Origin of the sequence: Chitinophaga sp. CC14 (assembly GCF_048957795.1) — a bacterium.
GTDB classification, from domain to species: Bacteria; Bacteroidota; Bacteroidia; order Chitinophagales; family Chitinophagaceae; genus Chitinophaga; species Chitinophaga ginsengisegetis.
This window is the reverse complement of sequence record NZ_JARBFY010000003.1, coordinates 1,960,826-2,018,496: the sequence shown is the minus strand read 5'-3', so window position 1 is coordinate 2,018,496 and position 57,671 is coordinate 1,960,826. Positions and strand designations below refer to the sequence as shown.

The 57,671-nt window shown below is 46.6% G+C and carries 36 protein-coding genes and 1 pseudogene (2 of these 37 running past the window's edge); 10 read left to right on the top strand and 27 right to left on the bottom strand.

The window, feature by feature from the left end:
* The 16 genes and pseudogenes from PV783_RS18115 to PV783_RS18040 form a co-directional block, all read right to left on the bottom strand.
* On the bottom strand, positions 1-211 hold the 5' portion of the coding sequence (locus tag PV783_RS18115; protein ID WP_420989057.1) for an RHS repeat-associated core domain-containing protein. The gene continues 878 nt to the left of window position 1, outside the view; only the first 211 of its 1,089 coding nucleotides appear in the window; the start codon lies at positions 209-211; its stop codon lies beyond the left edge, outside the window.
* Between the two features lie 31 nt (positions 212-242).
* Positions 243-797 (bottom strand): hypothetical protein, encoded by a 555-nt coding sequence (locus PV783_RS18110; protein ID WP_420989056.1) that lies wholly within the window; start codon positions 795-797, stop codon positions 243-245.
* 536 nt (positions 798-1,333) lie between these two features.
* Positions 1,334-1,807: pseudogene (locus PV783_RS18105) on the bottom strand (RHS repeat domain-containing protein); the annotation flags it as partial.
* An 895-nt stretch (positions 1,808-2,702) separates the two neighbouring features.
* A complete protein-coding gene (locus PV783_RS18100; protein WP_420989055.1) occupies positions 2,703-3,422 on the bottom strand; it encodes a hypothetical protein in 720 nt (239 codons plus the stop codon).
* 38 nt (positions 3,423-3,460) lie between these two features.
* A complete protein-coding gene (locus PV783_RS18095; protein WP_420989054.1) occupies positions 3,461-11,650 on the bottom strand; it encodes an RHS repeat-associated core domain-containing protein in 8,190 nt (2,729 codons plus the stop codon).
* A 24-nt stretch (positions 11,651-11,674) separates the two neighbouring features.
* Positions 11,675-12,466 (bottom strand): hypothetical protein, encoded by a 792-nt coding sequence (locus tag PV783_RS18090; protein ID WP_420989053.1) that lies wholly within the window; start codon positions 12,464-12,466, stop codon positions 11,675-11,677.
* A gap of 29 nt (positions 12,467-12,495) precedes the next feature.
* A complete protein-coding gene (locus tag PV783_RS18085; protein ID WP_420989052.1) occupies positions 12,496-19,185 on the bottom strand; it encodes a hypothetical protein in 6,690 nt (2,229 codons plus the stop codon).
* Positions 19,182-19,715: a hypothetical protein gene (locus PV783_RS18080; RefSeq protein WP_111580564.1), complete on the bottom strand. Its 534-nt coding sequence runs from the start codon at positions 19,713-19,715 to the stop codon at positions 19,182-19,184. The genes PV783_RS18085 and PV783_RS18080 overlap by 4 nt, the downstream gene beginning before the upstream one ends.
* The gene (locus PV783_RS18075) at positions 19,715-20,815 is read right to left on the bottom strand and encodes a hypothetical protein (RefSeq protein ID WP_420989051.1); all 1,101 of its coding nucleotides are present in this window, start codon (positions 20,813-20,815) and stop codon (positions 19,715-19,717) included. Before PV783_RS18075 ends, PV783_RS18080 begins: the two co-directional genes overlap by 1 nt.
* A gap of 3 nt (positions 20,816-20,818) precedes the next feature.
* The gene (locus PV783_RS18070; RefSeq protein ID WP_420989050.1) at positions 20,819-23,260 is read right to left on the bottom strand and encodes a hypothetical protein; all 2,442 of its coding nucleotides are present in this window, start codon (positions 23,258-23,260) and stop codon (positions 20,819-20,821) included.
* Positions 23,261-23,267: 7 nt separating this feature from the next.
* Positions 23,268-23,411 (bottom strand): hypothetical protein, encoded by a 144-nt coding sequence (locus tag PV783_RS18065; protein WP_168771543.1) that lies wholly within the window; start codon positions 23,409-23,411, stop codon positions 23,268-23,270.
* Positions 23,412-23,978: 567 nt separating this feature from the next.
* Complete coding sequence (locus tag PV783_RS18060) at positions 23,979-25,100, bottom strand: thioredoxin-like domain-containing protein (RefSeq protein ID WP_420989049.1); 1,122 nt, start codon at positions 25,098-25,100, stop codon at positions 23,979-23,981.
* 20 nt (positions 25,101-25,120) lie between these two features.
* Positions 25,121-26,488, bottom strand: coding sequence for a RagB/SusD family nutrient uptake outer membrane protein (locus PV783_RS18055; RefSeq protein ID WP_420989048.1), 1,368 nt, complete (start codon positions 26,486-26,488; stop codon positions 25,121-25,123).
* A gap of 21 nt (positions 26,489-26,509) precedes the next feature.
* Positions 26,510-29,806: a SusC/RagA family TonB-linked outer membrane protein gene (locus PV783_RS18050; RefSeq protein WP_420989047.1), complete on the bottom strand. Its 3,297-nt coding sequence runs from the start codon at positions 29,804-29,806 to the stop codon at positions 26,510-26,512.
* Between the two features lie 221 nt (positions 29,807-30,027).
* Entirely contained in the window at positions 30,028-31,191 is a 1,164-nt protein-coding gene (locus PV783_RS18045) for a FecR family protein (protein WP_420989046.1), read from the bottom strand.
* Between the two features lie 86 nt (positions 31,192-31,277).
* Positions 31,278-31,859: an RNA polymerase sigma factor gene (locus tag PV783_RS18040; protein ID WP_420989045.1), complete on the bottom strand. Its 582-nt coding sequence runs from the start codon at positions 31,857-31,859 to the stop codon at positions 31,278-31,280.
* A gap of 177 nt (positions 31,860-32,036) precedes the next feature.
* Here PV783_RS18040 and PV783_RS18035 point away from each other — a divergent pair, with 177 nt between their 5' ends.
* From PV783_RS18035 to PV783_RS18015, 5 genes are all read left to right on the top strand, one after another.
* Positions 32,037-32,879 (top strand): chromate resistance protein ChrB domain-containing protein, encoded by an 843-nt coding sequence (locus tag PV783_RS18035; protein WP_079467664.1) that lies wholly within the window; start codon positions 32,037-32,039, stop codon positions 32,877-32,879.
* An 84-nt stretch (positions 32,880-32,963) separates the two neighbouring features.
* Positions 32,964-34,136 (top strand): chromate transporter, encoded by a 1,173-nt coding sequence (locus PV783_RS18030; RefSeq protein WP_420989044.1) that lies wholly within the window; start codon positions 32,964-32,966, stop codon positions 34,134-34,136.
* Positions 34,137-34,201: 65 nt separating this feature from the next.
* Positions 34,202-35,578: a TolC family protein gene (locus PV783_RS18025; protein ID WP_420989043.1), complete on the top strand. Its 1,377-nt coding sequence runs from the start codon at positions 34,202-34,204 to the stop codon at positions 35,576-35,578.
* A gap of 13 nt (positions 35,579-35,591) precedes the next feature.
* Positions 35,592-38,729 carry an efflux RND transporter permease subunit gene (locus PV783_RS18020; RefSeq protein ID WP_420989042.1) on the top strand — a complete coding sequence of 1,046 codons (3,138 nt, stop codon included), beginning with the start codon at positions 35,592-35,594 and terminating at the stop codon, positions 38,727-38,729.
* Positions 38,730-38,746: 17 nt separating this feature from the next.
* Complete coding sequence (locus PV783_RS18015) at positions 38,747-39,829, top strand: efflux RND transporter periplasmic adaptor subunit (RefSeq protein ID WP_363440432.1); 1,083 nt, start codon at positions 38,747-38,749, stop codon at positions 39,827-39,829.
* A gap of 65 nt (positions 39,830-39,894) precedes the next feature.
* Here the strand turns inward: PV783_RS18015 and PV783_RS18010 are convergent, their stop codons facing one another.
* From PV783_RS18010 to PV783_RS17995, 4 genes are all read right to left on the bottom strand, one after another.
* Complete coding sequence (locus PV783_RS18010; RefSeq protein ID WP_420989041.1) at positions 39,895-40,323, bottom strand: DUF3995 domain-containing protein; 429 nt, start codon at positions 40,321-40,323, stop codon at positions 39,895-39,897.
* A 21-nt stretch (positions 40,324-40,344) separates the two neighbouring features.
* Positions 40,345-43,452 carry an amino acid adenylation domain-containing protein gene (locus PV783_RS18005; RefSeq protein ID WP_420989040.1) on the bottom strand — a complete coding sequence of 1,036 codons (3,108 nt, stop codon included), beginning with the start codon at positions 43,450-43,452 and terminating at the stop codon, positions 40,345-40,347.
* 228 nt (positions 43,453-43,680) lie between these two features.
* On the bottom strand, positions 43,681-44,466 hold the full coding sequence (locus tag PV783_RS18000) for a sterol desaturase family protein (protein ID WP_420989039.1): 786 nt from the start codon (positions 44,464-44,466) through the stop codon (positions 43,681-43,683).
* A gap of 90 nt (positions 44,467-44,556) precedes the next feature.
* A complete protein-coding gene (locus PV783_RS17995; RefSeq protein WP_079467670.1) occupies positions 44,557-45,153 on the bottom strand; it encodes a Crp/Fnr family transcriptional regulator in 597 nt (198 codons plus the stop codon).
* Positions 45,154-45,611: 458 nt separating this feature from the next.
* Here PV783_RS17995 and PV783_RS17990 point away from each other — a divergent pair, with 458 nt between their 5' ends.
* The 5 genes from PV783_RS17990 to PV783_RS17970 all read left to right on the top strand — a co-directional run bounded on the left by PV783_RS17990 (position 45,612) and on the right by PV783_RS17970 (position 50,686).
* Complete coding sequence (locus tag PV783_RS17990) at positions 45,612-46,649, top strand: alpha/beta fold hydrolase (protein WP_420989038.1); 1,038 nt, start codon at positions 45,612-45,614, stop codon at positions 46,647-46,649.
* 20 nt (positions 46,650-46,669) lie between these two features.
* On the top strand, positions 46,670-48,007 hold the full coding sequence (locus PV783_RS17985; protein WP_420989037.1) for a heme-binding domain-containing protein: 1,338 nt from the start codon (positions 46,670-46,672) through the stop codon (positions 48,005-48,007).
* Positions 48,008-48,076: 69 nt separating this feature from the next.
* Complete coding sequence (locus PV783_RS17980; RefSeq protein ID WP_420989036.1) at positions 48,077-49,096, top strand: sensor histidine kinase; 1,020 nt, start codon at positions 48,077-48,079, stop codon at positions 49,094-49,096.
* Entirely contained in the window at positions 49,077-49,838 is a 762-nt protein-coding gene (locus PV783_RS17975) for a LytR/AlgR family response regulator transcription factor (RefSeq protein WP_420989035.1), read from the top strand. Before PV783_RS17980 ends, PV783_RS17975 begins: the two co-directional genes overlap by 20 nt.
* 104 nt (positions 49,839-49,942) lie before the next feature.
* Complete coding sequence (locus PV783_RS17970; RefSeq protein WP_420989034.1) at positions 49,943-50,686, top strand: DUF1223 domain-containing protein; 744 nt, start codon at positions 49,943-49,945, stop codon at positions 50,684-50,686.
* 90 nt (positions 50,687-50,776) lie between these two features.
* On the opposite strand, the gene PV783_RS17965 is transcribed toward PV783_RS17970, so the two are convergent.
* The 7 genes from PV783_RS17965 to pxpB form a co-directional block, all read right to left on the bottom strand.
* Positions 50,777-51,166 (bottom strand): DoxX family protein, encoded by a 390-nt coding sequence (locus PV783_RS17965; protein ID WP_420989033.1) that lies wholly within the window; start codon positions 51,164-51,166, stop codon positions 50,777-50,779.
* Between the two features lie 120 nt (positions 51,167-51,286).
* Complete coding sequence (locus PV783_RS17960) at positions 51,287-51,880, bottom strand: hypothetical protein (RefSeq protein ID WP_133256315.1); 594 nt, start codon at positions 51,878-51,880, stop codon at positions 51,287-51,289.
* A gap of 1,091 nt (positions 51,881-52,971) precedes the next feature.
* On the bottom strand, positions 52,972-53,988 hold the full coding sequence (locus PV783_RS17955) for a hypothetical protein (protein WP_420989032.1): 1,017 nt from the start codon (positions 53,986-53,988) through the stop codon (positions 52,972-52,974).
* Positions 53,989-54,263: 275 nt separating this feature from the next.
* Complete coding sequence (locus PV783_RS17950) at positions 54,264-55,439, bottom strand: NRAMP family divalent metal transporter (RefSeq protein ID WP_420989031.1); 1,176 nt, start codon at positions 55,437-55,439, stop codon at positions 54,264-54,266.
* Complete coding sequence (locus PV783_RS17945; RefSeq protein WP_420989030.1) at positions 55,436-56,212, bottom strand: 5-oxoprolinase subunit PxpA; 777 nt, start codon at positions 56,210-56,212, stop codon at positions 55,436-55,438. The genes PV783_RS17950 and PV783_RS17945 overlap by 4 nt, the downstream gene beginning before the upstream one ends.
* Positions 56,188-57,183, bottom strand: a complete 996-nt coding sequence (locus PV783_RS17940) for a biotin-dependent carboxyltransferase family protein (protein WP_420989029.1) — start codon at positions 57,181-57,183, stop codon at positions 56,188-56,190. The genes PV783_RS17945 and PV783_RS17940 overlap by 25 nt, the downstream gene beginning before the upstream one ends.
* A gap of 20 nt (positions 57,184-57,203) precedes the next feature.
* Positions 57,204-57,671, bottom strand: partial view of a 5-oxoprolinase subunit PxpB gene (pxpB, locus tag PV783_RS17935; protein WP_420989028.1) — the 3' portion only. It continues 243 nt past the right edge of the window; 468 of the gene's 711 nt are visible here — the last part of the coding sequence; its start codon lies off the right edge, out of view; it ends in the stop codon at positions 57,204-57,206.

Genomic DNA, 57,671 nt, shown 5'->3' with positions numbered 1-57,671 from the left:
TCTGCAATGGATCTACTGATAAGAACCGACCAATTCGTGGATCGTAAATCCGCATTCCATAATTTATCTGGTTCCCCTCTCCCTTCACTTCATTATCATTCTCCTTCCCATTAAACCCATAACGGTATAGTCCCCCAATGCTCGCTCCTAAATACTCATAAAGAATATTTTTACACACAACAAAGCCAGCCAAATTGACCGGCTTTATCATTTTAAAAGAAAGTCTTAAACACTTTTTCCATTCAAATACTCGAAAGCGGATTCAATAAAATTGTACTACATTTGGGACACTTACACATTTCGAAATTAGTCTTTTGTTCCTCCCATACATGTTCACAAATAGGACACTCTAAAGATATTCCATCTAGTAAAGCCGCAGACTCTTCAATTCTTGGATTTTGGTATTCTAACTCCAACAGATTTTTATACTTCTCAAACAACGCGACCTCTACTGGAGCACCCTCAACTAGATTATTATAAAAAAAACGATTCTCAATTCCAACCCATTCCCTAAACGAAATTAAGATAACTTCTTTGCCATCACCAGTCAAACTTTTTCCAAAACAAAAATACCTTGAGAGACGATCGTCAACGACCTCAAACAAATGACTAGGAAACCCCCTTGTATATGAATCTACATTGAAAAGAATCTCATACTTGATAATATTATTATGAATATAAATTCCATATACAGTATACAGTTTTTCATTCAACAAGAATTCTGTAGCAGATACATTATAAATGCTACTATCTTCAAGCACTTCGTTAACTTTACTTTTTAGAAATCTTATCAACATAATTAATTACTTTTTTTGTTATTGCCTCCATAAAAAGATTTATTAGACTCAGGCACCATGACAGATTTCTTTAATGATCTATCATCAAACTTGAAATCAAACAAAGTTCCTGTCCGATTATTTTTGAGATAATGAACAACCGTATTCACAGTCGTCCCCAATGAAGTGTGATAGTCTAATTCGACCGAATACTTTGTAATATCAAATCCTGCTAATCATGGATCTGTCAATGGCTTATCCGTTCCGGTTCCTAAAATAGGATTACCTCCGCCTTTTTGCGCAGCGCTCATCGCTATACTTTCTGCAAGATTACGTGGCTGTGTCCTCCATATTTTGGAATTAGCTAAATAATTGAATCCTGGCGGCAGTCCAGCAGCAACAGATTCATGACTCATTATAAGACCTGGTTGTCCACCTCCTACCTGAGTATTTGAATTAAACCTCACAGGCTCAGTCTCTATCGCATGTGGGAATACACTAGAATTTCTTGGCGGAATACCTGCAAATGACATAGCAACCCCATCCACTCCACTACCTTAAAACACTCCTTTATCACCTCCTACAAGATACCCAGTAGATCCTCCAAGACCACTTCTAATGGCGTCTGCAAGGGCTTCATTATATCGTTCTTGCGAAATACGAGCATTCTTTAAAACAACTGATTGCGGCCCCATCTGTATAACTCCATCGATTTTCATCATTATGTGAGCTTCCGGGATCGTTGTAAGAATTCTCGTCTTATCTCTAGCAATCTGCTCTGCCTGCGCAATCTTCAACTCTGCTTTTCTCTTCGTTGCAAATGCCTGCTGCATCATCCACTCTTCAGCTCCATCAAGATCTATGGCCTGTATTGGCGTATTCCCTGCAAACTGGTATGGCGTATACCAAGGATATTTCTTTGATAATGGGTCTACGCTCAGGAATTTTGCGATACGCGGATCGTAGATTCGCATCCCATAATCCTGCTGATTCCCCTCTCCCTTCACCTCATTATCATTCTCCTTCCCGTTAAACCCATACCTATATACCCCCCAGCACCCAACTCCACGGCCTCACCTGCCAACCGCAACTTGGGACCTTAATATCGCTTGCAGTAATCAGAAACATGAGTGAGCATATTACTATTGTTTTTTAAACCAATAATACTGAGGTCTTCCATCTTCTCCATTAGATCCAATAATAGCAAACATTGAATCATTCTTGTTGTACGGAGAGAAGTCTATAACGACAGGTGTATTTCTAAATCGCAATTTGCCGGAGCTTTCAAACCCACATGTCCCTGCATCCCAAACACCTACTGTATCTTCTATAAAAGGAACCAACCTATTAGTGTGAAACGTAGAATCAGGCTGAAAGATAATTAACAACCCCGCAAACTGCATAGAATCATTTGATTTTTGACCCAATGTGTCACTTTGAGCATTATACAGATACTTCCTATCTGATTAATATGACATTTCTTTCTTGCTTCAACCTCACTCAATCCACAAGAATAAACACTAACGCTTATTATTAAAAAAAACAGCTTAAAATATTTCATTGCAAAATTTTACCGTTGTAGTAACGGACTTTCATTTGGAATAAACAAGTTAAACGATTCATTCCTCAAGTGCCCACTTCTTAAGCCAGCCATCTACAACAATGTGTCCAGGATTACCTTTTATCTTTATTTTATTTTTGGCATCAGTTATTCCCATGATTTTCAAGAGTGATCCACATCCTTATCTCCATATGGAAGACTCCCGGTAAGTATATTACGGGCCGAGTGCCAAGATCAAGAAACTCAGACAACTTCTCTCCTACCAGCCACTAATATTGAGTATTCCTCGATAAACTGGTATAGATTCCTGTATAAATAGCATAGTATTCTAAAGGTAATGTTGTTCTTAACTTTTCAAAAAATTACTACTGGGGCACCGTTAATTTCCCGTGCAAATAAAATAAAGTTCTGTCTTCAATCAATGGCAAATCGAGGTAAATAGAATTATTACTTTGCTGAATTATTTCTGATGCAAATATGCCGTATCCAGGTAAATAAGCGTGATATTCATGTATTTTATAGTTTAATCCTTCAGAATTGTAAAAAAAATTAATAGTAAAATAGTCACTAAAAAAAATCAACTCTCTATATCTGAATTTAATTCCGCGCAGAATGCCTCCATACAAGTCATGAACTACCAACATTCCTCTATCGACATATTCCACTTTTATGCAAGTATCAGCTAACATTGTTTCAACGAGGACCAGGTTATACGCCTTATCATCTTTACGAAAAACAAACGTACGTGTTGTATCTTGTAGGATGGCCGACACTCTAGTCAGATTCATAGTACCTACTTTGTACTGACTTATTAGAAAATCTGTACCTGACATGTTAACAACAGTATCATGTTGAACCCTTTCATTTTTTAAATAGAAATCTAAAGAAACCATTATGTTACTAGAATACTCGGCTTTTATATCAAGCCCTGAAATACAAGATTTATCAGGTAATAGTCGAGCATAATTAAAACCACAAAAGCTGCTACTTTTAATAGGTTGCCCACATGCTAAAGCATATACTGATGCTAAGAAGAAGATTAATACATGTTTTTTGTCCAATGCGATATATTTATTAAAATTCATACCTATTTTAAAATGATTTTAAATTCTATCAAAACACGTCATTGCGTTTCCTTTAACACAGTTTGCAATGACGGTAATGGTTTGTTCTCAGGTTTTAAGGGAGGGATAGCTGGAGCGTTATGAGGCGCGCCTTTCTCATCTAACCTAACGTTACCAAAATTTGTATTAACAGATCCATCTGGCTTAGCCAGAGACCACTTCTTATAATTCTCCTTTGCCCAAAAATAATGGCGAGGAGGAGCCACCCCTTGAGCGGGTTCTGGTGGTGGTGCTGCTGTAGGTACCCAATTAAAAGCGTTCCAAGAGCCCAAAGTATTCTCTCCTTGGTTCCCCATAACCTCTCTTCCCGTCATTTGAGCAAATGTTGACAAGTATTCAGAACCACTTAATTGAGGAGCTCCAGTAAAGCATCCCATTAGTACTATGCTTCCTGTACTTGTCAGGTTTTTCGTTAGGCTCTGAAAATCATCTATATTTTTATATAAATCGTTTTTTCTGTACGCAGTATAAGAACCTGGTACTCCCAAAGTCTGCCCCGCACTTTCAAAACTAACACCGTGATCTGCAAAAATCATTGTTTGATACTGAGTATTAACATCCTTTAAATATTTGCTAATATCCTGAATATTGCCAGCCATCATTACGTCGATATTCTTATTTTCCATACCCTTAGCATAGTATCCTCCAAATTGATATCCTGATTGTGTCACTGAAGTACCTACAATCAATAATGCAGTTGCTTTGGGATTTGGTGCTTTCATATATTCTAATCCATCCAGATCTATTCCATCTATAGGTCTGTTACTTCCGAACTGATACGGCGTAAGCATTGGATATTTCGGAGACAATGGGTCAACTGATAAGAACCTCCCCACCCTCGGATCATACACCCTCATCCCATAATCCTGCTGATTCCCCTCTCCCTTCACCTCATTATCATTCTCCTTCCCGTTAAACCCATACCTATACCTTCCCGCTCCCAAATTCCACGTCCTACCCACCATTTGCATACCAAACGGCGCATAGTCAGACATATTATACACCGTCGCATTTAAACTCACCTGCTGATCTGAAATCACGCCCAGCGTATTCCCCAGGTGATTATTCAATTCATAACGGGTTAAATTAACCTGCGACCATGCAGTAGCGGCATTACCAACCGTACCTGTCACTGCGATTTCCGGCATCCACATACCTAGTCTGGAGCTACCGTAAAGATGTTGCTCTTTCCAGTAGGTTTGAGTACCGCCATTATTACCATATACCGCCAGGGAATTGCCTTGTGCATCCCTTACATACCAGGTTTTATTGACAGTACCACTTTTTGTATACTCTTTATAGATACGGTTACCGGAAGCGTCATATTTATACATCAAAGAACTACCGTCACTAAAAGTAATACTTTTAATTTTACCATAAACAGACCAGGTAATATTTGTGATGGAAGCGCTCTGATCTTTTATCAGATTGCCTATTTTATCATAAGTATAATTGTCGTCAGGCATGCCATCGAGGTCCGAACTATAGGCACTGGAAGCTACCGCGTCCTTTATATGACGTAAGGTATTGGCAGTAAGATTACCGGCCTGATCTCTGGGGTAATAATAGCTGAGATTATCCATTGGCAGGGATACATCACTGGTACCATTCCTGAAATAGGAAAGGATATTGCCATTACCATCATAACTGATGTCTTCCTGATTGTTCTCGATCCGTTGCGATAATCCCCACGTACCCGTACCCGTTATCGGGTGCTGACGCATACGTATCAGGCGGTTTAGCTGGTCGTACCGGTAACTGTAGCCAACGGGGTTACCGCTGTTTAATTTCGATAATGCTACGGTAGTACGACTGATATTTCCGTTAAAGAGATTCTGGCCGGTGATGTCGGTGGCACTGGCGGCATATTTTACCGCGAGGGCATTGGCTCCGGTGCCAATAGGCTTATAATCGCCTGTAAAATAGTCAAGTGAATATGCCATCACGTCTTTGGCGAAAGTGCTGCCTGATTGTCCATCCAGCCCGATATCATTGGCAGGTGTAAGACCAGTACCATTTATTGTTTTAAGCCATCCCTGCAGCGTGTAGGCATAGTCAATTCCCTGTGCATTGTTTTTACCGATGCGGGCACGTGCAAGTGGTCCGTGTTTGTAATAATAGTAATGCGCATCCGTAGCAAGACCGGCAGTGGGGATTGTCCAGTTGTTGCCGCTGTGTGCAATACCAGTATTGGCTTCCACCAGCCTGTTTTCAGCATCATAGGTGTAGTTATAGAAAAACTGATCCGGTTTGGCCTGCTGATAGCGGACAGCATTCACCTTACCGCTCACCAGGTCATAGTTGTAGTCGATTTTCTTTATTTCGTGTAAGCCGTATAATTTCTGCCAAAGTGTTTTCACATTACCTAACGCATCATAACTATAGTAAGATCCCTGCTCCACAGTTCCTTCTGTTTCCAGGTAATGACTGCCAGAAACACGTTTACGGAGATTATCCTGCGGATACAGTGCATCCGGTGGTGCAACATCATAGAAAGTGCGGGTAATCTGGCTATTAGTTCCACTGGCCAAAAAGAGATTTACCGTAGCATCAGCTACAAAAGCCGGTAACCCGAGGCTATTCGCATTCTTCTTTTCCCCTACTTCGGTGATCCGTCCAAGATTGTCATATTCCGTGTAGCTATATTGATTGGTTCCCAGGTACTGATTGGCATTACGGGATGCGAAAAGACGGCCTTTCTGGTCGTACCAGAAATAGCTGGTATTGGCATCCGGTGAGTTTTGCTGCACCACCTGACCCAGGGAGTTGTACGCGTAATCTGTACTGAGGCGGTGCCGTGGATATACAGCAGATGTTTGTACCTCCGTTGTTCCTCCGTCCGGCAGCGTGGTAGCTGTTCCGGGCAATGGCGTATTGAATCTTCCCCAGCTAATGGTATCCTGTAAAAGGACGGCGCTATAGGCCGCTGCCATACCCATGCAGTTCTCTTTCGCATTAGCGGCAATTTCTGCAGTGGACATCAAACGCTTGTACATTCTCAGCTGTCTCAGGTAAGTGAGGTTTTCCGCAAATACGGCGCTTCCCGTTGATGCCGCTGTAATATCCCAGCCACAACCCAGCGGCGGGGCATTACTCACAGCAGGACAACTTACCCCATTCACAAATACGCTGATAACGCCGCTTTCATCAAGGTCAGGGCCTTGTAATACCACATGTGTCCAGGGATTGAGCGGCAGTAAGCTGCTGATATTAACATCTATACTATTGGAAGCTGTGATCTCTGCAGATCCGGCCACCGGCGGCGCCAGTTTATACACATCTGCATGCAGGTAACTACCATCTATACAAACATTAAAATAAGCCTTGTCGCCGGCATTGGCAAGCACTTGTGCTGCGCCTCCATCTGCATTATACAGCCACATTTCCACCGACTGGCTCGCGCCTGTCAGCGCCGTACCAAGCCTGTCGAGTGTGGTCGCCTCATTAGTATTTTGTTGTGGTCCGTTATAGGTACACTGACTATACTCCGCCCTTCTTGAGCGATCAACCCAATCAAGTCGCTCCGGTTCCTCTATCACATCCACTCCTTCCGGGGGAACCGTCCGCAGGAGATTTCCGGCCTGATCATAATAGTATAAGGTATAATGATAAATCTGCTGAGAGGTGTTGAGTGACACTTTGGAACGGACAGCGCTGCAAATATCGATGTACTGCTTACGGAAATCCTGTTTCACAGAATCTATGTACATCGTGTAAGACCTTTTTGCGCCTTCTATTGCGCCGTCAACCAGGTCATACATGCATTCGTACGGCTCCGCCGGCAGAGTGCTGTATACCGGGGTATTACAAAGTGTTGCATTAGGACTTGTCTGTAATAATTTCCTGAAATTATCATAATCCGAAAAAGCCAGTGAAAAACCCCAACGTTGGTTCAGATAGTTACGATATACATTTTTATAGGCAACAGCTGAAGTATCTCCTAATGCTCCTACCGATGCGGCAAAGGCAACCCTGGCTGCCCAAAACTCAGTGGCAGTAATACACCCCTTAGTAGTTCCATCCAGGAATACCGGTAAGGTAACTTCCCGGTCGAGTAAATAACGGCAGTTATTACACCCTTTCATGAGCGCATCGAGGTCCGCAGATGTGATGTTCATCCCACTGCCATACTTCGCCACCAGGTAATTAAAAAAGGTTACGCCGGGCTGCGTGTTTTGCTGCTCCAGTTTAAGTGCGTTCAAACGTGCGCACATGGTTGAATCAGTAGCTCCCACCGACCTGGTAACAGTTTGCGGACTCACGTTGTATGGATAAGGCCCATCTGCCAGCCAGGGATTGCAAAGCATACTAAGAGCGGAAGGACTCAGGTAACGTTTCAATACCTGCTCAAAGGTAGCATCGCCATCGGTATTTACTTTTCCCGGCATCGCATTGCTGGAGCCATTTATATGCGTTTCATCTCCACCCAAAGTACAAACCTCTATCAAACGGGTGCGCAGCAATGTCTTATTCGCCGCAGGAAGGGTCGTACATGCTTCCAGTTTCTTCATCAGAAGATCCACATTCACTTCGCAGGAGCGCTGTATCTGCAGCTTCAGTGAATCCCTGGCAGCAGGCAGATAAGCAGCGGTATCTACCGATAATGTTTCGTTATATTGATAGTTATTGAGACGGCTCTTCTTTCCCCAATACTCCACTGCGCAGGGTGAAGGTGGGTTGGTGGGAGTGCCTGTACAACTATACGTGGCGCTTGTGATTCTCTCAGATCCCTGGCTGGAACTCTGCAGTACAAATGATTTTGGTCCGGGAGAGGCTGCCGAAAACACAACATCTTCGTCGTGAGAAGGGAAAAATGTGCCCCCATCAACCCAATAAGTAATTGTTATGCTAATCCCTGCAGGTATTGGCATATTAGCAGGTGGCCATGTAGTAACCGTTCCCACATTACCCGACCGGGAGAACATCGACAAATTAAAATCAGCACAGGTCCTGTATGGAACAGGCGGTGTAGGCTTGTTTCCCTGATTGATTACCGGGTAAGCGCCCACCGTGCAAATACCCTGGCAGTAACTGGCGTCTCTTAAACGTTGATAATATTTTTCTTTCAACTCCAAGTACAGGCTAACATACGTCTGCCATTGCTTGTCAGGAATTCTGCAACTGGCAACCGGCGAACACTGATTCCATCTTACTGTTAAATCAGTGCTTGCATTTACGTTGGTATTTCCCTTACCATCACCGCAATACAATAAATAATCCACGTATTGCGACAAACTTTTATTATTCACGCCGCTACCGGATATGTGCAATACGTTTGCAGCATAATTATCCAGATCTGCTTTAAATGCAGTATAATAGGCCGTACCCGCGCCACTGCCGGTAAAGAAAGGATCCGCAGCCAGCAACCAGGAACCATTGTTGATGTCGTACTGCAAGCCCGCTTTAATCGATGGAATATCTGCCGTTGTAGTATAGATCTTTTCTATCCGCTGATCCCATGATTTATCCGCATTCATCGCTTCACAGAAAGTAAGCGCACATTTCTCCGGATGATAAGACAGGAACTTCTCCGCCCATTCGGGCTTCCAGTAGTTCACCAACATGGCTAGCGTAAAAGACTCATCATAGGGAGATGTGTAAGAACCATCCTGTAACTGAAACTTAGTGGCATCATAATCCGTACTTCCTGGTTCTTTTGGTGGAAAGACATCCAGATTACGCCAATTTTTACTAATCACATTTATACTAGTTTCCAATGGAACACCGTTGGAAAACAACGCGTATTGACCACCAGGACTTACATCATTTAAAAGTATATTTCTTAATTTATCACATGGAGATGCCAGACAGGAAGTTCGCAACATCTGGCAATTACTGTATAAAGCATCATACAGTCCGCCGGCCCAGGTATTGATCGCTGCAAGATTAGCTACCGTATCAATACCATTCTGACTGATCCTTATCTTCAGGGCTGTCATGAATCCAGGCTTCGTTCCCAGCATTTCCCGGCAGGTGGTGCACTCCGAAAAACATCCCGTAAAATCTTCTTTCTTCAACTGTTCCAGCGCAAACTGGAACTGCGTTTTAAGGTTGGTATTACGCGTAACGAAATCATTCGTGTAATACTCAATCACATTTGGATTAAGCGCCAGTTCAAACGTAATATAGTACTCCCCTATTTTATTCAGCGCTACTGTAAAAGTGGTATCACTGGCAGATGTAAGGTTACAATCCGACAATGCACTTCCCCGCTTTACATTGGCCATATTCAGTATCCGGTTATTGCAATCATCATTTACAATGACCTTTACATCATAGTAACAATTGCTGCAAATAGTTACACCACCCTGTGTGTACTTCTTAATCAACCTGTCCATACTAAACGTAAAAGACGCCGTTGGATCCGGCACCGAAGCAAGATAGGTGGTAGTAGCGGTGAGTTTCAGCGTGCCGGCATCAAATACAAACCGCTCAGGCTGCAGCAATACTATATTTTTCTTAACAGCAGCCGGTTTCGATGGTAATGCCAGCAGCGACGTATCCGGTGTGCTACCTGTAAGCGCAGTGGCTACCGTTTTTCCGGCGGCGTTCTGATAGGATATACTGATCTGGCCATTCGGATCTATCACCATATTTTTCAGATAGTGATCCGCATAACCCGCATCATTACCAAACAGGCGATCAAGCTCCCATTGTTCAGGCTTGCCATAATAATAACGGGTGGTATGATTTACAGCAAGATTTGTAGTAGGCTGCATCGTAAGTCCCACGCCACCTTTCACCGCAATACGGCCGGTATTGTCCGGTGTATACGACGTTACCGCCAGCGGGTACTTTTCTGCATCAGGAATATATTTCGCGTATGGATCTGTTGAGAGGAATCCGTTACTGATAGAATAGTACTTAGATGCACCCCATCCGGTTTTTAAAGAATCAGGTATTCCGATACACGCGCCTGTAAGGCCTTTAAATACGTTGGCGCCATTATAAGAAGTTCCCGCAGGATTTATATTAAAATCGGGGAAAAAATTCAATATACCGGAGTTTGTCGGGGCTGGCAAAATATTCGCCACGGGCCGGCCATACTGGTCATAAATATTTTCCTGTACTATGGATACTTTATCACTATTGTTTACCGTAACCGTTTGCCTGTTGCGAAGTGTGCCATCAAAATAATTCACCACTTCTTTTTTCTTTCCTTCTTCCGCGTAGGTAGCATCATACTGCCAGTTTAAGCCTGGCTGATGCCAGGTAGTTGGTAGTACTATCACTGCCGGTGAAACAACGCCACCAGATGAAATCTGGTAGCTCCAGGCGCCCTCGTTCCGATAGCCAGCACTTTCATCTACCGTACGCATGCGGATAAGCAGGTACTTACTGTTATGCACCAGTGAGATCGTATAATCGGTATTCACCACCGTAATACGTGTGGAATTATTACGGAACATCGGCGCCAGTATCTGCATGGTAGCTCCGCTGCCTGCCTGCGCCAGAATAGCTCCGTTAGCAGATTCTTCATCTACAAAAGTCCATTCAAGATCATACTTCTGTGCGCCCGGTATCAGATCCCAGCTGACCTTTACGGAATTGGCTGTGGGTGTAACAGATGTCATAGCGCTCATGGCACTCATACCCTGCATAGCCGGCTGCTCGTCCTCTGCTATATCTACCATAGGGATCAAGGTTTTACCACTCTGCGGTAAATAATCCCTGTTTACAACAACATGCGCCTCCAGCGTAAAGATGGCGGGCAATTCACTAAGCTCGTCACTACTGATATCATTTACAGAAACCTTTATCTTATATGCATTACTAAAGTCGTATTGCGCCATCTGCTGGTATACAGCACCCGTGGCAGTGTCGTAGTTGATGGTAAGCTTTACATGCTCTATGGTAATAGGTTCTTCCTGTCCGGGCTGGCTCCAGTACTCCACCTTCAGATCTGTTTTACAGGAAAACGACTTGTTAATCCCTCCCAGATCATTATTGTTAAGCTTAAAAACAATCATGTTCAGCACAGAATTGTTATGGATGGCGTCCCAGTTATAGGCAGGGTTTTCGAATTTTTCATCTTTCACCACCAGGGTATCGCCCTTTTTGAGGGCGCCCTGAATTTTCTGCTGATAGGGCTCTATGGCCGCCAGGGCTCTTCCTGTTGTAATACATAACAACAGGAACATAATCAGTATTATGGCAGATGATCTGGTAAAATATTTGAATAAAGGCATATTCAACATTAAATAGGGTTAACACTAAAATAAACTGACCAGCGTATAACCGGCATAAGCGCTGGCAGGTTCCCAGCCCTCGCCTCCTTTTTGCAGGTACGTTTCCTTTTGCAGCAGCTTTTGAGGAATAACGCCATCCTGCCACCTGTCTACGGTGATCACCACCTCTTTATCCATCTGATCATTAAGAGGATCGAGAAGATTCGTCAGCCTCATATACTGGCCTTTCAGCACCATGGTGGCAGGATCATATTCAAAGCGATATTCTTTACAGGAAATATGCCGGCTGTTCCGCATGCTGATACTGGCTTTTCCGGATGAAATTTCTTCAGTGATCTTATAGTTTTCATCCCTCCATATCTGGACAATACTATCGGTAGGCATATGAAACGGAGGAAGTACCTTCCGGGCGGGTCCCACAAAGATCTTCTTCGCATTCTTACTTACACTGATAAAGATGTCCTTTAGCGCAATGGTTTCCACATCACTTGCCTGGTAATAGAATTCATTCCCGCGGCGGCAGAAACTATAAACGGTGTACAGGTTGGTGGCACTATCTGACGGATCTTTTGCAGATATGGTACCGGCAGTGTAAAACTCCTGGCAGGAATCCATATGGGCATATACGCTGATAAGTTGCCGCAGCGCGCTTTCATCTTTCATACTGTGTAAAACGCCCTCTTCGGGAGCTGGCTTTACTGACAGCCCGCGGGTTGCAGGATTCATCCATCCCGGCACTCCTGCAAAAGAAATGATAACGCCTCCGAGTATCAATACCGGCACAACGAATTTTAATATCCAGATAAACTTTTTCATATGTAGGGAGTCAGATCCGTTTAATATTATTAATTACCTTTTTTACGAAACACTGAGCGGCTTTCTTTGAGGGTCATTATACCGAGGTCTGTTTCTTTCTTCACCCTGGTCAATGTTCCCTCATCATCATACTCATAGAAAGTGGCAAAGTTGTTCTCATCCATTTCCGCCATCAGGCGCAATGTTTTTTCATCGTAAGCATAGGTTTTAATGGTAGCATCGTAAGGGAAAATACGGATATCATCTACCGCTGCTGATGCGGATGCAGGCAGTAACACCAGTATGGAAGTGGCTCCGGACGCCACATTAATTTCCCCTTCCACAAGCTTCCAGCCTTCTACAGCGGCTTTTACCTTGAGTACAATGTTGGTACCATTAGCAGACGGCGTGAAAGCAGGCATCGTCAGTCCCGTGCTGCCATCCTTTACCCAGGCAGAGAAAACATATTTCTTTGCAGGCAGGGGCTGGAATCCCTGCGGGTACAAGCCTTTGGTAAGTTTAATAATATACTGGCCGAACATATCTTTATTCAGGTAATTGCCATTGCCCGGCTTGTGTTCCAGTGAGTGAACAATTGCTTTCAGGGTAATAGTATTGGTTAACTTAAGGCTGTAATTACCTGAATGTGCGTCATCAGATTTAAGGTTGGTAAGTGAGCTGGTGCCTAACGCCGTACGGATATCAAAACTATCCATGCTACAAGACCCTGCGCCGCAAAGACCACTATACTTATAATCCTCAAAACCATCATAAAATACCTCCCGCTTCATCGCATTCCCGGCAACGGCCACCGGCACCACGCCCCTGTAACCAAAAGCAGCGCTGCTATACCGGAGCAATGCATCCTTATTCTCCATTTCCTGACCATACTGATCATACAAGGTTACATACCGGCTGGTTACCCAATTGGTATTGGCTGGAACAGGTCCCCATTTCCCCGTGGGAATATCATAATACCAGAAAGATTTAAACGTATTGTAATAACCGCTGCTACGCAGGTTAAGTCCGCCGCCCTTATTCGCAAAGATCTGGTGATCTGTACGGTTCACTTCATAGGTTTTTTCTTCAGACACCCGCCAGTTACCCAATATACCTGCCAGGTACGGATTTATCGTTCCTGCAAGGGGCCTGGTATCACATACATACGGATAGGTACAAAGATCCGCTATGCAGGAATACCTGGATATTCTCCGGTTTCCAGTCGCATCCAGGATATAGGTATTCACCTGTGCGCTGTTAACAAGATATAAAGTGGAGAACTGGATAGCGAGTTCCGCTTGTGTGTCTGTCATGGTACTGAGCACATCCGGCGATTGGTTATATATTTCCACGCCAACCGCTCCTGGATTACCGGTAGCTCCGCCAGGAACATTATAAAACTCAATACGGATCTTATGGGAACCGGCTGTAAGCGGAAGCGCTATTACAGTCCAACTTTGGTAGTTGGCAAGATCTGATCCTCCCGGGTTGGAAGTAACCACCTTCAGCGCATCATCTATATATAGCCTCATATAGTTATCGGACCCGTAACCCACCGAATATGTTCCGGAAGTAGTTACGGTAAAGCAGCTCTCCATCCCCATCCAGGTATTTACCAATAACTGGGCATTGTTCAGCCATACTCCCGATCTGTGCAACCTGCCGCAGGGTATTGCCTCCTCGGCAGCAAGTGTGTTCGTCTGCGCCTTGTAAGCAGTGTCGCCCTCACTTTGTGGAGTACCTGTATTCACCTCATTTGTGGAAGCAGTTTTGAAAGATGCTCCGCCACCAGTGCAGGCGCCGCCCCAGAAATTGGTTTTCTTCGTTACAGTAGTATTGTCTGATTTTTTGAAAACTACCCCATCAATACCATAGAGTGTACTTACGTCGTCAGGCACCTCGACCACTGTCAGGGTATCATTCATATTCCGGACCGACATTAACTGGCATTTGGTACTATCGGAACTGATTATATATCCTGGCGGACAACTGATACACATTTTCGCGCCCCATTCTTCTTCGTATAATACCGCCTTCGCATCTATTACTTTGTAAGAAGTATTATCCGCGTTGGAGAGAACAGCAAGTTTACCGCCCGCCAAAGGGTTCTTAAGACTTACCACCGTACCGGCAGTTGCGCCCAGCTGATTCCGGAAACCGGAACGATATACCTTTACATCGTGACTCAGACTCTTCACCAGGTTTCCGGCATCGTCAATCAATCGTATGCGGTTTACAGGATCACTGCTTGTCGGGCTACTGATTACCCAATACCGCTTGCCGTTTGCCTGCAGGTCAATTAACTCATCCCCACCTGTCAGGGAAGATGCGTAAGTGGCTCCCACCAATCCGTTAGCGTCGGTAGTGAAATTCTTTAATATGGCATTGACGTTTTTATAGGCGCCGGCCATTTTTCCATAGCTCCAGTAAGCCGGCATATTTACGGAATACACCGGGTCATCAAACTCATTATTGGTGCTCGTTACTACCGGCTGACCGGTATTGCGGTCAAACACCAGGTTGGAAGAAGTAATGGTAGAACCATTCACCGTTTTTACCACCTTTTCCAATATACCCGTTTGCTGCACGGTTTTAAGTACAGAAGCAGATCTGAATAATTTGTAACTGTCGTTATCCTTTCGGGGCCAGTGTGGGATAGGCAGTGGCCAGCTTATAACAGGGATCACGTCTACTCCCAGTTGTATGGATGTTCCCATATCACTGGTTTCCTGTTCACGCATATCCGCTACCAGTTCTATTTCCCGGCCAATCACTTCTGCAGGGTTAATGGTACCTTTTTCATCTATGGTAGTTACCGTATTATTTAACTTTTGCTTGCCCGCATCCAGCGCATCAGATTTATAATAATAAACAGTAGAAGAGATTTCTGAACCATTCTGATTAAATACTCTTTCTGCTTTGGGTTTACCATGCATATCATTCAGCCAGATAACATACCCTTGCGACATGCCCAGTTCGTATACCTGGTTTCCTCCTGCAAAATTGGTCCATCCGGCCGGACCTTTCCGTTCTACATCGGGTCTTGCCTGCACCTCTGTTATTACGGGGTAGTCTTTTGCGGTGTAAAATTCCTGCTGGATCCAACCGGTATTCTTTTGCGGATCGGCATTACCCGCAGCGTCCAGGTCGCGTATAATCACGTTGCTGTAGCCTATTTGCGGGGCCGGGAACAAACTTTCTCCAAAAGGTTCTTCGAGGTAGAAATAATTGGTCAGCGTGCCTTTGGATTCCTGGCTGTAAGGCACTGGCATCCGCATTGGGTTTTCATCCGGGCCAATAGACGGCTCATAGGATGCTACGCCACTGCTGATGGTTTGTCCGGATGCATTAGTAGTTCTGTACTCATACTGTTGCCCATAGGCCGCTGCCGGAGCGGTGCTACCACTCATTACATCCCAGCCATCAAACATCCGTATTTTTTTTACCCTTGCCGGTCCTCCTAACTTAATGCCATCCGCTTTTACTACGCGGGCAAAGCTTTTACCAATATTGACCTTTGTGGCAAAATTATTATCCCTTGCACGTTCATTAAAGTTCTTCTTTAGCTCGGCCAGGTTCCCGATTGCATTCACGATGGCCGTTAAAGCCCGTTCAATACCTGGCTCGTCCTGGATCCTGTCTTCAAAACCGGGGTACGCATACTTCGGATATTCCAGCCTCATTTTTTGCCAGGCCGCCATTATAAATGGATTGGCGGTCACCCTCCCCTCTGTGAGATCTTTAAAGAGTACATTAGTGGTCCCATCCCCATTGTTCTTAACCTTTACTACTTCTCCATAGCAGGAAATGTTATCAAAAAAAGTATCTGCTGTTTCCTCCGGTTTATCTGTAACGTTTACGTTTATACGTGCATAAAAATCATTCCGGCCGTTAAGATAATCGTTCACAAAGTTCTGAAGTATGGCCGCGTCATTCACTCCCCGCAAGGGGCCGGGAGTAGGTATTTTTATACCGTGTGCTTCTTTAAGATTACTGGCCGAGTTACCAACACTGTCGGTAATAAACGCTTTGATATCCACCATCTGCATCGCCTTCCGGTCCTGCACATACGCATAGTCACCCGATTCGTACTCCACTTCAATCCTTCCTCCTGTAGGCAATTTTATTGCTGACAGGTTCCACAGGCGCGCGTTATTGTTGGCAGCAGCCTGGTTCTGTATAGTATAGGGGAATTCATCATTCCGCATGCTGCCGGGATTCAAGCCTGTTCCTTTAAAAACACCCCAGCGGTCGGTGGACAAATAAGCATAAGACTGGTTGTAACTATATTCAAACTCATAGGGATGATTCCTTCCTTTCGTGGAAGATGCGTAGGTAAAATACACACTCTTCAAAGTGTTTTTACCACCCCCCAGGCTATTATTAGGTACGCCGGGACACAAATTGTTGTTATAATCGAGGTGAACCGTTTTTATAGGACGTGTAAGATCGCTTTTGGAATACAACCTGATCTCCTTCAGCTTACGTTGCTTAACGGTATTATCGCGGTGGCCGTATACGTCGCTCACGCCGAGCGCATCATCCCTGTCTGCCGTAAGGAAATAGGCAATTTTTGTTTTGGTTTCTATTGAGCTGAGATACCAAAGTTCCTTCTTGCCATAAATTACGCTTCCTTTATCATCTTCCGCATCTGCATTCAATCCACGGTTATATAACGCTTTACCGGCGTCCAGCGGGGCACGCCAGCCGTAACTGCCCGGCACTTTGGAATAATTGAACTTTACAGCGGTACCAAGATCATCATCTGTTATACCGTTGTTTGTAACATCTACGTAGTCGGGACTTAATATCGCCGTAAGCAGATAGGATGACGCGTATGGCGGCTGTTTTTCATGCTTGTAATATTTGTCCCTTCCAAAATCATGTACTATTTCCCCATCGCTGTCAACATCCATTCCGATCAGGTTCTTCGCAACATCGGCTGCATTGTTTTTATAGGTGGGATTTACTGCAAATGTAAATTCATCCTGTTGCAGGTTATAAACAGGCAAACCGTATACGGCTCTTTTGCCGTCATTTTCAGTTACCGTAATTTCTGAAATATGATGTCTTTTCCTGGTAGGATCATTTCTGAAGAACGTGTTCACTACTTCCGGTCCGCAGGCAGGAGGCGTGCTTAAAGTGGTATCATAAAATTTATAGGACTTAAAGCTGTTATTATTTGTAAGCATCGCTTCACCGGCTGTAAGATAGCTCACCGGCGAGTTTCTCAGCTGGCGGTCGGTTTTCTTTAATCCCGTCTGCGGGTATTCATTCCCATACTTATCGTGTATCTTTTTTTGTGATTTTCGGCCATCAAGTGATACCGCTACCATTTTTTCTCCCTGTATACTTTTTACATACCCTGTATCTTCTGCCGTTTGCTCACCCATCATTTTAAAATAGGTTTGTTCTTCCATTACTTTGGCAGGATCTGCATAGTAGTCTGCAATGAGAAGAAATGAATTGTCTTTTGTCCATTTCCTGGTAACATTGGTAACATTCTGATCATAAATGGTTACACCACCATGAAAATACCCTCCAAATCCATAATCCGCACCTATAGAAAAATTCCCCGACTGGTCTTCTGCCCTGGGGTCAAACACTACCCCGGAATTGCCCCGCTGCAGCCTGAACTGTCCGCTGCCAGCCTGGTTGGTGTAGGAAAAAACATCAGGGGTATTAACCGGTACAGCGAGGTTAGGCAGGCCGGGAATAACGGGATTATCTTTTTCACGTAAAAAATCCATCACCGCATTACCATCCTTCGTTCCCCTGTCGGCGTACAAATAACCATACTCTGGTGTCATCAGTTTATTCGTAAGCAGGGATTGCTTACTCATATACCCGGTTAGTCCACCTCCGGCAAAAACGGTAAAAGCATGCCCCCCAATTGTAATGGAATAAGATTGGTTGGAAGATTTATACCCGAAACCAATCCGCGGACTGAACGGCGGTGTGTTATAAGAGTAGGTAACACCTACTCCCGGGGCCAGTTCTCCAGGGAGAAAAGTCTTTGACAGCGCCATTTCTTTGTACCCTTCCCTGGTATTATAACTGAGATTTGCAGAAACGCCCGATAAATTGGTTGAATTGCCAGCCATATGAGCGTTCATAGACAAGCCTCCAAAAACGCTTACGCCACTGCTGGTATTTGAGTTTACTCCTGCGTTCAAACCTCCGGTAAGATATCCGCTGTTCACATCTCCCAAACTTAAACCGGCATTTACGCCAAACTCCGCTCCCATCCCGGTGTAGCTATCACTAAAAACTCCCAATGAAATAGATCCGGATACTTTCGCCACGTCGCCACCTTTCAGTTCCAGTCTTACTGTACCCCGTCCACCGTATGTAATTTTATCGGCAGTAAAATGCGTGGTAGCAATAGTGTCGCCGGCAAAGTCGTCCGGCACGCCACGCAGTTGCCGGTTAACGGCGCCCACGTTGAGGTTCCAGCCAAGTCCCACCCAGCTGGCTTCATCGTCGATTCCCACACCGGAAGCGTAATTCAGGTTAACAGGGTAACCATCAACATCCAGTAAGGGGATGTTGTATTTGAAGGCTCCTGAAAACAGGTCTACCATATCGTTTGTGCCATACGGCGCAAATTGCTTGTGCTCCGGTTGTGCCGGTCCTGAAGTCAGGGCCAGTGAATGAAGCGGCAACAACATCTCCGCAGTCAGGAGAAACAGGAAAAAAAATGCCAGCGCCTTTTTAATCTTTATATTTTGAATAATCATAACCTGCAGCTTATAGAATCTGATTTCTGGAGATAATTTTTTTGTAGCGGGAATACCAGCCTGGTAGATGTAAATAACCAGTCCTTGTAGATAAATGCAGCAGCCTGCACACTACTCAGCGGGCGTCTCTCAAAAATTACCAGGTATTCAATTCCTTTCATATTACCGTTGGCAATGCGTTGGGCCTGCAATGGCGCCAGCGTATCATGATTGAGCACCAGCTGAAAAACGGAATCCAGCCCATAACTGGCGCCCGGAGCTTCTTTCTTCCTCATGCCGGCCTCGTTTCCGGGCGAAAACACATTTATCTTAAAACACATTTCCGGGGAACCTTCTTTTCCTTTCCCTCCATTTACACGCTCCCAGCACTCCGGCAAATAGTTAAATGTTACTACGGTATTGCCTATACGTTTTTCCTGGTGCAACCCACTGGCCGGATCATTCATGATGGCTTTGAGATCGGTGCCGCCCGGGCGACAGGCAGATATTGACAGTACCACAAGTCCTATTAAATTCAAAACCTTTCCCATTATTCTGTTTCACTTTTATAGAGAAATCTAAGTTGTTTTACTTCGCCATCCGGGAGCTTAACCGTTAGCTGATAATAATAGCCATCTACGAATGACCTGTTGTCGGAAATATCTATTATTACATGGTTGTTCCCATTCTCCAGCTTCACTTCCGGGAGCTTGCGGATTACTTTTTTAGGATCCGTTATACCTGTGATCTGGTATTGCAGCGTGGTTTTCGCATAGATGTTTTGCAGGGCAAACAGTACTTTACCACGGGCCACATAAAAATTCCCCTTATCCAGATCCCTGATATCACGGAAACTCTCCGGTGTAAATGGTTTCACACTGTCGGTGCAGCTCACTTTAAAAGTCCATATTTCAGAAGTGGCCAGTATCATTCCTTCTTTGTATGCAGTAACCTGCCATACATATTGATGTCCTTCTTCCAATGCTTTAGCGGATGGCGGGAAGAAAAGCATGGGTAAATTGATATATTGCTGGTTGATTACCGGGAAATTATACCTGAGTGCTTCCACTTTAGCCTGGTCCGGCTTCCACTCTGCCAGCACCAGCCGGTACTGCAAGCCCGGTATCGCAGGTAGCAATGGCTGCCAGTAAAGCGACGGACGCTTATCACAGATATCATCCTCATCTGCCGGACTACTTAACAGCAACGGCGAAAAAGGTTGCAAATAGTAATCAAAACACTGCATACCGAGTGTTTCACCTGTATGGCCACCCTCATCCAGCAATTCAAAGCAATACTCATAATCTCCTTCTGTGAAGTAACCCGACTGGCGGCAGATCGTTGCAATTTTATTGTTGCCGAAATTAATACCGGCGCCGGTTATCAACCCCGGCGGCAATGGATTCACGCCGGGTTTTACTTCAAATGGTTTTGTTTTAATAGTCACGATACGTCCTTCTTTCGGCGCCGTCACCGTTATCTGCAAACTGGCTACCAGTCTTTGCGCAGCAGTACCGGCAATTCTTACCTGGAAAAGACCATCCATCGTTCGTCCCTGTACTTCAGGCAGAAATACAAATGATACCTGTGCAGTTACCTGCGCACTTATCAACAGTAAACATCCTATGATCCAATATGTAAGCCTCTTCATATACTATCTGTTCAATTGGTAATTTAAAGCCAGCTGCGTGCTGATGTTGCCAAAAAGATAATTTTGCGGGGTGTTCAGCAATTGCTTTCTGCAGTCTGCATACAGATTTACCTGTAGCCGTTCCAGCAATGCAGCGCTAACAGTTTGCCGTACGCCTATCTGCCGCACCACATTTTTATTATCGAGATAATTAATGCCACTGATACATGACCAGATTTTACCCAACTGGTAACTCCATCCTGTTTCTGCAGTAAAAAGATTACCATAGAGCGCCTGATCCTTCACATCTTTATTATAAAACAGGGAAACTGTAAGCACATGGCTGTTTATCACCACACTGTGATTGACATTCAGGTTAACCAGCAGGCTTTTCATCGGTAAAATATCCATCTGTTGCAGCCCAAAACTGAGGCTATTGTTCTGCATCCGCGAAAACAGTTTTCCGCTCAATTGTGACGAAACATTTATTTGCCTGCTCAGGTATCCCGTTTCCAGCAACCGCTCTGAGGTGCTCTTCATGGTTGATTGTCCCATGCGGGCCGAAAGGGAAAAATTCTTTTTTACTTTTATCCGGGTATCCAGCGTATACTGCCTGTTCCTCCACCCGGAAGACGCAGTGGCAGAAGTATTCATATCCTGCATATCTGTTCTGAATCCCACCATCACTTTCCGCTTATTCCAATACCGCTTTACATTGAGGCCATAACGCACGGTTCCCCTGCTGCCGCCCGGCGACCCGGGGTTCGTATAGGCCAGCCCGGAGTAATTGAGATACACCCGCTGTGACATGTGCTGGGCTTTCCATTCGCCACTGTAATCCAGTCCCGCTGAAACAGTTTGCCAGAAATCGTTCAACAGTGTGAATGCAGCTGTTTTGGATGAAAGTGCGTAACTGTTTCCGGTAGCAGCATTATTGAATTCATTATTCGACTTCGATATATCTGCTGTTATACTTCCGTATTCACCCAGATCTATTTTTTCAGAAAAAGCTCCAACGAATATGTTACGTTTCAGGCTTGACGCACTGAACTGCCGGTAATCCTTATTTTTTGTATTGGCATTCATTAACGCCACATGGCTGTGCGCTTCATTGATATCTCCTTTACCCATTTGCAGGAACTGCATGCTGTAAGCGCCGGGATCAAGAGAAGAACTAAAATTCTGATCCCTGATATCACCTCCCTGCCGGGTAGTTCCGAGGCCCAGCATAAGAAAACTGCCTTTATTAAGAAAGGAGCCCTGCACACCGGACATAAAAAGATCCTGTACACCACCCTTACTGCCATTGGCAGCTATGTTACCGACATTAAGGCTTTTGGCCTGGAGTAACAGCCGTTGCAGGAAATTGAGAGGCAACAATTCTTTAATACTTCTTTTCTGCGCTTCAGGATCGTTGAGGCGCTGCCGGATATCACCGGTAGCCTTATGCTCGGCAGACAGTGTTTCCCTGGCCTGTAAGCCCTGTGCCACAGAGGTTTTCAATGTTTCAATCCTGCTGAGGTAATGGCGCGCGGCCATCACGGTTTTCCCGTGGGCAGATACCGAGTCCATACCGGCAGTAATAGTTCCTTTCAGATCCTCATCTGTAAGCTGCAAGGTTTTATCGTTCAACAACAGCTGTCTTATCTGGCTGCTATCCAGGAAAATCAATTGCTCCGGGGTTGTCAGGTTATTAAATGCGGTGGCCTGAAGAGGATCTGCCATTGCTTTCATTTCATCCTGTATATCAGTGAGCTGTTTTGAGGCAAAAGATTTAACAGCGGTTGTTACATCAATATCACCCAGGAAATATTTTTTAAGATCGTATGTTTTGTTAAGATACCCGTTCATCCTTTCCAGGTAAGCATCTTTATCAAATGAAAATTTCTTCAGTTGTTGTCCCATCAGGGCATTATCAAACGGGGATGTTCCTGCCAGGCTGTTATAAACAATATTCACCGGGATATTGCCCACTACCACCATATCTTCCAGCTGTACGCCAATACCGGATTTCACCACTGCTCCCGGCGTATTATCATAAAAAGCACTGCCGGACAATAACTTAAAATGATTATCATATGCGCCGGCCTTCATAAAGGCCGATGCTTCGGATTCATTCCTGAGCGCATAGAATCCCCTTAATTTTCCGGCTACATAAGAAGATATCTTAGCAGTATCTCCAAACATCTGGTAGCTGCGGCTTAACTGCTGCAACTGCCTGGGCCCATATACCGAGTTAACATGCCTGTAAAAAAGCTGACGGGCGGTATCGTTTAACACGGGCGCTAATTTCCCGGGATTGCTTTTCCCTGTTAATTTTACCTTGCTGTTCAGAGAGTCTATCAACGCTGTTTGTAAAGCCGGATTTGTCCTGAGCAGTGTGTTATACGCCTGTTGCGCCATAGAAACCACCGGCAGCAGGCTGATAAAAAACAAGAGATAAAAAGTTTTCAATGAATTGCTCATAGGATGTTCAGTTTTCCTGTAAGATGAGTGCATTTATAAAGCGCCATAGGCCGGGTTCAATTTTCAGTATATCTCCACTTTCCCGGAGCGCGGTTTTGGCCGGAGTAGTAAGGGATAACTTAATAAATAAGAAAGATAAACGAAGCTTCATGGTATAAGAGTTAATGCCAGCCGGCATTGGGGGAACGCCGGTAGAATAAAAACAAATGCCTGATCGCACTTCAGATTACACAGGTATACCACCAACACCACTGATGGTATGCACAATATCAATCCCCTTTCCCTTTAGATAAATAGTATTCCCCGGAAAGCTGACGGGTACCTGAATAGTAGTATACATTGCACAGACGACATAGAGGATTAACAACAAATATTTCATGGTATAACATTTCAAAATAGACGATAAGGACAAACAAAATATAGTGGGCTGACCACCTTGGCTACATGACTCTAATTATTTGCAAGGTACTCACACCATTTTTGGATTTCAATAACACGTTAGTGTAAAATATGTTACTGACAATATAAAAGTAAGAAGCGGCAACGTATTGTATGTGCGTAGTCTTTGGGAGTAGAAAAAGAATCCGGTATCTGCACAAGATTAGTTTACTAACAGGAACAACTACTCATGTCCCGTTATTATACACTTTTCCTGAAATGAGAAAGGTATACCTTCCATGAACTTCTTCACAGGAGGTACACCTTTCTTTCAAGAATACTATTTCTTCTCCAACAACCCGGCAATCCTATTATACAACTCCACTCCCTTCAATCCCCGCGCAATCACTCTTCCCTGTTCATCAAGCAGGAAATTATCAGGGATGCCCTGTATACCAAAAAACTGCGCTACCGGTTCGTCCCATTTTTTTAACCCGGAAACATGATGCCAGGGCATACCGTCCTTTATGATAGCGGCTTTCCAGCGATCAGCGTTATCATCCAGTGATACGCTGATGATATCAAATCCTTTTTCATGAAACGCATTGAATGCCTTTACCACATTAGGGTTTTCTGCCCGGCAGGGCGCACACCAGCTGGCCCAGAAATCTACCAGCGTTACTTTGGCGTGTTGCACCACTTCTTTAAGATGTACTTCTTTACGCGCGGTATCCAGCGACGTAAAGGAAGGCATCACTACGCCGGTCAGCGTTTTCTTCGCTGTTTCAAGGCGACTGGCAAAATCTTTTCCCAATGGCGTTTGTTTTAAGGAAGGCGACAGCTTTTCAAAGAGCGGGGCGGTTTTCTGAAACTGCATGGTGTTACCGGCTATAACATTTAACGCCTCCAGCGACATAAACGAAGCAGGATGCGTTTTAATAAACCGGATACGTATTGCTTCCATAGAATCCAGGCCGGTATAGTATTCCTTTTCCAGCGCAGCAAAGGCGGGCGTTTTGCGTTGTTCTGGGGTGCTTTTAACGGCTTCCATTTTAAGGGCCAGCAGCCGTTTGGAAGTAACAGCTATCGCTTTTTCCAGTTCCTGGTAATCTGCATTTACTTTACCTGAAGTGATGATGCTGTTGCGAAGGGAATCCTTTGCGTGGAGCCGGATGTTACCTTCTTCGAGATAAAAGCGGTAGTTATCACGGATCTCCGTTGGCTTGATTGGTTTATGCAGGGCAATGTAGGATAACACCGGCTGACTGATACTTCCTTTGAACTCAAAGTGTCCGTCTGTGGCAACCGTGGAATCTGTTACCTGTTTGTTATCCCGCAGATAATAGATAAATACGGAGTCTTTTCCTTTCCATTCTTCCACTGTTCCTTTCAGGTGGAAGTTTTGTTGCTGGCCCATTGCAAAGCCCGGAAGTAATATAAAAATGCTGAGAATATTTTTCATGAGATGTTTTTTTTAGTTGATTACTCGTAACCTTCGTTCTGTGTAAGATTTGGATTCTTTTGCCTGTCGCCGAGAGGAATGGGCAACAGGATAGCTTCTTTACGCCACCGCGTTTTACGGATGGGATACAAGGCATCTGCCTGCCCGGTGCGTTTCACATCAAACCAGCGATGTCCCTGCTCACCAAACAGCTCTGTCATCCTTTCCTTGTAAATCATTTGTAACAGCGCTTCTTTGGCGATACCTGGATTCACGTCAGCCAGTAAGGGAATGCCTGCGCGTTTACGTATCACATCAATATCTGCAATCGCATCTGCCAGCTTGTTTTGCTGCGCCCTGGCTTCTGCACGGATCAGGTACTGCTCTGCCAGGCGGAACATCACTACGGCTTCGTTGCTGCCATTATTCAAGGCTTTGTATTTATAATACGCCGTATCTCCATTGGATGCTTTAAGCGTCCAGGCAGACAGCCGCAGATCCCCTGCTTCAAAGGATCCGGCCAGCCAGGTAGTGAAACGGAAAACGGGATTGGTAAGACTCCCAGTCATCCGGCTTCCTTCCATCGTATAATTGTTGGTACCTGCGTTGGCAAACTGAAAGATAGCTTCCTGTGATGTGAGCAGGAATACGTTCTTCAGGGAATCTATGGCATACGGACCGGCAGCTATCACTGCAGTGGCCTGCTTTTCGGCTTCCGCCCAATTCTTACGGTACAACTGTACCCTGGCTAACAAAGCGGTGGCAGTCCATTTATTGGCGCGGATCCGCTTACCCGCCTCTGTAAATACGGTGCCTGCATTTTCCTGCGCATAGGCCAGGTCGCTAAGTATAAGGTCATACACTTTATCAACGGGCATGCGTGCCAGCAGCGCGTTAGTCCGGTAGTCGGATGTAACGGGCATAGGCACATCGCCGAATGAATTCACTAAATAGAAATAGCAATATGCGCGGAGAAAATGTCCTTCTCCAAGCAACTGCCGTTTCACCGGCGCAGATACGCCGGGTGCTGCTGCTACATTTTCCAGCAGCACGTTTACCTGGTACAGCATATTATACAAACCCGCCCAGATGGTATTCACTCCGCTGGAGGAGGCGGTGAGATTATTATCCACAAACGCCTGGTTGTCGTCGTTATAGGTAACACATTTCAGTTCATCGGATGCAATCCCCAGGCAGGAAGAAAGCGTACCGCTGAAAGGCCCGCTGCCCCACACATTCTGGGTACTGGCATAAACACCACGCATCGACGAATTGGCTTTTTCATCGTCAGCAAAAGCAGCGGCTGTACTAATCTGGCTGTTGGGAAGCGCTACGTCTACAAATTTATTGCAGGAAACTCCCAGCATCAGCGTTGCCAGTAAAAATTTATATCGGAAATTCATTGTCATGTTATTCGCTGTTAAAATGATTTAAAAACCAACCTGCAAACCTGCGGTGATAGTTCGTAATGGCGGCAGTCTGTTCAGCCACGCCGTTTCGGGATCCACTACCTTCATGGGCGTCCAGGTGAGCAGGTTCTGTGCAAGTCCGTATACCCTCAGATTGCTGATCCTGGCTTTCTTCAACCAGCCGGCAGGCAGCTCCCAGGAAAGCGAGATGTTTTTAAGACGCAGGAAAGACGCATCGCCATATCTGAGATCGGAATAGAAAGCTGCATTCCAGCCGGACAAAGAATTAGATGCGCCGCTGTTGGCGGTAATCAGTTTCTGATAGGCCGCATCATCCCCGGGATGTTTCCAGGTGTCCATCGCTTCATAAGGCAGATTTTGCATAGCACCCGCAGGTAAATAAGTAAAGCCGGAAGTCATATACGACATCCAGTTCACCCCTTTCTGTTTGGTAAACTGTAAGAGAAAATCGAGCGTTAACCGTTTAAAGCGGATGGTGTTGGTCATACCGCCATAGTATGCCGGATCGGTATCAAACAACGGCTGCAGATCTCCGCCGGAAGTGTTTGCACTCACCTGGAAGGTGCCGTTCTTATTGAGGTCTTCAACAGTATATAAACCTGTGTTGGGATCTATACCGGCATACCTGGCAATGTATACCAGGTTCAGCGACCTTCCTATCTGGTAAGAAGAAGCATAAGAAGTCTGGTCCAGTCCATCAAAACGCAGCAGTTTATTATCAGGAAGAGTGAGATTAAAATGCGTCACCCACTCAAAATTTTTCTTCCGGATATTATTGCTGGTAAAGGTAAATTCAAATCCCCTGTTCTGTACCAGTACTCCCGCGAGGTTGGCGGTGATGGTGCTAAAGCCGGTAATACCCGGCAACGGATATTGTACCAGCGGATCACTGGAGCGGTTGCGGTACCAGGCCGCGGAAAACAGGATCCTGTCTTTCAGGAATCCCGTTTCCAGCGCGACTTCCAGCTTCAGGTTCTTTTCCCAATGCAGGTCTGGTTTAAACAGGGCGGAAGGAGTAAAAGCAGTCTGATTGCCATACGTGGGATAAAAGATATAAGAAGTATAGGCATCAAGATATTTATAATCACCTATCTTATCATTACCGGTAATGCCGTAGCTGGCGCGCAGCTTCGCAAAGCTGATCACGGGCACAGCCTGCATAAAAGGTTCGCCGGATAATAACCAGGCTCCCCCCACTGCCCCAAAGTTGGAGAAGCGGTAGTTTGGTCCGAAACGGCTGGAGCCATCTCTTCTGCCGGAAAAGTTCAGGATATATTTATCGTCATAGTTATAATTAACACGACCAAAAAATGCCTGGTATTTGTACTCGCTTGAAATGCTGGAAGGGCTTATAAAAGCATTGGCGGGAATGCCTGTCATTGATCCCAGGAATTCATCACTGGTATATCCTTTTACGGTGAAGCTGTAGCCTTTGTTTTGCTGGCTCTGGTAAGTAGCGCCGGCAAGGATATCCAGCCTGCTTTTACCAAATGAGGTGGCATATTCCGCCTGTGGCTCCACAATCCAGCTTTTGAAATTATTATTCCCAAAAGCAGCTCTGCCCGTGAGGTCTGGTGTTTGCGGATTCTGCGCGGTTTTAGGTACGAGGCTCAGTTCATTTACCGTCATGGCGTTATAGCCAATACTGCTGCGGATAGTAAGGCCCGGCAGTATCATATACGAAAGCAGCGCATCGGCCATAAGGCTTTCAGTGGTCGCGGAATATTTCTGAAGCATATAGGCCAGGGGGTTATCCATCGAGATGCCTTTTTCATTCCACATTAGTCCACCGGCAGAATCATAGAGTGCGTAATTAGGCGGCATGGTAATAGAGCCTGCGAGATCCCTGCTGCTGGTAGTATTTTTACTGGAAGAATAATTTGCGCGGAAAGCGCCGTTGAACTTACGATCGTTGGAACGGGTGTTCAGATTCAACTGGCCGGAAGCCCGGGTGTTGGGAAATTTACCGGGATACACATCTGTTTCACGGTAGTAGCCACCGCCTGCGAGGTATTGTACCAGCTCCGATCCGCCGGAGATAGACGCCTGCGCATTGGTAGTAGTGGCGGTACCGCCTATCAGTTGTTTGGCAAGATTATTATCGCGCGTGGTATCCCATACCAGCAGGTCGTATGCGTTAGCGATGGTTTTTACTTTGTTATCATTGGCAAAGGCTTCATTACGCATGGCCACGTAATCTTTTGTACTCAGCAAATCCGGGATTTTAGCACGGCTCCCGCCGGAAGTAATATTAAGATTAAAGCGGGTGGCGCCGGCCTTGCCACGGCGCGTAGTGATGAGCACCACGCCATTGGCGCCGCGGCTGCCGTAAATAGCCGTGGCGTCTGCATCTTTCAGAATTTCTATGCTTTCTATATCCGCCATGTTGATGCTGTTAATCGGACTAAGACCGGTAGATGAATAGGCAGAGATAGCAGATTGCAGCAGGTTTATGTTGGCATTGTTGGCGGCCAGCGGAATACCATCCAATATAAAAAGCGGTTCATTACTGGCACTGTTGTATTTGTCGACCTGTGTACGGCCGCGGATCTCCACTTTAAATCCTGCGCCGGTCACACCGGTGGTTTGTGTAATGATTACGCCGGGCGTTCGGCCCTGTAAAGCCGCGAGCACATTGGATACAGGCGCCTGGTTTAATTCTTTCCCGCCTACTTTATCAATATTACCTGTGGCCATACGCTTTGAAGTGAAGCCGTACGCCTGTACTATTTTTTCATCCAGTGCGCTCACGGATGCTTCCATCACCACGCGCATCGGTGTACCGGCAGGCGGCACTATTACTTCTCTTGTTTGAAAACCGATAAAAGTGATCTGCAACGTTTCGCCTGGTTTGGCTTTAATGGAGAACTTACCGGAAGCGTCGGTACTCACATAATCAACCGTTCCTTTTACGCGGATGTTGGCGCCGGGCAAGGGAGAGCCATCCACAGCGATGATGATCCCTGTTACTGCACCCTGGTCAATAACAGCTTCCGGCACAATTTCCTTCTCCCGGATAATAATATTTTTATCCCGGATACTGTATACCAGGGAGCGGTCTTTTAATATCCCTGTCAGAAAGGCTTCCAGGGGAATATCTTTTACCGCCACCGAAACCGGCGTCGTGGCTTTAATTAATTCCAGGTCGTAAAATACGAGGTAGCCGGTTTGCTTCCGGATCTCTGAAAAAACCTGGTTCAATGGAATGTTATTAGCATTCAGTGTCATTGTTTGTGATACCACTTTGGCGGATACATGTAAACAACAAACTAACAGGAGATAAGCGGTGAATCGCATAACCCGGATGATTTTAGCCAGGAAACTGCTCTTGGTTCCACTGGTTGATTTTTTGGAACGTCCCAAAGGGCCAGACATGGGATGGCCCTTACAAAGCGCATAAATTTGCATACTTTTGCAATAGTTAATGGTTGATTAATAATGAGTCTACCCAGACTTTTCTATTTAAGTAACCAGGCTACTTACCGCTCCGGTTGCCCCCGGGGCGGTTTTCGTTTGTATTACTGCGACTGTACTACCAGCCGCTTTCCTTCTTCTATATGTACATTTACTTTCATCATGCGCATCACCTCTACGATATCGGAGAGGTGGAGGTTTCTTGATAACTGGCCGCCAAAGATGCGGTGCGGTACAGGTCCTTTGTAAATCACTTCCACATCGTACCAGCGCGATACCTGTCGTAATACTTCTTCCAGGTCCATCTTTTCAAAATCAAAAATGCCGTTCTTCCAGGCTATCACCTGCGATAGCGCTGCGGGTGTGAGCGATTTGATTACTACGCCGGCAGTACGGGGATTTGCCTGCGCCTGTTGCCCCGGCTGCAGCAATATTTTATCACTGCCTTTCACCACCTGTACGCGCCCATCGGTCAGGGTGGTCTGGATACTGCTTTCCTCCGTATACGCGTTCACGTTAAAGTGTGTTCCCAGTACTTCCACGGAAACGCCTGCCGGAAGGCTCACCCGGAATGGTTGTCCGGGCATTGGCGCCACTTCAAAGTAAGCTTCTCCCGTAACTGTTACCAATCGCTCTTTACCGGTAAATGCAGTAGGATAACGGATAGAGGAAGCCGCATTAAGCCATACCGCTGAATTATCCGGCAGTACTAACCTGAACTGTCCTCCCCGTGGTGTGGTGAGTACATTGTAGCTCACTTCACTGCCGGCGGCTTTCACGTCATACTTCAGCTCCCCCGCATTTTGACTGATAGCAGTATTCCCCTGCTGAATCAGCTGTTTGCCGCTGCTGTCCAGCACTACCTGTGTACCATCTGCCAGTGTAAGCACGGCTTTATTTGTACCTGGCGGCACGTCTGTCTTTTTTGCAAACTGCGGCGCCGGCGGGCGGCTATGGTCACGAAGAAAATAAGCCGTACTTCCCAGCAGGAACAGCCCTGCGGCTGCCGCCCACCACCACTTCCGGGCAAACATTTGTTTTACCGGTGGCGTTGCTGCCGGCAGCTGCGCCAGGATCTGTTGATACAATTCATCAGCCGCAGCGGCGGGCAACGTGATGTCTGTTGTGTGCCTGGCCATTAATTCATCCAGTATTGCTTCATCGGGCTCACCTTCCCGCAACGCCGCCATTAATTCAGCTTTCTCTTCAGGCGGGGCGGTCTGGTTATAAAACCGGTTAAGCAAATATTCCCATCTTGCTCTTTGCATATTGGTGGTTTGATAAGATAAAGTGGTCCTATTTACATTACTGACAACCGGGAGGGAAAGAAGGGGTAGTGGAGGAAAAAAAATTCTCAGTGGCGTACTTCCAGCAAACAGATAGCCAGCAGGCCGATGGTGTTGCCGTTATCTTCCAGGTATTGTTTTACTGACCGGAGTGCAGCCATCATATGTTTTTTAACAGTTTCCCGGGAGATATTTAACTGGTAAGCGATATCGTCATGCTTAAGCCCTTCCAGGCGGCTCATGCGGTATACCCGCTGCTGTTGTGCCGGCAATTGGCCGATAGCCTTATGCAGTAACTGTTCCAGCTCTTTTCCCAGCGCAGCTTCTTCGGTATGATTGTGATCTTCCCGGAAAGGATACAGCTCCCTGATAATGCTTTCTTCATGCGCCCGGCGTTTCATCCCGTTCAACACCTGGTTGCGGGTCATCCTGTTAATATATGCGGGCAGGTTGTCAATGGTGTGCAGCGATTGCCGGTTTATCCAGATCTTTATCAGTACGTCCTGCACCACATCTTTGGCAATAGTGTCGGATGCCGTCATCCTCAGTGCGAAAGAATAAATAAAGGGATGATAGCGGTCGAACAACTGCCTGAACGCCGACTCCTCTCCCACGGCCAACTGCTCCAGCCATTGCCGCTCCAAATTCATATTTTCTTGCATGTTCCGAAACCTGCCTCCCCCGGCAGTAATTGGTTGATTTGCGGTTAAAAGTAGTAAAAAACTGATAGTTCCGGTAATATGTATCCCGGCAGCAATGATGCATCTCTTTCTGAATAATAAATGAGCAGAACTTCCTAACTTCCCACACAACTTTGCATATCAGTTATGAGATGGATCACCCGGGAACGCCCTAAAATAGACAGGCTCGCCTGCCCCTGGCTTATCAAAAGATTTGTAGACGCCGGCGCGGAATTTATTTACGTGCCGTTCAATGATGTACTGCCAATGGCCGCCCAACTGAACGCAATCCCCTTTGATATTGCCGGCGTGGAATACACGCACTACGACGATCTCTGCACCTTCGACTATATCATCAAAAAACACCACATTGAAGACAGCGCCGTTCTTGCCTTAGCTCCCATCGTTCGCGGAGCGGATACCGACCGGCACGACCTCGCCCCGCAGGCATCGGGCCTCTGGGCCATCTCCGCAGGCATGGCCTATGATGAACCGGATGATCATAAGCTGCTGGAAAAAGGAATGCTGCTGTACGATTCCCTGTACAGCTGGGCCAAATACTTACAACATGTTAAACATACCCAGCAACCTTTTGAAAACCAACTGCTGGACATCTTTAATAAATTTCTGCAACGCGAAAAAGACACTAAAAAAATACCCGCCTGGGCAAAAGAACTCAAAGAAATTATACAGGACCAGATCGATACCAACCTCAATCTCAGCCTGAAAGGACTCTCCGAAACACTGCAGGTGCATCCCGCCTATTTATCACGCGAGTTCTCCAAATATTTTGACAACCTTTCCTTTGGGGATTATATCCGCAAATTACGGATTGATAAAGCTATTCAGCTCCTCTCCTCCACCAATCATTCGCTCACGGAAATAGCCTATCTCACCGGCTTTTCAGACCAGAGCCATTTTACCCGGATCTTCAGGGTACATACCGGTAAAAGTCCATCTGCCTATAAAAAAAGTTTAGGGAAAAAGTAAAAACTATCCTAAACCTTCGTTTTCGTGCTATTTTTTTGTGACGGGTTGTCGGACTTTACAGCCAAATTGAGCTGCTGAAGAATAATGGACACTAATAATACCACACCTTACACGCTTCGCCAACTGGTACTTTATTTCCTCGGACTGGGTACCTGGGGCTTTGGCGGCCCGGTAGCGCTGGCCGGCTACATGCACCGCGACCTGGTAGAACAACGCAAATGGATCAGTGAAGAGGATTATAAAGAAGGTCTTGCTTTGGCGCAACTCGCCCCCGGACCACTGGCCGCCCAATTGGGCATTTACATCGGGTATATTCATTACCGCATCCTGGGCGCCACGCTCGCAGGACTGGCATTTGTGCTGCCCTCATTCATCATGGTGGTGATACTGGGTTTCATCTATACCCAATGGCAGGGAATTCCCTGGATGCAGGCCGTGTTTTATGGCGTTGGCGCAGCAGTAATAGGGATCATCGCTATGAGCGCCTGGAAGCTCACCCGTAAATCTATCGGCACAGATAAATGGCTGACAGGCATCTATCTTATTACAGCCGCCTACACCATATGGAAAGAAAATGAAAACATCTGGCTTTTCCTCGGCGCAGGGCTTATTTACTGGTGGCTGAAATCTCCCCGGAAAAAAATATCTCTCCCGAAAAAGAAGCCGGCAGATCTTATTAAATCATTATCATTTCCGCTCCTGTTCAACACCTCCCTCTCTACATCAGGCAATACCCTCTGGCAGCTCCTCCTGTATTTTACCAAAGCCGGCGCACTGGTTTTTGGCAGCGGCCTCGCCATTGTTCCATTCCTGTATGGTGGCGTGGTAAAGGAACATGCGTGGTTAAATGAACAACAGTTTATGGACGCAGTAGCCGTAGCCATGATCACTCCCGGCCCCGTAGTGATAACAGTGGCCTTCATTGGTTTCCTGGTAGCCGGCTTTGCCGGCGCCTGTGTAGCGGCTTTAGGCACCTTCTTTCCCTCCTACATTTTTACCGTGGTACCGGCGCCTTACTTCAGGAAATACGGGAAACATCCCGGTATCAAAGCGTTTGTGGATGGTGTTACCGCTGCCGCTATCGGCGCTATTTCCGGCGCGGTGGTTGTATTGGGCAAAAGATCACTGACCGATGCCTATACCATCGCTATTGCCATTATTACGGTGGCCATATTATGGCGGTTTAAAAAAGTACCCGAGCCGCTTATTATCCTCGCAGCAGCAGGTATCGGGCTTTTGCTGAAAAATATCCAATGATTGTAATATCTTAACAGAACATTTCCCACCAGAAAACCGGACCATACTTCTAAACAGTTTGATAAATGAACGTTTACCATAAAAAGATCTTGATCTGCGGTTGTTTCGTCACGCTATCATTATCTGGTATAGCACAGCAAAGAACTATCCGTATCAAAGAATTACTATCACTGGTACAATCGCAGCCACAGGTAAAGGCTTCAGAACAGCAGTCCCGGGCAGCGGAATATAATATACGTATGGCCCGGAATTCACTGGTGCCGGAGCTTACCGCGGGGTATCAGGCGGGATATGCTACCTACAACAATATCACAGGCATGAGCTATCCCGGTTTACTTTTACCGATCAGTGGCCCGCCATCCACAGGAAATACCTACGACCCGGTTCCGGGTACGGCTTTAACGGCCCTGGTGAAATGGAACCCGCTCACCTTCGGACAACGCCAGGCTGCGGTAGAAAAGGCTACCGCCCAATATAAACTGGCAGGCAGCTATTACAATGAAGCACTCTTCCGCCAGCAGTACTTAGCCATATACACTTACCTCGATGCCGTATACCTGCAAAAATTATTGTTGAGCTACCAGGCAAATATCGAACGCACACAAGCCGGTTTGCAGCAATCATTGATACTGGCACAACAGGGGTTACGGCCCGGTATTGACACCACACAGTTCCAGTCGGTGCTGGCACAGGCCCGGATGGACCTCCTGACGGCACAACGGCAATACTATGCACAGGTTACAGAGCTCACCCGTCTTGCAGACCTGCCGGGTAAACCGGACGATATTTTACTGGCAGATACTTCGCTGATAAGCCAGTTCCCTTCCGGCGCCGATACCACTACAAACGTTACAGCACATCCTTCTTTCCAATATTATCAAACAAAGAAAGAAGTAAGTGAAGCCGCGCTGAAGGAAGCCGGTCGCGCCTGGCGCCCCAAGCTGGATCTCTGGGCCAATGCCTATGCCCGCGGTTCCGGCGTGGATGCCGCCGGCAACATCAATAAAGCAGATGGCTGGTCGCTTTCCCGGAAAAACTACGGCGCCGGTATCCAATTGAGTTTTCCCATCCTGCAGTTTTCACAGGTAAATCTTCAGAAAAAACAATACCGGTTACTGTTGAAATCTGACGAAGCACAACTGGACCAGGTAACACTGAATCTGCAAAAGCAACAGGAAACAGCACAGTTTAATTACGACCAGAACCTGCTGATTGCACGCCAGGCATTAATACAATCACAGGCCGCGCGGTATGCTTTCGACGGATTGAAACTCAGTTATGAAAGCGGGTTGGTAGACTTTACCCGCCTGATGCAGGGACAATATGAATTGTTGAAAGCAGAAACAGGCGAAGCCGGCGCATTCCTGCAGGCATGGCATGCACTACTGGAGCTGGCTGCCGCAAATGGCAACCTGCATGTTTTTACAGATAAACTGAAATAACGAATCATTCTTTATGAAACTAATCATTTCGGCATTAAGGCATCCCGTCACCATACTGGTAGCTGTTATTGCCATCCTCTTTTTTTCTTTCCTCTCCATCCGCAACGCAAAGGTGGATATATTCCCGCGCCTCGGACTGCCGGTTGTATATGTTGCCCAGCCTTACGGTGGCTTGTCGCCCGAGCAGGTAGAAGGTTTTGTTACTTCTTATTATGAATACCACTTTCTATACATCACCGGTGTTAAATATGTAGAGTCGAAAAGTATACAAGGCGCCGCCCTCATCAAAATAGAATTTAGTGAAGGCACCGATATGAGCCAGGCAATGGCGGAAGTAGTCGGTTATGTGAACAGGGCCAGGGCGTTTATGCCGCCCGGTACCGTGCCGCCGTTTGTTACCCGCTTCGACGCCGGCAGCGTGCCGGTAGGACAACTCGTATTCAGCTCCGACAGCAGATCACTGGGGGAAATATCAGATCTGGCGCTGTTCCGCGTGCGACCTATGTTTTCAACACTGCCGGGCGTATCTGCCCCGCCTCCGTTTGGTGGTAACCAGAAAACAGTGCTGATCACCGTAGATCCGGAAAAACTGCGCGGGCATAACCTTTCACCGGACCAGGTGGTGCAAACCATTGCGAAGTTCAACACCATCTCTCCTGCCGGCAATGTGCGCATCGGCGATACCACTTACATCACCCCGCAAAACAGTGTCATTGAAACCCTGCAGGATTTGCAGAACACACCATTGCAATCCGGCGCAGGACCGGCAATATACGTGAAGGATATTGCCAACGTTACGCTGGGCTCAGATGTCACTACCAGCTATGCACTGGTGAACGGCAAACGCTCTGTTTATATCCCGGTAACAAAACGCGCCGATGCTTCCACCTGGGATGTGGTACAAAGAGTGAAAGCCGCGCTGCCCGACATGCAGGCCGCCATCCCGGAAGATATAAAAGTGACTTATGAATTTGACCAGTCGGGGTACGTGATCAACTCCCTGAAAAGCCTGTTGTTCGAAGGCGGGCTCGGAGCCCTTCTCACCGGCCTGATGGTATGGTTTTTCCTGGGCGACAGGCGCAGTGCACTCATTGTGATCATGACCATCCCGCTGGCATTATTATCCGCGGCTACGCTGTTATACCTCACCGGCCAAACCATCAATATTATGACGCTGGGAGGACTGGCGCTGTCTGTAGGAATACTGGTAGATGAAGCCACCGTGACCATTGAAAATATTCACCGCCACCAGGAACTTGGTAAAAACAAAGCACGCGCCATCGCAGACGCCTGCCGGGAAATAGCCGCGCCAAAACTGCTGATCCTTCTGAGTATCCTCGCAGTATTTGTGCCCTCCCTGTTTATGAATGGTGTGCCCAAAGCCATGTTCCTGCCTTTATCACTGGCCGTTGGTTTTGCTATGATCGCCTCTTTCCTGTTATCGCAAACTTTTGTACCGGTAGCTGCCAACTGGTTACTAAAGGACCATCAAACACAACAGGACACCGGATTTTATTATAAACTGAAGCAAAAATATATCCACGCCGGGCAACGTTTCCATACCGGTTTCGGATGGCTCACCACTTTGTTTCTTGCCATATCATTGCTGCTCGTAGTGCTGTTGTTTTCTTTTACCGGCACAGAACTGTTCCCGCAAACCGACAGCGGCCAAACACAAATTCGTTTACGCTTACCCGTAGGTACCCGCTTTGAACGGACGGAAGACGCCACCAGGAAACTGCTGCATCTATCAGACAGCATTGCCGGCAAAGGCAACACCGACATCACTTCCGCCTTTATTGGCACGCAACCATCCAGCTTCCCGGTAAACTATATCCACCTGTGGACCGGTGGCCCGCATGAATCAGTAACAAAAATAAAGCTGAAGAAAGATGTGATTCCGATAGCTGTTTTCAGAGAGAAATTACGCGCCGCTGTTGCCAAAGAAATTCCAACAGCCACAGTTTCTTTTGAACCGGGCGACATCGTGGAACAGGTGCTGAACCTCGGCAGCACTAACCCCATAGAAATAGCCGTGGTAAACCGCAACCTCGCAGAAGGCCGCAAAACAGCTCAGCAACTGGTACAACAACTGAAGGCCATTCCTTCGTTACGTGATCTGCAGATTGCCACACCGTTGGACTACCCCGCCATCAGGCTGGAGGTAGACCGCGTAAAAGCTGGTCAGCTTGGCATTTCCGGCGAACAGGCCGCCCGCTCCATCGTAACCGCTACTTCTTCCAGCCGTTTTACCTCGCCTAATTACTGGCTCGATAAAACAACCGGAACCGCTTACCAGGTACAGGTGCAATACCCCGAATACCGGATGAACAGCACCGCGCAGCTGGAAGCTGTTCCCGTATCAGGTGGCATTGGCAACACGCATTATCTCAGTGAAATAGCCACGTGGAAACGCACGGTTGTTGCCGGTGAATATGACCGTCTTAACCAGCAACGCTACATCACCATCACCGCAAACATTCAGCGGCAGGATGCCGGAACTGTTTTCAATAAAGTAAACAACATTATTTCCGGCATGGGTAAACTACCCAATGGCGCAAAGATCCTGCTGCGCGGACAACCACAGCTGTTACAGCAAACGCTGACCAGCCTGCAGTTTGGATTACTGATCGCTATCATCGTGATCTTCCTGCTGATGACGGTTTACTTTCAGTCGTTCCGTGTGGCACTGGCTACCTTGTCCATTATCCCCGCAGTGATAGCGGGTTCCCTGCTGTTCCTTTTTATTACCGGCAACACGTTGAATATCCAGTCGTATATGGGCGCCATTATGGCTGTTGGCGTAGCCATTGCAAACGCAGTACTGTTCATCACCAGCGCAGAGTATAACCGGAAAGAAGAGATTCCATCAGGGCATCTCCGCGCGGCGGAAACACGCCTCCGTCCTATCCTGATGACGAGTGCCGCTATGATAGCCGGCATGATCCCAATGGCAGCGGGCCTTTCTGAAGGGGGCGATCAAACCGCACCGTTAGGCATTGCGGTAATTGGCGGTCTTTTGTTTTCAGCCATCAGCGTACTGTTTTTCCTGCCACCAGTATATCAGCTGATCATTGGAAGAAGGAAATTTGTAGCTGTTTCTTTAGATCCGGATGATGTAAACAGTATTCATCACGACAAACAATCTTAAAAAATAAATTTAATCATATGCGATCCATCGCGTTTATAAGTTTGGTTATAACATTGGCAGCCTGCGGCAATGCACCGAAGCAACCGGAGCATAAAAATGACAGCCCTGCGCCAGATAGCGTGCCGGTATTCATTTTGAAGCAGGACACTGTTAAGAAAACAATAGAGTTACCGGCAGAACTCATCCCCTATGAAACCGCAGAACTGTTTGCCAAAGTACAGGGTTTTGTGCGCAGCATGAAAGTGGACCTGGGCGATCGTGTAAAAAAAGGACAAACACTGGCCGTAATTGAAGCACCGGAAATTAACAGCCGGCTGGCGGAATCTGAAGCTACATTGCAATCGGCCAAAGCGAAATGGGCTTCCAGCAGGGATCATTATGAACGTCTTTACAGGGCGTCGCAGGCGAAAACACCGGGCATCGTTGCCCCGGTTGACCTGGAGCGCAGCCGCAATGTAATGTTGGCCGACAGCTCTACTTATATAGCTGCGAGCAAACAATCACAATCCTATAAGGCAGTTTCCGGCTACCTGTATATCACCGCTCCTTTCGACGGCGTAGTTACTGCGCGTAAAGCAGATCCCGGTGCGCTTGTAGGCACCAACGCCATGTTGCTTACCGTTCAGAATAACCGCACGCTGCGTCTTCGTGCAGCCGTTCCCGAGATATATACGGCGGCGGCAAGTCCTTCAAAAAATATCGACTTCCGCGTAGATGCCTACCCTACCCAACGCTTTAAAGCCACGCTCACCCGTAAGTCTGAAACTATCGACCCCGGCACCCGCACAGAGTTGTGGGAGTTCCAGGTAGATAACAGCGATCACTTACTCAAGGCAGGCGCCTTTGCGTATGTAAAGCTGCCGCTGGAACGTGGCACTACCTCGTTCATTGTACCGTTTGCAGCCGTAGCCACTACGCAGGAAAGGAAGTTTGTGATAAGAGTGCACCAGGGTCAGGCAGAGTGGGTAGATGTGCGCCAGGGCATAACGGTAGACGCAGGCATTGAAATATTCGGCAACCTTTCTGCCGGTGATACCTTGCTGAAAAAAGCAACCGATGAAAGAAAACCCGGCAGCACCGGTACCTGGATATTGAAATAATAATATAATAAATAATAAAGAGATGCCCGTCACATAGAACCTGCGACGGGCATCTTTTATCCGGGCTATCTTTCCAGGATTAATACAAGCAATAACAAAACTGCTATCAGGAAACACAGTGGTGAAAACAGCTTTGTATCCATCCGGGCAAATTTTGTAGATCTTATCTTTTTAAAAAAACCTACATATTTAAAATCGCCCGCGGCACGAAGTAAAAATGCAGCTAACATCGCCATTATTCCGTACCTCACCCATTGCGCCGGTATCCAGCAAGGCAGCCAGCCAATATACTGCCACAATAACCAGGTGGCAAATATAAAAGCAGCAAACACTACCAAACAGGCACGCATATCCGGGTGCAGCATTTTATCGCCGGCAGGATTCGTTGGAATAACTGCCTCTCCACCCCAGGTGCCGCCAAAGCCCCAGTAGAAATGAATACCTCCTAAAAACAGGAACACCATGCTTAATACAGCAACAATAATATAACTCATCGCTGCAAAGGTACTGACGAACTACGAATGATAAACCGCCTGCGCTGAATGGTGTACCGGCAATACTCCCAGGTATCTCAGGTAACGGTCCAGCAATGCTTTGTCAAACACGGGTTCTTCAATACCGCTGCCTTCCAGGAAAGTAGCCACATGGGTGTTATCCCAAACGTAGGTATCCTGGTACAACTCAACGGTAGACAGTCCTTCGTGCATATTGTCCTTGAACAAACTGGTGAGTGCATACAACCTGTTGGCGGGATCATCTTCCCAGATCTTTCTCCATTCTTTATACGGCAGGCCGCGCAGATCAAAAGAATAATACTTATTCAACAAGTCAAAAAACTGCAGCAACGTAAGGTTTGTTTCCGGGCTGGCAATCAGGTTAAATTTAAGACCCAGGGCCGTCTCCTTTTTTGAAATATAAGCGATGGCTTTTGTCATGTAATCTACCGTAATCAATCCTTCCCTTAACTCCCTTAATGCGGGGTATGCGTTGAACTCGATACAGTTTTTCACCAATCCTGCCCACCACTGGTAAGGTGCGCTCGCGCCGGTTTCACTGTTACACATGGCATAGCCAAGCCGGTAGGTAATTACCGGCAATCCTTGTGCTGCCGCGAGGTCGGCGATGCCTTCCATTACCCATTTACTTCTTACATAGCCGATATCCTTACTCACCGCCAGCAGGTTCTGGCCGATATCATCTGTTTCCTTCATTACGGTTTTATGCGTGAATACATGCCCCCAGCTATACACCGAAATAGTGGACAGCAACACCAGGCATTTTGTTTTGCCGGCGGCAGCAAAGGCTACAATTTCCCTGAGCCCTTCCACGTTGGCGGACTTCATATAAGAGTACGGCTCAATAAAATTGACGGAGCTACCGGAATGATAAATAACATCGATGGTATCCGCCAGTTCTTTAAACCCTGCTTCCGTTAACCCCATGTCCGGTTTGGAAAAATCCCCTGTTACCGGTACTATGCGCTGGCGCAGCGATTCATCGATGTGGATGTTAAAGTTGTTCAGGCAGCCGTTGATCCGTTCCATCGCATAATATTCATTACTGGCCCTGATGAGGCAGTATACGGTGGCGTTGGAAGCCAGCAGCAAATCTTTCAGCAGGTGAATGCCTACAAAACCGGTTACACCGGTGAGCAGTACGGCTTCGGGGTTTTGCAGCCTGGCAGCATCAAAATCGCGGCGGATAACGGTTCCTGGTTTCAGGTATACATCCTGCTGCAACGCTACATAAGGTTCCACATCTTCTTCCATCACAATAGTATCTGCCTGGGCCCGGCGCGCTTCCAGGGTTTGCGCCAGGTCTTTCAGCACCGGGAACTGGTATACATCTCTCATATATACTTTTAACGACAACGTTCTCCCCAATGCCGTAACTACCGGCGCCACACGAACAGAGTTACCTCCTATATCAAAGAAGTTGTCGGAGTTATTGATCGCTTTCCGGCCCAATACACTTTCCCAGATGGCCGCAATGGTTGTTTCCATTGCTGTTACCGGCGGTTCATACACGGCGCTGTCTTCTTCGTATACAGCGGCCAGCTGCGACAACCTTGCCTGGTCTGTTTTTCCATTTGAGGTTACCGGTAATTTATCCAGGAAGATAAATTGCGAAGGTATCATATAACCCGGTAGTGAATCTTTCAGCGTTGCCCTGATGGAGGCGATCTCCGGCTCTTCCGCCTCCCAGTTCTTCACCAGGAAAGCGACGATATACTTATTATGGTTTTCATCCTCGCGGGTAATAACGGCCGCGTCTTTGATACCATCAACAGGCAGCAATGCTTTTTCTATTTCCTCCAGTTCTATCCTGAAGCCGCGGATCTTCACCTGGTTATCTGCCCTTCCTGAAAAAGTTAATTCACCGGAAGGCAGTATGGAGGCGAGATCACCGGTTTTGTACAGGCGGGCGCCTGGTACAAACGGATGATCAATAAAAGAGGCAGCCGTTTGTGCAGGTCTGTTCCAGTATCCCTGTGCCAGTCCTTCTCCACCGAGGTACAGTTCACCGGTACCGCCGGCGGGAACGGGTTGCAGGTGCTGGTTTAAAATATACGCCTGGGTATTGGCAACGGGTTGTCCGATAGACGATACATATTCCCCGTTTTCATCGTGCACTACCCTGCAGGTAGCAAAAATGCTGTACTCAGTAGGCCCGTAGTAATCTACCAGTTGATAACCCAATCCGTGTGTAAGCACCGGCTTCAGTTTTTCGCCGCCGGTAAACAGGTAGCGCAGGTGAAGATGCGGAGCCGTGCGACTAAGTGTTACCAGTTCAGGCGCCAGCACCGTTGGCACAAACGCATGTGTGATCCCGTTCCTGGTATAGAACTGCAACAACGCCGCTGCATCCGTTCTTTCTTCATTGGTGGCTATCACCAATGTGGCGCCGGAAGTAAGTGCGGTCCATATCTCCCAAACAGAAATATCAAAAGCAATTCCCGCTACCAGGGTAACCCGGTCGTTCGCGGTTACCTCAAACCGTTGCCTGTGCCATGATACCAGGTGTTGCAAAGACCGGTGCGCCACTATTACGCCTTTAGGCGTTCCGGTGGAACCGGAGGTATAGATGATATAGGCCCGGTCGTTTGCGGTTACCGGCACATCCGGCGTGGTAGCGGACCATTTATCAAGACTATCCACATTATCCAGTATCACATAGTTGTACTTACCTGCATCCGGTAAGGTATGTTTACTGGTAGTAACCACGCAGCTGGTCCCGGTGTCTTCCAGGATCACCTGGATTCTTTTTAACGGATACGAAGGATCAATGGGAACATACGCTGCGCCTGTTTTTAAGATCCCCATTACCGCTACCAGCCATTCAATGGACCTGTCTATCCATACCGGTATAATGTCGCCGGGCTTTACGCCCTGCTCCAGCAGGTAATGCGCCATCTGGTTGGATCGCCTGTTCAGGGTGTCGTAGGTGATAGCGTCTGATTTGAATACAACCGCAGTGCGATCCGGGCTGAGTGCCGCCTGCTGATTGAAAAGAGCAATAACAGTGGCAGATGGGTCATAATGCCATTGCTCTCCCTGTAACATAAAATGCCCTGGATTTTCATACGCGTGGGTTTGCTCCACGGTAGCGTGTTTGGGTTTCATAGAATAATAATTAAAATTAAAGAAAAGGGACTATAGCTTCCCTGGGTTAAAGGTTTTCAATAAAAAAATCGCGGTGTTATTAATTTGTTTTGATATGGTTATTTCGTGATATATGGTTATTTCGTGCAGGGGCAAAACTATCTTGTTCCACTGCTATATTTCTACAGTGGGAATAAATTCCGGTTAAAAAAAAGCGGATGGTAAATCCATCCGCCTTCTAAAGAATATTCAGCTGCTCATGACTGCCTTATGCCCAAATCTTCGCTCCTGGAGCCGGTCGTACTCTTTCACATAATCCGGGTGTTCGGTTCCCATTGTTCTGTCCCACACCCGGAAATACAATCCATAGTTTCCCCTGAACTTTTTGTGGTGCAGGTTGTGATGAACAGATGTATTGAATACTTCAAACATCCACGTATAGCGAAACCCGCGTGGCATCAGTTCATAACCCAGGTGGCCATACACATTAATAATAAATCCCGATATCGTGAACAACAGTACCGTAAGCGGGTGCATAGGCATCACACATGTAATAACCACCAGCACCCCTCCTTCCGCCACCGCTTCCAGGACATGAAAGCTGTAGGAAGTCCAGGGAGAAGGATTGATACTCTGGTGATGCACCAGGTGTGTACGTTTAAATAACTGCTTATGATGCAACAGGCGATGCATCCAGTAAAAATAAGTATCGTGTATCACAAGACTCAACACCAGGCTCACACCTATGTACCACACCGGGAAATCATGAATATCATTATAGATCATAGTATACTGCCGTACCGGCGTTACCAGCAGCACAACAGAAATCCCGGTGAACACCAGCGTGCTTTGCATGGAATACCAGATCTCCCGGAGAAAATCTTTCTTCGACGCCAGCTTCTGCTGGATTTTAAAATGTTTAAACCTGGCTGGCAACAGCAGGTAAAATAAAATGAAAGGAATACCCGCCAACAGGAAATACCGGAGGGCAGACACGCTAAAGATCTTAACTGTAGCTTCAATGATCGGTTCCATAACCCTGAGAAATTTATCTCCCAAAATTAGAATACCGGTACGGCAGATGCAGTTAACAAAAGATAATTTCGCAGATTAACAAAGGATAATTTATCCCTTGCCCTTGTCAAGCATCCGCTTGCGGATACGGCTTAGCGACACAGGCGTAATGCCCAGCATGGAAGCAATATATTTATCGGGCACCCGGTTCACCAGGTCGAAACGCTCTGCCAGCAGGTTGCGGTACCGCTCTTCCGGCGACAACGTTACAAAGGATTCCATGATATTTAATGATTCCGATAACATGCGCATCAGGAAAAAGTTGCGCAGCGGTTCATACTCCGGGTGCGTTTTCAGCACTTCTTCCAGTACATCGTAATCTATTTCCAGTAATGTGGTGGGCTCCAGCGCGCGGTAAATAAAGCGTGACGGCCGCCGGTGAATGATGGTATCGTGAGAAGCGATGAATTGCTTTTCCCAACGCAGAAACAAGGTGGCTTCATCCCCATTACTTTTAATAATATACGCCCGCATGATGCCTTGTTCAATGAAAGCAAGACGGCGTTCAGTATCACCCTCACGGATATACGTTTCATTGGCCGCCAGTTTTGCCTGCCGCGTCATGGCAAATAATGGCGCCGTGTCGGCCGGAAGTATACCGGCCAGATCAAATAGCAGTTGCTGTAAAGTGGTGATGGATGCACTCATATGATTCGTCAGAGTGCTAATGTAAGGTTATTTCTCAATTAACCCGTCCATCACAACTGAGCGGCCTTCATTTTGGTGAGTTGCGCCAGCGTATAAGCGGCAACCGCCATTACAAGATCCCATTTAAAAAAAGGTTACAAAAAAACAGGGGAAATTTCCTGTAACCTTTTTACTGTTATGGCATCTAATTAACATGGCAGCACAAAATAAATTCACAGACATGAACTTTCCGAATAAAGAAAAAACCATGATCTCCTCATGCTTATTCCGTAAAGAAGCGCTTCGGATATAGCAGCATGGCCCGCAGCCGGGTAACGGTGTGCATGAATAAAATCCGGGGAACCATATGTCTAAATGAACCCCCATTTTGTCCAACTCGCCCTAAAACCCATTCCCGTTGTTTGGTTTGCCGGCTACTTTTGTTTCTCCTGGGAGCACAAAAGCATCTGCAGGAAAGCATGATGGAACCGACAAAAAAATTTAACCGCAGACATTTTTTAAGCGCAGCTGCCTTAACCTTTGCAGCCACCAAACTCTCCCCCCTGCAGGCATTGGCCGCTACAGGACGCAGTGATAAAAAAGGCTACCAGACTCCTGTATCTTTCCGGGAAATCAAACAGATCAGGGCCGGATTACTCGATGTTGGCTATGCCGAAGCCGGCCCCGCAAACGGCCAGCCCGTTATCCTCCTGCATGGATGGCCTTATGACATTCACAGCTACGCAAAAGTATCCGCTATACTGGCTGCTGAAGGTTACCGGGTAATCGTGCCTCATTTACGCGGTCATGGCACCACGAAGTTCCTGTCTGCCGAAACCTTCAGAAACGGGCAACAGGCGGCGGTAGCAAGTGATATCCTTTCGCTGATGGATGCACTTCATATAGAAAAGGCCATCCTGGGCGGGTTCGACTGGGGAGCACGCACCGCCAACATCATCGCGGCACTATGGCCGGAACGTTGCCAAGCAATGGTTTCGGTTAATGGCTATCTTATTAATAACCTGGAAAAAAACAAACAACCCTTGCCACCAAAAGCAGAATGGGGATGGTGGTATCAGTATTATTTTGCTACCGAGCGTGGTAAACTGGGTTATACCGCCAATTGGCACGACTTCAACAAACTGATCTGGAAAAATGTTTCTCCGAAATGGGATTTTGATGATACCACTTATAACCTGTCCGCAGCTTCGTTTAATAACCCGGACTATGTTTCTATTGTGCTCCACAACTACCGCTGGCGGCTGGGTATAGAGCCCGGTGAGCAACAATACGATGCCATTGAAAAGCAACTGGCCGCAGCGCCTGTCATTGCTGTTCCGTCGGTTACTTTGGATGGCGACTCAGACGGCGTGGTTCCCGCCGGTGATGGCTCTGCATATGCCCGCATGTTTACAGGCAAGCATGTACACCGTATCATCAAAGGCGCGGGCCATAACCTTCCGCAGGAAGCGCCGGAAGCGTTTTCGAAGGCCATTATGGAAGCGAATAGTTATTAATTCTCAGTAAAAAATAATTTATGAAATTAGCTGCCCTAAAAAAGAAACCAGTCCTGTTAATAGCCCTGTTTGTTGTAATGTTAACCGGCATACAATTCATCGGTCAGCCGGTTCAAAACCAGCCGGCAACAGCGCCTATAAAAGCGCCGGATGAAGTACTGGCAATTCTTCAACGTGCCTGTTACGATTGCCATTCCAATGAAACAAAGCTCAGCTGGTATGACCACATTGCACCGGTTTCATGGCTGGTATCCGCAGATGTTACAACGGCGAGATCCCGGTTTAATTTGTCGACCTGGGATACACTCTCCCCTGCCGACCAACAAGGACACCTGTGGGAAATGGTGAATATGGTGCTCACAGGAAAAATGCCGTTGGCTACTTATGCCGCCACGCATCCCCGTTCCAGGCTTTCTGCAAAGGATATCTCTGTTTTAAAAGAGTATGTGACGAACACCAGTCCTTCAACCTACCACGATACTACCGTTATAAATGAAGCCGCAAAGGAGTTCCGGCAATTTCAACAACAGTCCCTCCCCGCAGCCGGAAACCCTGTTGCAGCGAATGGCGTGGCGTATATACCCGGCTACCGCGAGTGGCAGGTGATCAGTACCACCAACCGGTTCGACAACCACAGTATACGGGTAGTATATGGCAACGCCATTGCAGCAAAAGCCCTCAGAGAAAATCAGATCAACCCTTTTCCCGAAGGCAGTACCATTATAAAAGTAGTGTGGAACAGCATTGAAGAAAGGAATGGCGACATCACTCCCGGTTCTTTAAACAGCGTACAGATCATGACTAAAAACAACAAGCGCTTCGCGGATAATAAAGGATGGGGCTTTGCAAAATTCAACGGCACGGCGCTCAAACCCCAGGGTGCCACGCCCATGTTTAATACCACCTGTTTCAATTGCCATAAAATAGCCAGCGGAAATGATTATGTATTCAACCTGCCGTTGGCTGATAAAGAAAATAAGCGGGAGATGTTTGACGCCGGAAACCTGCACGTGATCACATCGTTTGCCAACAGGCAGCAACAAAGCATGTCTGTGTTGTATGGTAACACCTCCGCGCAGCAAAGTGCGCTTACCGGTTATAAAACACATGTTCCCGGCGAAATATTCCGGCTCGTTACTTATAAACAGGCCGATAATAAATACTGGTTTGGCAGTTATATCAATGGCGAAGTGCAAAGCATTGAAACGGTGTCCACCGCCTCTGATGCAGGCGTAGCAGATAAACTGACCTATAAGCTGGAACGCGGCCAGTGGCCAACCGGTAGCGATGGTGATAAAGTAAGTCCGGCTGCCAGGATCAGCGCTATATTTTCTCACAAACCATCTGTTTTTCCCTGATACTTTAACTTTTCCTGATGATAAATTAAAAATCAATATTTTTATTGCCATTAGATTGACTTCCAACAGATGAAAAAACCAGGGTTTAAAATATCTCAGGCAACCATATGGGTCAGCTCCATTGTTCTCGGGCTGTTGTCTTCCGTGCCACAAATTGCCGAGCATCATTTTCATTTGGCGGAAGCAGCTGTTAATGCCGGTATTACAGCCACCTTCGCTGTGCTGATGTGGTACTTTAATATTTTCATGTTGTCCCGGCAGGATGATAGCCCGCGAAAGCAGAGCATTTCGTATTCAAAACTGATAAGCAGCCTGTTATTTGGCCTGGTAGTGATGCTGGGCCTTGCCTGCATCCAGCAGCTGATCCTGTCGCACATCAATTTTGGACCGGTTATGCTGATGGTGGAAGTAAGAGGTATCCTGATTAACCTGGTCTTTTATATGTTCCTGCACCTGCTGCAGCAGAATTATGAAAACCAGCATGTAACGATGGAACTGGAACGTATCAAAAGCGATAACCTCAGCGCGCAGTATGAACTACTGAAGCAGCAGGTGAATCCGCACTTCCTGTTCAACAGCCTGAATACCCTGAAGGCGATGGTGGAAAGCGGCGAGGAGGAAGCAGTCGACTTCATCATCAAGCTATCCAATTTCTATAGGTTTACGCTCGAGAGCCGCAAACTGGACCTGATTCATGTCAGTGAAGAAATGGACATTCTCAATGCTTATCTTTTTCTTCAGAAAGCAAGGTTTGAGGATGGTTTTACTTTTGAGAATACGCTTAGTCCCAACACGCTGAAAACGCTTATTCCTCCTTTTACACTGCAGCTGCTCGTTGAAAATTGCATCAAACATAATATCGTTTCCCTGGAAAAGCCTTTACATATCAGGTTATATGAAGAAGATGACCGGATGGTGGTAGAGAACCAGGTGCAACAGAAAAAGGGAGAACAAAATTCACTGGGTGTGGGTCTTAAAAATATTGACCTGAGATACCAGCATCTGCTGAACCGGCATATTGATATTATTGGCAACGAAAAAGTTTTTCAAATCAAACTTCCGCTTATTCATGAACATCATCATCGTTGAAGACGAACTTAAAACAGCCAAGTCACTCGCAAATATGATACTGGGATTAAAACCCAACGCTAAAATTACGGGGCAGTACCAAAGCGTGGCAGGTTCCGTCAGCGCGCTGTCTGAAGGCACCATGCCCGATTTGATCTTTATGGATATCCAGCTTGCCGACGGACTTTGCTTTGAAATATTTAAATCGGTAAAGATCACCTGCCCGGTGATCTTTTGCACGGCTTATGATGAATATACTCTCGATGCTTTTAAAAATAATGGGGTGGATTATGTGCTGAAGCCTTTTTCCAAACAGGATATACAGGAAGCATTAAGAAAGGTGGATGAACTGAAAAATTTCTTTCAGCAGAAAACAATTCCTGATCTTGGCGACCTGCTTTCAAAATTAACTCCTTCCAGCGGCAAAACCAGTTTCCTCATCTTTCAAAACCAGAAGTACAGAACTATAAATGTGGAAGACATTGCCTTCTTCTATATACGCCATGATGCCACCTGGATTATGTGTTTTGACAAGCAGCAGTATGTGATCAGCCAGTCGCTTGATCAGATAACCCAGTCGGTGTCTTCCCTGCAGTTTTTCCGGCTTAACCGCCAGTACCTCATTAATTTCAAGGCCATCAAAGAAGTGGAACCTTATTTTCTCCGTAAACTATACGTCAGGCTGGTGATTGAAACACCTGACAAACTGCTTGTAAATAAAGAAAAATCCCATAGCTTTCTTAGCTGGATGGAAGAGCGTTAGCGTTATTTTCTCCCGGTTGAAAGCTGAAAATGTCTACCTCGCAGCTTTTTAGCTTATTGCTGCCGTAGCCGGCCGGTACTTTTGAATAAATAAAAATTCAAAAGATGAAACTAATCATGATCCCCGCAATTGCACTCACATTATTTTCAGCGGTATTTGCAAGCCAACGCACCGCTTCAGAGCAACCCGTTCATACCGGTAACGGCTTTGCCGTGCTGGAATTGTTTACCTCGGAGGGATGCTCCAGTTGCCCACCCGCCGATGCGTTGCTGGCCCGTATCCAACAGGAAGCCGGGAATAAACCCATTTATATCCTGGCGTATCATGTGGACTACTGGAACCGGCTTGGCTGGAAAGATATCTTCAGCGATCCCCGGTATTCAAAGCGCCAGTATCAATACAGTCAGCAGTTAAACAGCCAGGTATATACCCCCCAGCTGGTGATCAATGGTACATCATCCTGCATAGGATCAGACGAAGCTGCTGTAACTAATGCGATGGCAAATGCACTGGCCAGTCCCGCTGAAGAAACCCTGAACATCAAGGCGCAGCTGCAATCCGGCAAAGCTGCGCTTACCTATAACGTTACGGGCGATGCCGGCAACAGCCGCCTGCTGGTAGCCGTAGTGCAAAAACATGCAGTCAGTAAAGTAACGAAGGGAGAAAACGAAGGACGCATGCTTTCACATGTTCAGATTGTGCGCGATCTCCGCACGTTTGACCTGGGAGCCGGTAGCGCGCAGATCAGTTTACCCTCCGGCTTTAATACACAGGAGTGGGAACTGATCGGTATGATCCAGGATTCCGGCACAGGCGTTATCAAAGCGGCCACACGGGTTTCCTTGTAATACGGCACTACCTAAAAAAGCAATGCCCGGAAATATATTCCGGGCATTGCTTTTTTTGATAGTAGCTTATCTCTTTTACAACTCATGACGCTATGCAAACGCTGCATTTAAGCCCGGATACAGCTTCCGGAACATCGCGTAAGTTACGCTGACCATAATAAACGCCACAACAGCGTCGATGGTGGCCGGTAAGCCGAGTACGCTCAGTTTTGAGGCAAAGGCAAAAATGATATCGAAGAAAATACCGGCGAACACCCACTCTTTTAACCGGAGCAGTTTACCCGGCGTTAAAAGAACCGCCACACCGGAGAGCTTGAAAACACCAAGCAGGTAAATAAAATGCGAAGGATAGCCCAGTTGCTGCGTTATTCCCCATACAACCGGGTTGCCGGTGATTTCAAAAAAACCGCTTGCGCCAAACCACAGGGAAGTAAGTACGGTTCCTATCCAATAAATTGTTGTTACTGTTTTCTGTGTCATAATCTTTTGGGTTTATGTTATTGATGACACAAAATTGTTGCAGGCAGCGGGAATAGTCCAGGTATTTTGGCGTGAAGCGGACAAATGGAGAGGCTGGTTAGACAATACACGGTGCGGGCGTTACTTCACTTTCCTGTAAGTGTTTCCTCTCCAGAATAAGCCATTGCTTTCAATGCCTATTACCTCTCCCCCTATATCCATTGCTTCATAAAAGCACTGATTAAAGTTTTTAACGGTAATTGTAAAGAGATTGGAACGGCTGTTCCGGGGCCTGTAGTCTTCGAATACGTTAAAATAAATCCGGTGGTACGATTTCGTACCGTAATCACTACCTGGCGCAATATTACGTATCACCAAACCAAAAGTTACATCCCCCCATGATTTTTTGGATATGGCAAATTCCGGTTTACCGGCTTCAATAAATTGCCCGGTTAATGGAGAGGTAATGATGGAGAATTTAAAGTTACTATAGTTCAGCGCATCTTCTTCAGGCAATATAATTTTAAAATAAACGGAATCCCCCGATGACGTTTCAGCTTCCTCTATTGCGTAATCGATCTTATTAAAATCATTGCTATTCTTTAATATAACAAATCCTGCCCGTTGCTCCCAAAAGCCTTTAGCCAGGGTATCACAAAGCGGAACGATCACATCGGATTTCTGCACCTGGTTTCTGATACAGAGAAATGTTTTGTTATCATTTAAGAATAGCAACTCTTTTCCATTTACCTTCTGATAGCGGCCGGATATGAGTGTAGGATTCTTTACACGCTGTCCGGTAGAGGATAAGCAAAGAAGGAATAAAAACGTACTTAGAAAGATTTTGTTAATATATGGGTGATCCATTGTATAAACTCTATCCCGTTATACTTCTAATAATGCGTCTACTCCAACAGTAGTTTTGCTAATGGTCAAATTTACAATTCGTAGCCGGACTTAGAACCGTCATTTTGTAAAGTGTATTCTTAATGTCAAAATACTTGTCATAACGACCTTTATAATCAAACGCTGAATCTTTACTTATTTCAATAAACTCTGATTTCCTTCCTTTATTGGGGAAAATGGAATTTATCCTATAGTAGCTGGTGTATTCAATAGGTATTGAATCTTGTGTTATTTGAATTAAGTTAAGAGTATATGTGTTGCCAACTTCTATATTACAACTATAAAAAATGCCATTATCAAAGATTTCTTTCTTGTCAAAGTTGAAAGGAAGCTTCTGGTTTATAGTAATACTATCATTCCCTTTTCTAAAAACCATAGCTTTATTTATAAAACTTTTATTGCACGTTTGTGTATACGAAAAGCGAATATATTCATACTCCACAAGTTTGACCTGCACTTGTGCACTACAAGTTAAGTAGTTGACGAATAGTATAACACATGAAATAATTGTTCTCATTTTACTTTTTTTACGGATTTTAATTCTCCCGTTGGAGTTACGGTTGTTTCTGTCGCATTTATTTTAACACCTCCTAATTCAATTACCTTTGGAACCGATACTGATGTGGCTCCCTGTTGAAATTCATATTGGGCTTTGCCCCCATCATACGAATAGGTTACCCTGCTTTATTTCATAGATAGGTATGTTTATCTGGGGAATTCCTGTATAGTTACCTACGGGGATCTCGCCATATTTACCTAAAGAAGCTGCTGTTGGGCTTGAAGGTATTATGTTCTGTACTTTTTCCTTTTGTACCTGTGCATGAACAGATATCACCACAAACAAAGAGAAGAAAAAAGGGATTTCTTAGAAAAGATCATAAAAGGGATTTTTTATCTAAGGCAATAGGATGTTTCTCCGGTTAACGCTTTTTAACGGATGATTTCAGTTGCTGTATTTCCTGTTCGTGCCGCTTTAACTGCGCATCCTGTTTAAGAATATACAATGTCAGCTCTTCCACCTTCTGCAATAACTTTTTATTCATCTCTCCCAAATCCAGCCCCTCCGCTTTCACCTCTTTTTCCGAAGGCATATCCGGCAAGTGTTTATGCTCCTTAATAAAGGCATTTACTTCAGACAAAGCAGGCAAATCATAACCAGGTGCAAACACAAAGTCGGGCCAGGCGGTATTTGCCTTTACCTTTATCCTGGTAAAAATAGCATCGCCATTCACCGCTAATTTGTATCCCTTCGTATCGGTGGTACCAATGCCTACATTTCCATTGGTGGCGTTCTGAGCGCCGGCCAGGATAATGTCTCCATTCGACTTGAACAACAACGGCGCATAAAACCCCGAACCTTGTCTCACTGCATAAAATTCCAGTGTAGGCCCGGTAACATCTGCACTAAAGTAACCATCCTTTCTTAAAGATGCTTCCCAGAGCACGGGTTTACCGGATGCAATACCCGTTGTCGTTTTAACACTGAATTTTAAATCCATATAAGCATTGGCGTCCCCATCGCTCAAAAAGTTTACGCCTCCCCTCGTGGCGCCCATATCTATCGCCAGCTTGTCTGCACCAGGCGCCATACCTATGCCAATGTTACCATTAGCAGTAAGCGACCCTTTCAGATTCAGGTTGCCATTGCCATCCAGGAACATTAACTGGTCTGTATCGGCTGAATAGTCTATTGCGCCGTTGTCGTGAGCCAACCAGCGGAACCGGAAATTACTGGCCTTTAAACCGGTCAGGCCAAAGTTGATGGAGGCACTACTCTGGTAAATAAAACCAGACCTGAAGTTGGCACTATAGAACCCTGTAGTGATCGTATTGGCATAAGTGTTGGGGAAATTCAATGTACTGAATGTATCTGTTTGGGCTTTCACTGGAAACCATACACATAACAAAACTGAAAAACTGAAGATAACTTTGATCATAGGGATTAAATTATATTATAAAAAAACGTTACAATGGCGGGTATTACATCGCACAGCAACTTCTCGAACAAAACAGTATATGCTAAAAAAAGAAAGTTAGGGATAACTCTTATGGGCAACACATTACTTTTCCAGGTATAGCTATGAAGGCAAAGGAATGATTTCTTATAACTGTTAAAATAACTTTCTGGCATTAACTACGGTGCAAAATAATATATTTTTGCAAAGGTTCAAATTCCCATTTTGAAATTTCTTTTGTCGGCAAGTTCCTCCCCTCATTTCACCCACGCCGCAATCGTAACCCCGCCAAGATACCCCATTATAAGCACCACTAACCACCCTGCCAGCTGCATCCATACAGGATGCCGGTAATGCTGCAGCAACCGGGTGCTGCCAGCCGCCACCAGCACCACTGCCAGGGCTACCGGCAAGATGAGCCCATTGAGCGCCCCTGCCATCAGCAACAGCTGTACGGGGTTGCCGGCTATTACAAAAACAACGGTGGAGAAAAGTATAAAAACACTGATAAACCAACGCTCGTTGGCGGCAATAAAAGGATGAAATGTTTTCAGGAAGGAAACAGAAGTATAAGCTGCTCCCACTACAGAAGTAATGGCAGCGCTCCACATCACAATACCAAAGAAACGGTAACCAATTTCTCCTGCTGCTATCCGGAATACAGATGCAGGCGGATTACCGCTGTCGAGTACCGCGCCCTGTGTAATAATGCCCAACGCTGCCAGGAACAGCAGCACGCGCATGATAGCGGTGATAACAATACCGCTTACGGCACTGCGGTTAACAAAGCGGATCTGCGTTGTTCCGCTGATACCGGCGTCCAGCAGACGGTGTGCGCCGGCAAAACTGATGTAGCCGCCAACGGTTCCGCCAACAAGCGTTACAATAGCTTTTGTATCAATCACCGCGGGCCATACGCTTTGTTGTACTGCCTGCATTACCGGTGGATGTGAACTCACGGCAACGTACAAAGTAAGCAGCACCATCAGGATGCCCAGCCATCGTGTAAACTGATCCAGCACATGGCCTGCCTCTTTCATCCAGAAAATAAACAGCGCAATCCCACAACTCAGCAACGCGCCATAAACCGTATCCATGCCGGTGAGTACCTGGATGCCTAGTCCGCAGCCACCGATGTTGGCGATGTTAAAGGCCAGTCCGCCTGTTACCACCAAAGCGGCCAGCAGGTAACCCAGGCCCGGCAACAACGCGTTTGCAAGATCCTGCGCACGGTACCCGGAAACGGTAAGTACACGCCAGATATTCATTTGTGCGCCAATATCCAGCAACACTGATATCAATATTACAAAACCAAAAGACGCCGCCAGTTGCTGCGTGAATACGGTTGTTTGTGTAAGGAAACCCGGACCAATGGCAGAAGTAGCCATGAGGAACGCTGCACCCAGCAGCACGGAAGATTTTTGTTTGCTCAAGGCCGTTGTATGGTTAGTTGGTGATGATGTAATGCGTTATTAATAGCGCGCGCATATGTTACGGCGTGCGCGCCGTCGCCGTGAAGACAAATCGTTTCCGCTGTTATCGGAATCGTATGCCCGTTAACGGTAGTTACCTTTTGTTCAGTAACCATTTGCAGCACCTGTGCAATCGCCTGCTCCTCTTTTTCAATGAGCGCATTGGGTTGTGTGCGGGGAGTAAGTGCCCCATCATCCTGGTAGGTTCTGTCGGCAAATACTTCGCTGGCTGTTTTTAACCCGGCTTCCCTGGCAGCCGTGATAAGCCAGCTGTTACTAAGTCCGAAAAAGCAAAGCCGGGAATCTACATCTTTCACGGCTTTAACAATCACGCGGGCCATAGCCGGCGATTTAGCGGCCATGTTGTATAATGCGCCATGAGGCTTTACATGCCTCATCGTGGTATGCAGCGATTTGCAAACCAGTTGCATGGCGTATAGTTGTGTGGTGATCAATTCATATAATGCATGATCTGAAAGCTGCTGCTCCGTTCTGCCAAAATTCTCTTTATCTGCAAAGCCGGGATGAGCGCCGATAGCTACCTTATTTTCGAGTGCCAGCGTGGCCGTACGCAACATCGTATCATGATTGCCGGCATGATAGCCACAGGCAATATTGGCGCTGCTGATAAAAGGCATAATGGCGGCATCGTTGTCCAGCCCCTCTCCCATGTCGCAGTTAAGATCTATATAATGCATAATGATGATGATTAAACAGGCTGTTGTTGCAGCCATTCCTCCAGTCGTAATTTACAGGCATTTTGAAGAAAGAGCAAGTCCTGCTCCTGTTTCCACAACAGGGCAGATGCCGTTTTTTCATCCGTCATGCTAAAATGAATCTCCTGGTACGGCATACGTTGCGAAAGGGAAGGCATATCCGCAGTGATCACATGCGCCAGCCGGGCATACCCGCCAGTGGTTTGATGGTCAGCCATGAGTATAATGAGTTGCCCGTCGGGCAGCAGCTGTATAGTGCCCCTGGTGATACCGGCCGATAGCTGTTCCTCCCGTGGTTGTGTAGCCAGCGGCGGGCCGCTCAGGCGGAACCCCATCCGGTCGCTTTGTTCCGTTAACGAAAATGCAGCAGCGGTAAATTGCTGGCGGGCATCTTCCCGTAACAGGTTCCATTGACTCCCAGGCAGCGTACGTATGATATCTTTTGTGGTGTACAGGTGACTTACATCGGCGGTCCACGGTAACGGTACCACTTCCTTGCCCCGGAACCATAAAGGAGAGATGTTGTCCTGCCGGAGCTGAAGATGATCATTCTTTTTCAGCGGGCGGCCATCCAAGCCGCCGGCGCCGGCCTTTAAATGGGTGCTGTAGCTTCCCAGCCAGGGCGTAAGCGCCAGCCCGCCCCGTATAGCCAGGTAGCACCGTGCACCTGAAACAGGCTTACTGAAACGCAATACCGTTTGCTTATTCACCAGTACGGGCCTGTTAATGTCCAGTGGCTGACCATTGACGATAGCGCCAAAATCAGCGCCGGATAAGGCGATCATGGCATCTGTATCAAACAGGAAAGCCGATGCGGGAAAATGCAGTTCAATAGCCGCTTCGGTGAGGTCGTTGCCTGCCAGGCTGTTGGCTACCGCCAGCGCTACACGATCCATAGCGCCACCGGGATTAATACCCAGGTGTTGGTAACCGTATCGTCCTGCATCCTGGATGGTATCCAGCAATCCTTGTTGTACTACCTGTATCAATGTTTTTGGATCTTAAAATGTCAAATATAATGGGTCATCTCCCGGAAATCTTCCAGCGATACAGGCATAAATCTTACCTCATCGCCGGGACCACAATAGCAGGGAGTTTCCGCACCGGCATCAAATAACCGCAGGGGCGTGCGGCCAATAATATTCCAGCCTCCCGGCGATTCCTGCGGATAAATACCGGTTTGCGCACCGGCAATACCCACACTTCCCGCGGGTACCCTGAGCCGGGGTTGCTTTAACCGGGGCGTTACCAGCTGGTCATGCACTTTGCCCATATAGGGAAAGCCTGGCAGGAAACCCAGCATGTATACGGTGTACGTTTGTTCCGTATGCAGTGCTATAATATGCTCCGGGGATACATTTTTGCGTTCGGCCATCGCGTGCAGGTCGGGCCCCAGGGAAGGGTGATAGCATACAGGGATCTCCAACCGGCGGAGCGGAGCGGCAGCAGTTACGGCTGTCTCCTCCAGTGTTGCCGA

Coding starts and splice junctions, on each gene's coding strand:
- PV783_RS18020 (WP_420989042.1), top strand. CDS start 35,592: ATGAAACTAATCATTTCGGCATTAAGGCATCCCGTCACCATACTGGTA.
- PV783_RS18080 (WP_111580564.1), bottom strand. CDS start 19,715: ATGGGAAAGGTTTTGAATTTAATAGGACTTGTGGTACTGTCAATATCT.
- PV783_RS18075 (WP_420989051.1), bottom strand. CDS start 20,815: ATGAAGAGGCTTACATATTGGATCATAGGATGTTTACTGTTGATAAGT.
- PV783_RS17995 (WP_079467670.1), bottom strand. CDS start 45,153: ATGAGTGCATCCATCACCACTTTACAGCAACTGCTATTTGATCTGGCC.
- PV783_RS18035 (WP_079467664.1), top strand. CDS start 32,037: ATGAGATGGATCACCCGGGAACGCCCTAAAATAGACAGGCTCGCCTGC.
- PV783_RS18090 (WP_420989053.1), bottom strand. CDS start 12,466: ATGAAAAAGTTTATCTGGATATTAAAATTCGTTGTGCCGGTATTGATA.
- PV783_RS18065 (WP_168771543.1), bottom strand. CDS start 23,411: ATGAAGCTTCGTTTATCTTTCTTATTTATTAAGTTATCCCTTACTACT.
- PV783_RS18100 (WP_420989055.1), bottom strand. CDS start 3,422: ATGAATTTTAATAAATATATCGCATTGGACAAAAAACATGTATTAATC.
- PV783_RS18095 (WP_420989054.1), bottom strand. CDS start 11,650: ATGCCTTTATTCAAATATTTTACCAGATCATCTGCCATAATACTGATT.
- PV783_RS18070 (WP_420989050.1), bottom strand. CDS start 23,260: ATGAGCAATTCATTGAAAACTTTTTATCTCTTGTTTTTTATCAGCCTG.
- PV783_RS18000 (WP_420989039.1), bottom strand. CDS start 44,466: ATGGAACCGATCATTGAAGCTACAGTTAAGATCTTTAGCGTGTCTGCC.
- PV783_RS18060 (WP_420989049.1), bottom strand. CDS start 25,100: ATGAAAAATATTCTCAGCATTTTTATATTACTTCCGGGCTTTGCAATG.
- PV783_RS17980 (WP_420989036.1), top strand. CDS start 48,077: ATGAAAAAACCAGGGTTTAAAATATCTCAGGCAACCATATGGGTCAGC.
- PV783_RS17975 (WP_420989035.1), top strand. CDS start 49,077: ATGAACATCATCATCGTTGAAGACGAACTTAAAACAGCCAAGTCACTC.
- PV783_RS18110 (WP_420989056.1), bottom strand. CDS start 797: ATGTTGATAAGATTTCTAAAAAGTAAAGTTAACGAAGTGCTTGAAGAT.
- PV783_RS18085 (WP_420989052.1), bottom strand. CDS start 19,185: ATGATTATTCAAAATATAAAGATTAAAAAGGCGCTGGCATTTTTTTTC.
- PV783_RS17990 (WP_420989038.1), top strand. CDS start 45,612: ATGATGGAACCGACAAAAAAATTTAACCGCAGACATTTTTTAAGCGCA.
- PV783_RS18025 (WP_420989043.1), top strand. CDS start 34,202: ATGAACGTTTACCATAAAAAGATCTTGATCTGCGGTTGTTTCGTCACG.
- PV783_RS18005 (WP_420989040.1), bottom strand. CDS start 43,452: ATGAAACCCAAACACGCTACCGTGGAGCAAACCCACGCGTATGAAAAT.
- PV783_RS18040 (WP_420989045.1), bottom strand. CDS start 31,859: ATGAATTTGGAGCGGCAATGGCTGGAGCAGTTGGCCGTGGGAGAGGAG.
- PV783_RS17945 (WP_420989030.1), bottom strand. CDS start 56,212: ATGGCTGCAACAACAGCCTGTTTAATCATCATCATTATGCATTATATA.
- PV783_RS18050 (WP_420989047.1), bottom strand. CDS start 29,806: ATGCGATTCACCGCTTATCTCCTGTTAGTTTGTTGTTTACATGTATCC.
- PV783_RS17955 (WP_420989032.1), bottom strand. CDS start 53,988: ATGATCAAAGTTATCTTCAGTTTTTCAGTTTTGTTATGTGTATGGTTT.
- PV783_RS18030 (WP_420989044.1), top strand. CDS start 32,964: ATGGACACTAATAATACCACACCTTACACGCTTCGCCAACTGGTACTT.
- PV783_RS18015 (WP_363440432.1), top strand. CDS start 38,747: ATGCGATCCATCGCGTTTATAAGTTTGGTTATAACATTGGCAGCCTGC.
- PV783_RS18055 (WP_420989048.1), bottom strand. CDS start 26,488: ATGACAATGAATTTCCGATATAAATTTTTACTGGCAACGCTGATGCTG.
- PV783_RS17970 (WP_420989034.1), top strand. CDS start 49,943: ATGAAACTAATCATGATCCCCGCAATTGCACTCACATTATTTTCAGCG.
- PV783_RS18045 (WP_420989046.1), bottom strand. CDS start 31,191: ATGCAAAGAGCAAGATGGGAATATTTGCTTAACCGGTTTTATAACCAG.
- PV783_RS17965 (WP_420989033.1), bottom strand. CDS start 51,166: ATGACACAGAAAACAGTAACAACAATTTATTGGATAGGAACCGTACTT.
- PV783_RS18010 (WP_420989041.1), bottom strand. CDS start 40,323: ATGAGTTATATTATTGTTGCTGTATTAAGCATGGTGTTCCTGTTTTTA.
- PV783_RS17985 (WP_420989037.1), top strand. CDS start 46,670: ATGAAATTAGCTGCCCTAAAAAAGAAACCAGTCCTGTTAATAGCCCTG.